This window comes from Haladaptatus halobius (assembly GCF_020618475.1).
Classification (GTDB): domain Archaea; phylum Halobacteriota; class Halobacteria; order Halobacteriales; family Haladaptataceae; genus Haladaptatus; species Haladaptatus halobius.
This window is the reverse complement of record NZ_CP085336.1, coordinates 452,071-508,314: the sequence shown is the minus strand read 5'-3', so window position 1 is coordinate 508,314 and position 56,244 is coordinate 452,071. Positions and strand designations below refer to the sequence as shown.

The window sequence follows — 56,244 nt, the reverse complement described above, 5'->3', positions numbered from 1 at the left end:
CCGTACCCATTCGACCGAACTGTTGACTCGGTATCGGGATCTCTGGCCATATGCAAAGACTACCGAAGAGTGGGATGAACGTCTCTCCCAAATGTATGAAACGCTGAAATTACAGGCTGAACAGCTCGATATTCCAGAAGTCGAATTCACGCACTTCATTCAACAGGAAGACGTTGTTCTCACCCCTGTTCGATTACGGGAAGAAACACCAACGGTTGAATGGCGGGCACCTGATGTTGCACTTCCGAGTCAAATCCTCCAATTTGTGAGCGATGTTTCGATGTTGATGTCATTAACGGAGGAGAAATCGGTGAATATTGCCACCCCAGGCATTCGTCCAGAAGAAATCGGAATACCGACGTTTGCAGAACTTCGCGCAATCACTGCAACGGCGATGAATGACGGACTTTCCGAACGAGTCTGTCAGTATCTCACCACAATGCGATTTGACATCAATCAGTATAAACCATTAACCGAAGAAATTGTCGGAGATTATCGAATTTCGGCGGCTGAGGCACGGAAAGTACGGCTAGAATACGCTGACCGATTACGGAAAGATCTTGAATCTCTTCTCTACTGAAAGCAATATTATACTCACAAAATATATGAAGTATTGAAAGGATGGATTGATAGTAAGTGATTGATGAAGTATAAAGCAGCTACTCAGTGCAAGTGAGCACGGAGACGTGAGAGAAGGGCCGAAACTACCATACGAAATTGCTTATAAAGCACTAATATGATTGAAAAACTTACTTCGATAGAGAGTGCAAATGTGGAGTCTCGGTTTGTCGGCTGCGTTTCGTGTTCAAATATTTTGGATCAGACTGAGTCACATCCCATGATTATCCAAGAAAGACAAACGGACTAAGTGAAGAAATTATGATTACATACTATTTTTGTTCGGATGACTGCCGTGGTCAGTGGAACGTGAAAAGGGGTACGATCTCGACAATGTTGCTTACTAATCGATGAAACATATGCGGAAGAGTGGTCGACGAAGACGCCAAAAGGCAAGTTCCTGAAGATGAGTGACAGCCTCAAATCCCTACTCTCTACAACGACGTTCATAGTACAAGCGTTACTTTGATCAGTTAATCAAGTCGATCAGATATCAAGTCCAATTGTCAATCCAAGGAGGCCGATCGTGAAAGCATACAGCGGAATCACATACCGCCAGACCTGGTTCGGCATAACGCGCACGAGATACGGCGCGCCGATAGCCGCCAGAAATCCGCCGGTGAAGATGGACGGCAAGAGAATGAGGTCAATGCCTACCCCCTGTGTTGAAAGCACAAAGAACGTGATTACGCCGACGACCGAAACAATACTCTCTGCTAGTGATGCAATTGCCGTTGCACTCTTTTCATACACATCTGACAGAAGCTGGCCAAGCGTGACGACTGGGCCGTAGCCACCACCACCGATACCCTAGTTGATGCCAGCGAGTACTGCAAAAGTCGCCAATCGACGTGGCTTGTACTTAATTTTCGTATCTATACGTGCTCGAATCAGTCCAATAAGGCCCATCGCGAGAACGAGCAACGAAACAGATGTTTCTATATATAATTCGGGCAACGAGAATGCGAAGTACGTTAATATAATCGAGACAACGCTTGCGATTGCACCCACACTTCCCAGAAGGAACATCGTTTTAGCCTCTGCATTCAACGGACGGAATGAAAAAGAAGCATTCTTCAACTCGTAATGCACGCCTCCTGAGACAAATCCGGTGATTGACTCGGAGATGAGAAGAACCGGTGTTACTTCCAATGGAGTGTAGCCAAGGATGAACAACAGCGGTGCAAGGGCAGTCCCGAATCCCATTCCGGCAGCTGAGTCCATAAGCTCAAACAAGAATGCCAGGATGACGATTGTCGGAATGAGCGGGAGCAAAAACGCTTGCGTTGTGGTGTCAAAAAATGGTACCATCACAGCCAACCCGATGAAATATATGATCCCCAGATAGCCGAGACGTCGAATTGTCGAGCGGGGCAAGCGCGCCCGCTCGGTGAGTGTTTGACCGATGTCCAATTGTTTTGCCTCTGTTCCAATTTCAACGGGGTCAATATCGATGAGTTCGGCTTCGAGTTCCGAGATATTCTCTTCAATCTGCCCTGCCTCATTCTCGATAGTGTGCCTGCCTTTCGTCGAATCCATGTTTCCCTCCCTCTCCTCCAAAAATTAGGAAGAGATAGACCCTATACGATACGCAACGTGATACCATTTGCTCATATATGGGAACTTTGTCAGTGGTGGAATTATATCCTATAGATATTTATTAAATAATAATATATTATTATTTTACAATTTGTGTATAATTTTCCGGCTTCTCACCTACGCCACCATCGAGTGATGGAGGAGATGGCCGAGCGTGTGCCCGGTGTAAGCTACAAAGAGTCGCGGACGTTATCCGTGGACGACGCAATGGGTGTCGGTGGTCACCACATTGAGATCACGTTCGGGCATCCCGACCTCGCAGGATGGATGCGAGCATACGAAGCCAATGCGGAGATAGCCAAGAGAGATCGCTAATTATAGCGTTATAATCACGGGGGTTCGGAGAACCCCCATTTCGGCGACGCCACCACCCGAGAGTCACACCGCCTTGGCGGTGACACATGGTGGTAGTAGTGTGTTGGTTACGGTGGAGTGCGTCGTTTTCTGCGTCGTTTTCTGCGAAACGGAGGGGGATCGCGACGCGATCCTCCTCTATTACAACATTATAGTTGACGACTCCCACTTGCGACAATTGAGGACGGCATGATTGAGAACGTGTTGACGTGTTCCGAGCCGTCGAATCAGCATTTGGATGTTTCCTGCAAATCATCTGTTAGGAATGGTGTGCCAGATATAGAGCGCGGGTTTAGTGCTCAAGTGGGACGGATACCGTATTCTTGACCCGTATAGTTATGATGTATGCCAACAACCGCCATGTATATGATACGCGCAGCAGTGTTTACCGGCCACGGGGAGCCGCTGGAGATCAGAGAGATCGACGAACCGAAACCGGATCCGACAGGGGTCGTGGTCGAGACCGATGCATGTGGTATTTGCCGGAGTGATTGGCACGCGTGGCAGGGTGATCCGCTCTGGGAGTCCAGAGAGTTCGAGGACGGCCACATCTTCGGGCACGAACCCGCCGGCGTCGTCGTCGAGGTCGGCGACGAAGTCGACCATATTCGTGAAGGCGATTACGTCGCTATCCCGTTCAACCTCGGCGATGGGACTTGCCAGTCCTGTCAAAACGGTCACTCCAATATCTGCGACAACCGCATCCCGCTGGGACTCGTCCCTGAATCGCCGGGCGCCTTCGCCGAACAATTCCATGTCCCGTTAGCTGACTTCAACGTCGTCCCCCTCCCGGAAAGTGTCTCGCCGGTTGAGATGGCCGGACTGGGCTGTCGATTCATGACGTCGTTCCACGCGCTCGTCCACCAAGCGGACGTCACTGCCGGCGACTGGCTCGCAGTCCATGGCTGCGGTGGCATCGGCCTCTCGGCCGTTCACATCGCCGACGCCATCGGCGCGAACGTCATTGCCGTCGACCTGTTCGACGAGAAATTGGAATTCGCAACCGAAGTAGGGGCCGTCGAAACTATCAATGCGAGAGAGGTTGCTGACGTGCCCGAGGAGATAAAAGCGATCACTGATGGTGGCGCTGAGGTCTCCGTGGATGCACTCGGCATCGCCGAGACGTGTCGCAACTCGGTCCGTAGCCTTCGAAAACTCGGCCAGCACATCCAGATCGGCTTGACATCCAGTGACGAGGGTGGCGAGGTCTCGCTCCCGACGGACCTAATCGTCGCCCAAGAACTCCAGTTCATTGGCGCAATCGGCAATCCCCGGCCTCGCTACGATGAGATTTTCCGGATGATCGAACACGGGAAACTTGATCCGGCAATGATGGTTTCCGAGACCGTGTCTCTCGCCCAAACCTCGAAGAAACTTGACTCGATGACAGATTTCGAAACCATCGGTATCCCCGTGATTAACGAGTTCTGACTGAAAACCAGAATCTCAAACCACTGTTCCTCGCAGTAGTGGTTGTTATACACGCACTCTGCAATCAGCACGACCGCTGAAACCCTTTACCGATTGAGATTTTCAACAAGGCCATGGCTTTGGGTTTATTCTGACGACGATTTGCACTAGAGCGTTTCTGGGCGCGGGAAGAGAAGCAATATCATCTTCCGCTCAGCGTCGGCGAATACCATCATCATGTTCAACATCATCTCGGCCATCCAATCGTCCTCTCCAACGGTCCCAATCGGCTGGTTCACGAGGTCAATGTCGATGCACTTCTCGCGGAGTTCTTCGACGAAGCCGGCGAGGTCCGCAAACGACCGGCCCAGCCGGTCAAGTTCGTGGGCGACCACCACTTCATACTCCGTGACGTGCTCGCGGAGGCGCTGGTACTCCCGCCGCGAAGTTGACGCTCCACTCTCGCCGAGGTCGCAGTATCAGTCGATTTCATTGCCCTACTCATCGTACTTCTCTCGAATCGTACGCGTCTGGTGATCCTCGTTCTGGTCGTTGGTCGAGACGCGGATCCCTTCCCGGAGGTCGGCCGCGAGCGCTCGATACTCGGCGACGTCCTCGTGGTCGTGACCGAGCGCGTCGATCGAGGTTTCGAAGTCGACTGGGTCGTAGAACTCCTCTTCGACGGCCATGCTTTCCGCGACTGGGTGTGTTAAGCACTGTGGTAACGGATATCGGTCGAAAGCGTCGTCCCCCGGCCGCTCCGTCGCGTCGGCCGGGAATCGGAGGCATCGTCGTTTTAGGTGCGTACCCCGTGAGGGAGATAATGGCGCTGTTCGCACTCGCGTTCACTCGACTCATCATCGTCTCGGCGGTGCTGTTGACCCTCAGGTTCGCCATCGACGGGGTCTACCCGTTCGCCGCCGGACTGGCCTTATCACTCGTCGCCTACGCCTACCTCGTCTGGTGGGGCGACCGGGCCATCGAGGACCGGGTGCTCTCGCCGCCCCGATAGCCGGACGCTCCCGTCGTATCCCGGAGGTAAAACGATGACCGATCTATTTCTATCCTGTTACTTCGATTGACTGATTTTACATTCTTTCGAATTTATCCCCTATCGCGCGACGCTGGAATGACGTCTCGTACCCCCACTCGTAGCGCTCTCGGTGCTTCTATCGACCGAAGCGGTCGTCGCCGACGTCTCCGCCACCGCGAAAGGGACGGGGAACCCGGATAGCCATCGGGGTTCACGCTCACTCGGAGTGAGTGTGTCTGCGGAGGGCGAGGCCCTCGAAAACGTCCCCGTCACGGTCGTCGACAAGAACACCAACAGATAGGTCTTCAGCAGGTACACCGACAGTGCCGGTCAGATCGACGTCACGCTGTCACAGGGTAGTTATGATGTCGTCGTCCAAGGCCAGTCCAAATCGGTCAACCTGAACAAAGACCAGGAGGTCTCGTTCACCCTCAACTCCGCCGAGCGGACCACAGGATAGCCATCTTCTTCCCCTAATTCGGGCAGCACGATTCCCAGAGCGGGAGTCGATTACAGAAGCGCATTCACGAGATTCGATTCGAGCGCGGCGAGAAGCCGACGCCGGAGACCACCTCGACCGCGAAACCGTGTCGGTCGGCGCACGCTTCGATGTCGGCCGCGAGTTTTGCTATCCCCTGGTCGTCGTGGAGGCGATAGGCGTACGAGTGCTCGTCCGTGTAGACGGTAAGTTTCGGTCGACCGAACCACCCACCGTCATGGAGCACGACCCGCTCGACGGTGCCGTAGTCGAGCCACGTGACCGAGTCACCTCGGAGGAGAACCTCGTCGATGTCGTGGTAGTCGTAGACTGCCCCCATCGCCTCGGCCTCGCGCCGGTGTTTCTTGCTGCCGAGACCGAACAGCGGCGTGATGTAGCCGTACTCGACGAGGTGGAGACCGTCGCTCGTAAAGAACACTTCCGCGAGTCGCAGCGGGAACGACCCCGCCATCCCGAAATGCACGTGGACGAAGACCTCGATGTCGGTGCTCGGGAGGTCCTCGAAGGCCCCTCGTCGATGTCGTCGGGGTCGGCCGTCACGCGCCCTAACCCCCATCGCCGTCGTCCCCGCCGTCGAACCCACCGCGGTAGGCCAGATAGCCGAAGAAGTACGACCCAACGACGAACACCAGCCCCGTGAGGGCGTTCACTTCGATGGCGACGTACACGCCCGCCGCGATACCGACGACGGCGAGCGCGACGGCGACGCGCATTTCGAGGGGATATTCCTCGGTCGATTTCCCCGTTCGAGGGTCGATGTGGTCGTGGCCGACGCGGCGCTCGCCGACATAGGTGAGCACCATCACACAGAGGACCGCAACGACAAGGACAGTGCGCGCCGCCCGTGGCACCACGACGTCGACCATCGACAGGACGAGCGGAAGGCCGATGACGAATAGGCCGCCGACGTAGACGAGAAACCGGTAGGCAACGAGCAGCCGAAAGAGCGGATTCAACCCACCCGATTCGGTTTCGGATGTCATGGACGCTCTACGCGACCGAAGGGAAAAAGACCGAGCCTCTCAGGCGAGGAAGCCGCTCGCCTCCTCGGCCCCCTCGACGGTGTCGTTGGCGTCGAGTTTCGCCCGCGCCGAGCGGTACATCGTGTAGACCTGGACGACGAGCGCGAGCAGCCAGAGCACGTAGCCGCCGACGCCGCTGCCCATGATGGCCACCTCCGTGCTGAACGCGCTCAGCCCGAGCCTGCTCGACAGGACGTCCCCGATCAGCAGGACGCTGAAGAACCCGAAGAACCCAGTCGCCCACCACATGGCGAAGACGCGCCCCCAGCCAGGTTGGGTGTGCTCTGGCATTCGGGTGGTGTTGAGGATGATGGTAAGCGCGTTGTACGGCCACATCATCACGCCGGCCATCGCCGCCCCGATGACGAGGAAGACCCACGGCGTCGTGATCTGGGTGATGGCGTTCGCCCCAATGATGGCCATGCCCCACAGCACGAAGACGGTGAGTGCACCGAGGAACACGCGGCTCACGTCCATCCCGTGTTGGCGACCGTATACCTGGTAGATGATGTCGACACTGTTGCGGGTGAACGCCTCGACGATGGCGTACTGCGTCGAAAAGAGTGCGATGAACACCACCAGATACATCAAGAATGCGTTTGCGCCCCCGAGTTGCGGGATGATGACGTCGATCCACATAGCAACGGCGTCGGTGGACACCGTCTGATTCGCCGGGACGTACTTCGCCGCGATGGTCATGGCGACGGTCGCGATGATCAACAGCCCGATCACGAAGGTCAGAAAGTGCTCCTGTTGGGAGACCTTCCACCATGCCCTCCAGCGTTTGAGGTTAGTCTCGGTGGGCTCAAACGCGAGCCCACCGTGGACCTCCTCCGGTTCAGCGTCTCCGCGCAGCGGGTTCTTCACGCGACCCTGATAGGACCCGACGCCGTAGCCCTTCTCGCGCGACCAGACGCCCTGTGAGAGGTTGACGTAACCGCCGGCCCCTGCGTAGGCGAGTCCGCCGAGGAAGGTGGCGATGCCCACGTCGTCCGGGAGCGTCCCGAAGCTCACCGCGCCGGCCGGTATTCTCGCCAACTGGCCTGTCGAGTCGACGAGGAAGATCAAAACTATTGCACCGCCGATGGCGATGAACATCATGGCGAGTTGTGCCTTCTCGATGACGTTGTACATCACCGGACCTGCCTGATAGGACAGCCAGATGATAACCATCGTGGCGAGACCGATAACCCACCACTGACTCTCGGGAACGACGCCGGTCCACGCGGCGAATACCTGCCCGCCGCTGGCGGCCCAACCCGGCCAGCCGAGCTGGAGGAGACCGGCGACGAGGAAGAACCACGGCCAGAACCGACTCAGGCGGTCGAATCCCCTGAAGATGCTCTCGCCGGTGGCCATCGACCAGCGCTGGAGTTCGGTGTTGATGAAAAACTGGGTGAGCACGCCGACCCAGAAGGCCCAGTACAGCGCCCAGCCTTCGTTGGCGATGATCGCCGGCCAGAACATCGTCTCGCCCGATCCGAGCGCCGCACCGAGCATGATGGCGCTCGGCCCGACGATGTGGTTCACCTTCGGTGCTTTCGGCATGTCGACGAGCCGAAAACCACCCTTGTCGTCTTTTTTGGGATACGAACCCATCTCCGGTGCCTCTTCGAGCGACTCGTAATCGACCTCGTTGTAGACCGAGTCGCGGTAGGCCTTGCCCTGTTCCTCGCTGGCGTAGATATCACCGCGCGCGACACCGCCGTCGCTCTCGGTTCGCGTTTCGGATGATCGTGTATCGTCAGTGTCTGTCATAATTGGTCGTCAGCTGGTCACGTAACCCTGTTCTACGTGTTCGGCGTCACCAGTTTTGTGTGGTGCTCGGTAACAAGTATACCGGCGTGGTAAAAAAACTTCGGTCCTTTTCTTAAATTTCAATAATCGTTGCGATAATTTACATCATACCGGATTTGTGCGTGACACTCCGGAACGGCGCGGTCAATCGGCGAGCACTGCGGCACTCGTCGGTATGATGATCGCTGCAGCACTCATTCCCGCCGCTGCCCCGTTGGAATCAGTATTGCTTGGAATATTCCGGCAGTCGCATTGGGGTCACTCATTCTTCTCATCGTCAACGCGGCGTCAATTCACGTTACTGGTGTCCTTGTTCTCTGGTATCTTGGGTACAGACCCGATGGGTGGAAATCAGGAGATATACAATCGAACTCTCGGTCAGTCAGATTGGCCCATCGGCCGTCGTCGCAATCGTGCTCTTGGTTCTCTTTGTTACTGCAGGTGGAGCTATAGCAACGCACGTCGGGTTTGAACGATCAGTAAATCAAGCTGTCGGTGAAACACTCGAGCAACAGCAGTATCATAGTTTGGCGCTCATGGAAGTACAAACCGAATTCAACGAGAGGATGGTGTCGAAACAGCCTCAAAAGGTGACTGTAGTAGTGAGTCGACCGCCCGATCAGAATTTTCCCAAAGCGAGTACGCAACTGAAGAAGCGAATCGCAACCGGAACAAATCGTGAAGTGACCGTCGAAGTTGAGTTTGTCGAACGACAGAAATCGTGACATCCTCCCGCACCTAAAGACACGGGCCTCCCATAAGACCGGTCTTCCTGGGTTGTCAGAGTTGCGGTTTACATCCCGATGAGGTGCTGACTCTGCCACGTAGCCGATACTCCTATCTCGCCCGGAGAACGGACGAGACTTTGAGTTACTTGCTTGTTTTGTGTCGGTTTGTGTGTCCGACTAGTTACTTGGTCCCCGGTGAGAGAATAACTGGGTAACTTTCTCAATGGGATTGGACTCTGGAAGTACAGACCGAGTATAGTAGTGACCCGCCGTAAGGATGGAGAAGACGGACAAAATTATCGGGATGATTAATTGAGACGCCAACTGTGACACGAGTGGAAGCTGAAGCAATTTAGCACCTAACAGACTCGTGCTGAAAAGCGTCCCGCCGAGATAATATCGCTCCCATCGGAGATCCAACGCACTGTCCGTAGAAGATTCGGATGCGTGATGTGGAACTGTGTCGAACAGGTACGGATCAAACTGGTCAGCACGGGACGTTCGTCTGATTGTTCCTCGATCTTTGTTGTACTCAACGATACCCTCCGTATCGAGTGTCGGGAGGTGAGTTTGGTACAGTGAAATGTAGGCGCGCTGGCGTTCTTTTGAAGTCAGCTCGACGACCGACATGTTATTCTCCCAGGCCGCCACCTGTTCGGCAAGATCGCGTAACGAAACGGCGTCTGTTCGCCCTTGGAGGTACTGTAAGGTCAAGCGTCGGCGCTGTACCTGTAAGATATGAAAAATCGTGTCTTTTGACAGTGGTTGGGACGACTCCGTGTCTTGCGGGGACGAGGTGGTGTCACCAGTGGCGTCAGCGGTGTTGGGAGATGCACTCATGAGTTCGATGAGTTCAAGCACGATGGTGATATGAAGGTATTGGCCGTCCCCATTTCAGCGTTGAACCGCGAATCATAGCGTGAGATCGCCAATAGCAACAGATATCGAGGTCAAATAAACTAAAACAAACAAAGTAGATGTTTATTCCATAGATCTGGATCTACTAATTTCATATCTATTACGATAGTCTAATCACATATCTCGAAAGTAGTAGCTCAGTCGCATATCCGAAAATAGTCAGAGCCATCTGGCGATTAGACTCGAACGTTACTAGTTGATTAGTCAATAGAAAATCAATTCAGAGATCACCACAATCCGCTTCGAGCCCAGTGCGCGGACTTATTATTGTTTGAGACGATGGAGCGGTGTAAACCAGACTAACATACGATTTGAGTGGTTCAGAAATTGACCCAAATTCTCGACAGTTACTCGATATTCCACCGAATGATCCCTCACTTAGAAGTCAAATTTGTCAACGACGCAATGGGGTGTCGGCGGGCATCACATCGAAACCACGTTCTCCCATCCTGACCTCGCGGGGTGGATGCGAGCACACGAAGCGAACGCGGAGCTAAACGGAGGGCGCTAATTATAGCGTTGTAATCACGGGGGTTCGTCGAACCCCCATTTCGGCGACGCCACCACCCGAGATTCACACCGCTTTGCCGGTGAACCATGGTGGTACTAGTGTGTTTGCTACGGTGAAGTGCGTCTTTTTCTGCGTCTATTTCTGCGAAACGGAGGGGATCGTGTTCGCGATCCACCTCTATTACAACGGTGTAATCGACTTTGACTAGCGACAGTCGAAGACGGCGTGAGTGAGAACGTGCCGACGTGTTCGAGTCGACTCTCTACTCGGTCGGAAACCCAAGTCGTCCGCTCAGAGAGTGACATCTGTTCATCCCCTCTATCGATTCATCTACATGCTATCGGTGATTTGCTCCAAACAAATCATGGCATTCCCCGGCCGCAAATAGGCGAACATTTAGCATGTCTCGCCCACGTACTTAGAGATATGACTGATGCAGATCCTTCGCTTCACGAGCAAGCAGTAGAGGCGTTTACAGCTGCTGCTCGCAACGAATTTGGCAATCAAATTGAGGATCTCATCGTCTTCGGCAGCACCGCTCGCGGTGATACCCGTGGGATAGATTCGGATATCGATATTTTCGTGATCGTTACCGACGAAGCGATCATCGACGATCTTCGGGATCTCGCGTACGACGTACAGCTCGACTATTCCGTCGTTGTGTCCGTTCACGTCCAAACAACCGAGCGATTCGCCGAGCGGAAGAACCATCCATTCATCAAGCACGTGCTTTCCGAAGGACGCTCGTATGCCTGAGGATGAGTACGTCGGCGAAGAACTCGAACAAGCCCGAACAGCCCTTGCCGACGCAAAAATCCTCCAAGAGGGAAATGGATCGGATACAGCTGTCTTGACATCCTCCCCGCCCTGAAGGGCGAGGATTCCCGACCGCAGTTGGGATATTATGGTTCGCGGTCCGTGACCTGTTCTCGCGGGGCGAACCGACCCTCGCTACGGTCGAACAGGCGGACCGCTGGCTGTGCCAACCAGCCGTTATCCCTATCCCGGCCACCGTCTGTGGCGAGATTCGGGAGTACTTTTCGTCTGATGTTCTCCGCGCCGTTGCAATCCGCGTTCCCGACGAATCCACAGCCGCAGACGTACAAGCCGCGTTCGACACGCTGGCGGTCGTCCGACCGACCGCACACCGAACACGTTTTCGACGTACCGCGCTCGGATTTCTCGACCACCTCGATACCTGCGACTTCAGCCTTGTAGTCGAGTAGCGTCGTGAAGCGGTCGAACGCCCACCCATGCAGATCGAGGTTACCGTGGCATCCCCAGTTGCGGGCGTCACCGTTCTCGTCCTCGCGGATGCCGCTGAGGTCGCCCACCACAATCGTCCCGACGCCCCGATCGACGCACTCGGATACGATGTCTTTCGACAGCGTGTGCAAGAAGTGCGTCCGCCGGTCGGTGCGTTTTCGGTCGAGACGCTTCGCTTCGCGGGAGGCCGAATCGTCCGTTTCCGCGCGTTTTTTGGCGAAATAGTATTCGTCTTCTTTGAGTGTCCCACCGGGGTACAACACGGCTTCGTTGCCGTAGGAGACGGTGGCGAGGTTACAGATGCCGAGGTCGATACCGGCGGTTCCGTCGCCGGGTGGCTCGGTGTCGTCAATCTCGACGCGACAAACGAAGTGCAACCGCCACTCGCCGTGTTCGTACACCGCACGAACCTGCTGGACGTTCTCGACGGTTCGACCGACTGGGCAGATAATGTCGTACTCGCAGAGAACGAAGTCTGACCAGCTCTCCTTAAGGTTCTTGCCTTTTGAGAGGCGGACGCGGTTGTTCTTGGCGTCGTGCTTGAAGCCCGCTGCTTTGAACGTGATTGTTGACCGTGGATGGTCGTTGTTGTGTTTGCGGTAGCCGGGCGGATTCGCGTTCTCGTTCCCGTTTTTGCGCTTGCCGTACCAGCTGGTGAACGCCTCAGCGAGTTCTTGGAGAACTCGCTGACTCGACTGCGAATGCAGGTCGGTGTAGCGTTCGTGGGTCTTGAGGTACGCCATGAGCGCGTTCGCGTCGGGAATCTGGCCGCAGGCGTCCCAAACTCGTTGAGCCGTCCATCGGCCAACGTTCCAGAGCTTGCTGGCGGCGAATCCGAGCGAGTCGAGGTCGTTGCGCACCTGCGAGTAGTTGCAGATGCGTGCGCGGTAGGTCCGCGTAACGACCTGTTTCGCCATACGTAACCTATGTCACCGAACATACTTAACACCGATCTATGCGGGGTGAAAGTGAACGCAGACGTTGAATATCCGGCCCTGCCATCGGCGGCAGGTGCCGAGTACCATGTCGGATTCATCCCCGCCCTTTAGGGCGGGGCTTTCTCCTCGAATTTCCCGTCAATCGGCTGTACTATGCGTGTTTTCATGCAGCACAAGCAGTACTCTACGCGAATGGGTTCGATCCCACCTCTCACCGTGACGTTTCAACCCTCTTTGGCAAAGAGGTCGTACTCGAAGGAGATGTCCCACGAGACGACGGGCGATTTTTATCCGAATTATGGGACTACCGTGAGCAAGTCAATTACGGCTACGAACCACTTGATCTCGATTTGAGTGCGCTTCGTGCCCGAACAGAAGCGTTCGTCGATCGAATGGATGAGTTTGTTGACCAACTCCAAGAAGGGAATTAACGACCAATCGTAAGCTACTCCCGTTAGATATCTCTGCCGTTCCTTAACCGAACGACGCCAAACTCGACTCGGTATATTGTTCCAACTCCGCTTTGATATCCGACTCACGCCACCTAAGCGGTGACAACACACTTGCTGCCGCACGAATCAGCAACTCCCGATAAAACTCGGTATCATACTCACTCAGTTCCTCACCCGCCAACATCACCCGCTCCCGCGAACGCTTCTCATCGTCCACTACAACATACGAGATACTTTGACCAGGCGCACGCGACAACCCCAACTCAGCTGCCTGTTCCAGAGCTGCCACACTCCGCGTCGACTGCGTATAGTCCTCTTGTTTCTTCGAAACGCAATTCGTAATCACCAACTCACTCGAATCAACCGCCCCACGCTCAAGTCGATCAACCCACGACCACAATTCCTCACAATCCACCTCTGAATCACGATACTCATCCACGGCTCGAATCACCGCTTTCTGCGCCTCATCGATATACGACGACGTGCTTCGCTGGCGACACTCGATGCCACGATACCTGGGTCGCCGGGCGTCGAGAGCGATAGCTTTCGTCCAACCACGCTGCCACTACCGAGAAACAAGCGTTCTCACCGAGATTCACGTGTACATTTATGCCGCCGTGATGCTCAAAGTTGGACATGGAGGTCCCCGATGAGTTACTGTGCCTGTTCAGTGAACGCATCCAGGATCAGGAAGAGTCCTACACCATCACGATCCCGAAAGAGGAGATAACAGACGGAGACATCCAAGCAAATGGCACCTACCATGTGGCACTCCTCGGATCTGGTTCGTCAGGAGCAGACACCTCGCAGACTGAGTCGAACCGCTCCCACGACCAGCCTGCACCGCCTGTCGAGGAGGGAGAGCGCCGAAGTGTTGAAATCAAAGAGATCGGCGAGCAAGGTGATGGGATTGCCCGTGTTGAACGCGGCTATATTATTATTGTCCCTGAGACGGAGCAACATGAACGAGTAACTGTTGAAATCGTCAACGTGACACCAAATGTTGCCTTTGGTGAAGTCGTCGAGGAAGATGTACTATGAATAGTGGCAAGCAGCTCGTTCGACTGAATAGCAAATACTAGGTGGTCAATGGTCGGATTCGTACTGTCATATTCGTGGAGACTAATATATGCAGAAATAAGAAATCACTCTCTTGGCAAGAGTGATATCACTTGCCCAGTACCACCACGAACATGTCACCACATTATCAGTGGAATATGTATTTGAAGCGGCCAGAGACCCTCACCATCGAGTGATCTCACAATTGTCGCCCTTGTTTTTGTCCTCATTCTTGTCCTCGTCGCCCGATGTGGTGAGTAGTTCTTCCTCGACGAGTTGTTGAACAAGTTTGGTATGCCATTGTACGCGTTTATCGAGGACTGTATCCTGGGATGTTACCTCCGCAAGGAAAGAGAGGGCGCCAGTATCGCGCGCGGCTTTATGGGTTAACAGACCGTCCAATCCGTCGGAAGGTGGAGAGAACGCACCAACTGAGAACTCGTATCCGTCACGCGAAACATAGTTTTCGTTCAGATAGTCGGTGGCCTTCTTTGCGTCGCTGGAGGCGGCTTCGTCCCATGACGTAAAGATAACCTGCCCGACCCCGCCAATCATGTCACCATCGTAGATCCCAGTTGATTCGTGAAGATCGATAACGATATCTGGGTCGTATTCTTCAACAACCCCCCAAATATCGCGGGCAAGGTCCGTTGTAGGGTTCTCGCCTGAAGGGAACTGTCGGTTCAAATCAATACCATCGTCTGCAGTGCGCGCATCCTCGGCGACAGCCTCTGCATTCGCCTTTGGAATTGTTACTAGCGTCCCACGCTGAATTTGCCACCGGCTGATTTTTTTAGCGGCAGCATACCCTGCTTCCTCATTGCCGTGGATTCCGCTGACGACAAGCGCAGTTGGCCCGGATTCGCTCGCTTTCGTCACATAAACATTGGTCGCTTTCTTGGTACCGCTCATGAGCGTAAACGAATCGCGCGAAAGGTCAGATTCGCTCTGACTGCTCACTTGTGCCGTACTGAGTCCAAGAAGCCCTGTACATCCAGCAGCTGTCAAGAACGTACGTCGTTTGCAAGTCATCGCTACTTCACCGGGGTGTCGTAATCCTAGCTTATCCCTTTTTTGATTTTGTTCAGTATTGTGTTGGATGAGAATCCAGTTGTAAACTAATAAACGACATATGATGTGGAATGTGCCAATTCAGTAAATTAAAAATATACTAAAGTACTTAAAAATTCGGTTATATGTGGTGATTTGCCATTGTTTAGTGTACCAAGCCGACGGGAGGTTATCAGGAGTTTTCCGTTTCCGATTTAGATTTCTAAAGCTCTGATTCTCGGCATAAGACACAAAAACCACTGAACAATAAACTAACTCAACCATCGAAAAGGACGGCTAGGGAGAGGCAACTCTCACGATCAGGCATGACGACACCGTTGGAGTGATGGCGCCAGACCATGGCGTCATGCCAGATTTTGTGAGAGCGTATCTCAACCAATGGCCCGAGGGATAAAATAAGTTCGTCAGACATGGTTTGATTTTATTATATTGCTTAATCAAATTATTTGAAAAACATTTATCAATACGATTTCCAGCGTCACTTTCTTTCTATCGAGTAAATTCTGTTGTAAACAGCCGTTACTCAACTATCTGGGAGGCTAATAGAAAGTATGCACAGCGAACCACTGACGACCAAAACGACCCGTTGGTTCGGCTCCACCACAGAGCACCCAGGATCGAGTCCATCTCACCAATACGCACTGATCGCCTCTGAAACGATCAACCCCGAATCATCGAGTTCTGAGCTTGTTACCGATGTAATCGACGTACTCATTGACGTGATTGAGCCAACAGCCGGCCAAACGACGCTCACGCTGTACGAATATGTGAATCCAGATGCGCTCGAAGACATCGTCACAGCAAGCGCGGAGAAAAAGAGTGACGTTGAGGTGCGATTCACAGTCGTGGACTATCTCGTCACCGTCCGCAGTAACAATACCATCCTCATCTATGAACCGCTCGGAGCACACCGCAGTACTAGTGAGAAGCCGTGCCTGGCTAGTTGATCAAGTAAAACGTTCCATCGACACCACAGACTATTCATATTTACGCTCACTTACGAGGTTATCTTGTTATTCAACTTCGTAATCAGTGAGCCGAAGCTTCCCCTCAACCTCGTAGAGATGGCCTTTCATGTAGAGCCGTTCGATAATATCCTCGGCCGCGGGGCGCTCAAGGTCTTCTTCCTCCTTGAGAATTGCATACGCTTGCTTGTACGTGAACTCTCCCTCCTCCGGAAGTTCCTTCGCAAGCGTGTCAAGCGCTTCTTGCGCAAGTGGTGTGAGTGGCGATTTCTCGTTTGGAACCATTGGTACTACAAAATCTGCGTTCTCGACAAGTAAACCCTTGGACGGTAGCTTACCATGCGACTGTTTGATTCGTTACGGCAAGGAGAATGAGCACACGGCGTGGGAGGATGGGTTTGGGATGAGTACGAGCGCCCACGCCACCTGCTGGGATACGCTAACTGCATTCAACGCTTGGGACGCAATAGATAAAGTCGTGAGCCAACCACAGCGGAAGTGAAACTGAACACACGCAGGAGTATTGAAATCCTCAAACTGCTCACCACCAATATTGCACCAAGAGCGTGACTGATGAGGCGAACGTTCTTGAGTTAGCATACAATACTAACCAGTAATGCTCAACAAAATCAAGCACTCCGGCGATGGCCTTGCTCTCCAAGTGACGCAACCCGCCCGAGCAGCTGAACTCGTTGAAGAAACTGACGACGAGACCACCCGCCTTGCCAACATCCGGGTGTTTGCATTCGATAAACTCCTCCTCGTCATCGACATCGACCGTGTCAAAAACGAAAATGTCGTAGAACTCGCGACATCAGCCGCCTTAGACACGGTCACGATTCATCGAGTTGCAGACGCCTCACTCCAAATCGCAGGCAATGGCTATCAGGTGCAACTGCCAGGTGCTGTAGACGCAGGGTTCCACGTCGGTGATCGAGCACCCTGTACACCAGCCCCGAATATGCTCGTGATTGCAGCGGAAGAATCGGAAAGAGTCGCGACGGATATAGCGACGATTCGAAGAGAGCAGAGTTGAAAGAGATCGGCGTTGGTACACAATACTAACGCATACTCGAAAGATGGCTGGAGTCGTTATCAGTGGTTCTCGATCGACAGCACCCCCACACCGGATTTCAAATGAAATCCATTCCAAGGGAACGAGGGGGAGACTGGGCAGAAAGAAGTCGGTTTGGTTGCCAAAAAGGCGAAATCATAGGATAAAGTGGCTGTACTTCACGATACGCGGTGATTTGATTTCATTTGGAGAAACAGATCCCTACTCGCGTTATTATATATATTACTATTGCAGTAAGATAGTAGTAGTAGTGTAGTTGTAAAAACCCGTTCTAAAGAGGTACAACCGATATTAGATTGGTAACAACATCCACAAATGTTCTATTTATATACTTCCAGCTGATTTCACGTGGTAAGTTCGTGAGTACTTCTCCATCTATCGTGTTCCTCCAATCAACACCGATTTTCAAATGATTTTCGACCATTAGTGTCTCTACTTGGTAATCAATCGGGTTTCAGGAACAAGCCTGTTTCAACTCACCGCCTCTGTGTAGGGCTGATTCTTGCATGAATTCATTTGAAATGTGGTGTGGGTGTCTTCGACGATCGTGATCCTGTTATACCATACCGAGAATTCATTTGAAATGTGGTGTGGGGGTATGCTAATCAGCACGTTCAAGACGCCGTCTTTTGTGGAGAATTCATTTGAAATGTGGTGTCATCCGCTCGTCCCACAACTCTTCAGCTAAATGGACAAGCGGTATCGATACGTAGGAATCCTTTCCGTGTGAATATGCGAAATGAACGAATACAGGGGGAAAGAACTAAGGCCAATTCATTTGAAATCCGGTGTATGGGTTCAGGCACAGCACAAGTAAAAACACTCGGCGATTATGCTGCCGAGCATGGGGCTGTTGCCCACTCTCGCTCCAAAGCTCGCGATGATCCTCTTTCTGTACTCGACGAGGAAGATCCAATTTTCGCCAACGAAAATTTACTTCGTATCGACCATATCCCCGATCATGATAAGATCGTCGGTCGAAACGACCAGATTGAAACCGTCGCTCGTCGGCTCAAACCGACAATTACCGGGGGTTCTGGAAAGGGCACACTTCTCTTAGGCAAATCTGGCTCTGGAAAGACGCTTGTCACTCGGTATGTTAGTCGCGAGGTCGAAGAACGCGGCGCAAACAACGATGTACGAATCGGACGTGCAATTATCGACTGCGCGCAACGCCGTTCAGAAGTCCAAACCGTCATCCATCTCTCGAAGAGTCTAAATGACTCCAAGAAAACAGGCATCACGATTCCACATTCGGGAATCGCGACGGGAGCGTACTACGACCGTTTATGGAGAGTTATCGACAGCCTCTATGACGCGATTATTGTTGTTCTCGACGAGATCGATCGGCTTGCGCCCCCAGATGATGCCCAAAACGTTCCACCGGAGGAGGCGGACGACAGCAAACTCCTTATGCAACTATCTCGAGCCGGCGAGGAGAATGATGTCGAGGCCAGCATCACTGTCGTTGGTATTAGCAATGATCTCAAATACGGTGATCGGTTGGATACCCGTGTTGAGAGTTCGTTCGCCCCGGACGAGATCGTATTTCCAGCATACGATGCAAACCAACTCGGTGATATTCTATACCGACGTCGAGACGCCTATCGCGATGGCGTTCTCTCAGATGATGTGATTCCATTATGCTCCGCGTTTTCTGCACAGGAACACGGTGATGCACGACGTGCGATCGATCTCTTCCGACTCGCTGGCGAAGTGGCTCGCGATGACGATGCCGATCAGGTTCGTGAAGAACACGTTCGTGCTGCCAACGATGATGCCGAAGTAACACGGGTTCAAGATCTAATTCGTGGGTGTCCCACGCAAGCAAAGATCGCGATTGCCGCGCTGGCTGCGATGGACGAGTTTACGAACCAATCACATTTCAAGGCAACCGAGATGTATCGAGTTTACCGTGCATTTGCTGAAGCGATCAACACGAATGTACTCGGGCAGAAGCGAATCACCGACCAACTTCGAGAGTACGAGACACTGAAAATCATCGATATGACTCGAACGAGCGATGGATATCGTGAAGGGACATATTTAGAACTCTCATTGTTGGACGAAGCGAGCCTTCTGCTTCAATCGATCGGCCTTGATGACCAGTGTTCAAGGATCCCGATTGACACTCAAATGCGCCAGCAGATCATCAATACTGTTGGACGTTAATCTTCCATTTGACTAAGACTTTACTACTCGAAGTCCTCTTGACTATCAGTACTCGCTTTCCTATAGAAAATCCTATTACCAAAACTATAGTTCAATAACGTGCCGTTTGAGCCCTTATCTAATGACTATAGGAATTTCTATAGTACTCTTCTCCCTCCTTTCTCTCTCCAGCAACCTCCCTTCGAACGGAGGGACATCACAGCCAATATCGAGATGATTGTCAATAGTGGAGGTAGTTTCTCAATTTTCTATAGGAATTTCTAATGCTAAAACTATAGTGGATACATTGAAGATAGAGGTGCTAGATCTGGGCTATAGGAATTCCTATATTGTTGTGAGACATCGAATTCGGCAGTTCCTTCGCGGCGACGTTACTGAAAATTACTTACTAATCAGTAGTTTCATCAGATATTTCGAGATCTGACTCCTCAAACGTAAGCGCGTCTGCGACCGCTGTCGGTAACTCCGGACGCGGCGCTGCTTCGTGGCGCTTAATCTTCTCCGTCTTGCGTGTATTTTCGTAGAGAGCACGAGCGACTGGGAGTCCACGGAGATATTTGTAGTCATAGAGGATTTCAACGCCATGCTCTGTGAACCCGTAAAACTGTGAGGGGAGATCGCGTTTTCCTTCGCTCGGCTCGTATGTGTATTGGGCTAGGAACCCAGCGTCGATTAGTGTTTCCAGTTGATCTTTGACCGCTGCTTGACTCTTTCCGACCATATACTCAAGCTCGGCGAGCGACATCAGGTGTGTTGGATGGCCAAGAAGCTCCTGAATAATGAGATGGCGTGTATCCTGTGACAACAGCTTGAATATGCGCTGTTGCTCCGCAAATGGGCCTGAATCAGCAGCCCCGGTGTCGCTCTCACTCATAGGTGTAGCTATGGGGAGAAATGCTATAATGGTTCGGGTAAAACGGGTTGGTTTTTTCAGTATATACCAAACTGATTCAGAACGGATAAGGTGTACTAGTTAGAATGGCGAAGTCGTGAGCGACCCAACTCCACCACCCGACGCACCAGATATTATGACTCAGGTTCACGAGGCCGTCGGTGGGCTTGAGCTTGAGCCCTCCGAGAAACGTGAAATTTGGCGATTTGCACAGCACGAACTCCCATATCTCTGGAGCCAGCGAACTTCTTATTTCATCCTTGGTAGCTATCGCGACCCCTATATTCGCCGACTCCGTGCCGTTCAGAACGAGCTCGCGAAGCAGCTTGGTGCATATCCGTTTGTTATGGGCGATCTCATGGAATTACCGACTGATCGGCTCAATGCGTTCGATATTATGTTCGCTTTGCTCGCCACCTATACTGACTATATCGTTGGTGTCTTTGAGAAAGAAAGTGGTGGCGAAGCCTCAGAGCTGGGTGAAATCGACGATCCTCCGTACTTTGATAAGTCGTATGTATTCCCCCGCGATTACACTTGGTTCACCGATACAAATCTCGATTCGAAACACCATGTTATTCAAGCTGCGATCGAGGTCGCGTTTACTGACGATTTAACAGACGACGAGAAACAGAAGCAAATCAATTCACTCGTTGATCGCGCACAGGACAACGATATTGATCTCACCACCCAAGATGTCTGGGACACGTTCAACGAACGAGAGGACAACGAGAGTGAGCCAGCGACGTACAGTTGGGTGCATCTAAACAAGTTCCGCAAATTCGAGTTACACGATCGGTGTTTCCCTTGGTCGACGGAACAGGAACTCCGAACCGTAGTTGCTAAATTACCTTCTCCAACACCACGTCCAGAATGGGAAGAACGAGAGGAAGAGTGACATCCTCCCCGTCCTAAAGGGCGGGGCTTCCTGTTTCGATGACGCCCTTTGCAGACACAACGGTGTCTGTAGGGAGCGCAGTCTCCGCAGGCGTTGATTCGGGACAGCCCGTCCCTATCTGGTCGAGACCGCGAGCAAGGATATTCCATGCTGCATTCGCGTCTCTATCGGCTTCGAACCCACACGACGGACACGAGTGTTCCCGCACCCACAGCGGTTTGTTCGTCTTCACACCGCAGGACGCACATTCCTTCGTCGAGTTTCGGGGGTCGACAGCGACGAAGTGCGTGCCCTGGCGTTCACACTTGTATTCGAGCATCCGGAGAAAAGTTCCCCATGCGGCGGCTGCTCGGTTGCGTGAATTTGAATCGAACTGCATCCTCCCGGCGATGTTTAAGTCTTCGACCGCCACGAGGTCGTACTCGTTCGCGTAGTAGTTCGACAGTTTGTGCAAGAAGTCCTGGCGCTTCTGTTTCAACTCCGCGTGACGGCGTGCAACGACACGCTGTTGCGTGCGATAGTTTTCCGACCCATGTTGTTTGCGTGAGAGGTCACGTTGTGCGCGTTCCAACCGCTCACATTCGACCGAGAGGTCGAGTGATTCAACAGCGGTTCCGTCGGTGTCATGGGCGTACTTGAGAATCCCAACGTCGATACCCACTACGTCCGTGAGTTCATCGGGTTTCTCCGGTGGATCGTCAGGCGTCTCAATGCCGAAAACGGCGAACCACTCGCCGGTTGGTACTTTCTTCACCGTGACTTGCTTGAGTTTCGCACCATCCGGGATGTCCCGGTGCATTCGGACAGGTATCTCGCCGATTTTTGAGAGTTGGAGAACAGGCTGGCCACTCGTGTTCTTAAGTTCGAAGCCAGACTGCCGATACGCGAACGACCGGTATTCGGCTGGTGCTTTCCACTTGAGAAGTCCGACCTTCCGGCCTGCATCTTTCGCGTCCTTTAGTCGTGAGAGGTTGGTATACAATCTCTCAACCTCGTTCTGAAGGGTGCGAGAATACAGGTTGGTGAGGTCGTCCCACCACTGCTTCATCGACGGAAGTTGATTGATTTCGCCGTATTTTGTCGTCCCGTCTACTCGATTGAGGCGGTGGAGGAAGTGATTGTACACTTGCCGATACAGGTCGCGGTGGTAGTCCAACGTCTCTCGGTGAGCGTCGGACGGGTTGAGTCTGTATCGGTAGTTGTATCGCACGTTTTCTACGTATAGACGCCGTATTTTTCTTCGGCGTTTTTGGTGTGATAGGGATTTTCGTCTCTACAATCAGGGCAGACATCGATGTAGCCTTCGGCTGACGACCCGTGTTTTTCATCGAAGCGTTCTTCCGCAGCTTCCTGATCATGGAAAAATCCGATGAGATCGACTGTTTGCCGGTCGCTCGTCTCACCACAAATGTAGCACGTCAGTGGTGTATCTACGGTCATGGTTACTCCTCTGAACCGGAATCTGGTTCAGAAACACGAACGATTTTCACGTCCGCGCCGAGCCACCGCCGTGGGACATAGACGTGCGCGCCGTTACCGGTTGGACGTACATCGCCGTCCACGACTTCGTGGCCGTTAATTTCGAACCGTTCCATACACATTGTATAGACATTGTGGGGACTAAAGTGTATCGATCTGTAGGCCTGTGGGTTAGCAATTTCACGTGCAAGCAAGACAATGACGGTGCTGTATCCTCGCCGTAAACGACAAAGTTTTAGCGCCTGAAATTTAGATAAATCAACCGTTCTTCACTCTGTTTATCGACCTCAACTACTCGAGTACTGCACTTGGAGACCTTTGTTGCCTTCTACAAGAGAAATATGAGGGATCCTATTGTAATTTATATCTGTCATTCTATTGGATATCCAGTTGATTTCTCTATTGCAATTCCTATTGGATATGATATTGAAATTACTACAGAAACTCCTATAGGCGACGTACGGAGTCTGCTTTTGCGTCTAACCAAATTTCAACGATATCTGGCGCGGCCCGTTGGAGACCGGCTCGCATGGCCAGCCGAAGCACTTCGCTTCGATCAATCGCTGCCTCGTCGACATCGCGTCCAAGTTCTTCTTGCAATCGCGTCCCTACGTCTTGCTGAACGTCCGGATTATTTTCAAGGGCACTTACGAGTGCCGCCGTATCGCCGTCCCAGAACGAGACGGTCTTCTGTCGGTCGCCGTTCTCAATGGCTGACAACGCTTCAAGGATGTCTTCGCGGAAGGATTTCTTCTCGGTTTGCTTCGCTGATTCTTGATTTCGGTTTCCTACCTGTGTTCGCTGTTTCAGTTCTTCGAGATCGACGTCGTCGCTCATTGTCGAGCCTCCAGTCGCGATACTAGTTCAGTTGCATTCTGCTGGTACGCTTCAAGCGCGCGCGTTGCAGTTTTCGACGGTTCTTCGAGCGTAAATACCGTTTTCCCTTCGATTTGCGCGTTCACGATATCCTGTGAAAAGTTCACTTGACGAGGCGCGATTGCGTCTGGGTAATTTTTTGAAAATTCTTGCTTGAAGTGACGACCGGCATTCGTCCGCTCGTCAAGCTCGTTTAGTACGAGCATCGTAAGCTGAATATCCATTCTTTGCTCCTCACGAATCTCTTCGAGGTCGTCGCGTAACTGTTCAGCCTGTCCTTCCTCGAACGGTCCGGCTTTCACGGGTGCGAGCACATTCTGTGCTGCCCAGAGACCATTGTACGCGATGTTCGACGTACTGCCGGGTAAATCGAGGAGGACAATGTCATAGTGACCATCAATGTACTCAGTGAGGAACTCGTCCAGTCGTGAGTAGCGCTCTTGAGTGTCGTCGATATTTCCAAGCATACTGTCGAGGCCGTCAAGCCCTTCGTGAGCGGGGATGAGATCAGGGCCTTCGCCAGTTTCAAGGACGAGCTGGTCGACCGCGTCATCGATTTGTTTGGCGATGATGTTCCATTCGTCTTGGAAGACGGTCGTGATGTTTGGCCAGTTTTCGTCGTTGGCTGTGACTTCGTTCCACAGTCCAAACTGTTTCGCAAGATCACCTTGTTTCCCGGCGAGGTCGATCAGTAAAACGTCGTAGTCGTCGGCATCAAGGGCGACGCCAAAATGTGCAACCGTGGTCGTTTTCCCGACGCCACCTTTGTCGAGAAATGATGCAATTCGCATTGTTTCTGCCATATTGTGATATCTATTGCTAATCCTATAGGCTTAAAACTGCGTCAGACATACAGATTATCATATTTGTATAAATATTGGGATTTCAATAGTATGTGATACTGAGATTCCTATAGAGATATCTATTGTCTATTCTGTAGATGATTCTACTGAAATTACTATATTTAGTTTTGTTCGGATCTCAGGTGCTTTAGCCCCGATTTTTAGTGCTGGAAGAGATACTGGATTTCGTCTCAACCAATTCGACGAGTTCAGATTAGTTCGATTGGAGCTGCTCGAGTTGAGTCAGTACCGCATTCGTCCAGGTGTCCAACTCATGCTGTAGCCACTCTGTGGTTTCTGCGAGTGGTTCGGCGACATGAAGATACTCGACGCCCCCGTTTTCGACAGTGCGTGGATATCGAGTCACCAGCTCTTGCTCGAATAGCGGTTTCAATTGTTTCCCAATAGTACTCTGATCACGGTCGAGAACTTCGGCGATCTCAGCGATCGTGCTGTGTCTTTGTACATGAATTGATCACTACACGGGGTACGGATATTTTCGGTCTCTGAGTCTAAAAACTAATCCCCAGTTGTCTCGACATGGTCTCATCTAATCAGAGACTTCAGACGAATCTGGGGATCCGTCTGTCATCCCCTTCGTGCGTAGATATTCACATGCCGAAGGTACGGTAATGCCTTGTGCCCATGGCATATCTGCTCGGTGATCGTCGCCATGTCGTGCCCTATTCGGCGGGAAAGGCGAGCTACTATATTGTCGACACTATCAACCACGAGTCGAAGATAGAGTGCCGTCCACTTCCAGAGCCGGGTGACGGCTTCGGGTGTGTTCACCCCGAGAAATAGTACGTGCGCAATGACGTAACCAACGATGTGAAGTCCCTTCTCAAGCATGGGCTGAGTTTGCTGTATCGAACGATGATTGGGAATATTTTCTTATTGGTATGCAACAAATATAACATAGTTGAGATAGATTACTATGTATACTGAATGACTCCGGATTGATCGATGCTGCATGCAGTTGTATTTAGAATGAACAAGGAGAACGTTTCAACTACTCGAATCGAATGAGCGACCAGAGGGGGATAAGAAACGTCTCTTCAAGCTTCCTACAGTTTTACATCAGTGCTCGTGGCGTCTCTCAATTTTTCCTACCCTCACTCATTCAGTGATGCGGTGAACCATAAAACGTACGTAGAGGGGGACCTTCTTCGATAGTCGGCGGGAAGACGATACACAACAACGGAATATTTCCACGATCTTTTCGATATGAAGAACAGTCATTTAGAGTTATAAGTACTGTATCGGTGTGCGAATCGTGATCTTTCCGTCAAGCATGCGCCGACTATGAGGGAATCATCTCCTACAACAACGGAAAAATGGCTATCAAACTTGAACAGCTCCAGTCATTCCAGACCCCTCATGAGGGATACAGAAGTACTCGTACGTTCCAGTCACTTCGAAAGTGTGCTTGAATCGATCACCGGCAGCGATCAAGCCGCCACCCATATCGTTTCGGGCAGCCTGCTCAGAGGTGAACCCACCGCTCGCAAAGTACTCTGCATTGGAGGGGATACCGTCTTCGTATGCAGTCACAGTATGATCAACATCGCTGTCGTTCGTCCAGGTGACCGTCGTCCCTGGAGCAACTGAGATGGATTTTGGTTCATAGGCGAGCTGGTCGTTCATTGAGACGGACTGCTGGTCGCTCGACCCACTGAAAGCAGAACATCCCGCGAGAGCGGTGGACGCAAGCGTCACACCGGTGAGTCTCAGGAATCGTCGTCGATTTGGATGTGGAGCCATGATTGATGTTGGGAGGTGATTGCGATTAGAGTACCACCAAGAGGTCGGTTGCATACATCACCACGAGGCCACCGAGGAAGGTGGCGAGATTGAGCGCCGATGAAACTTGTCCATCACGCACGATCATTCCTCGCAGTTCCCAGATAACTTGGAGAATTGCTCCCACACCGACTGCGAGGAAAAACGCACCGAGCGTCGGTGAAAACGCAAGACTGCCGATCCATCCGCCGAAGATGACTGGTGCCCCTGCAAGGACACCGAGTGCGATGAAGTGGCCGAGTGCCGGCCGCTCACCACGGGCAACGGGTGCGATGACTGCTGGCCCCTCGGTCACATTGTGAAGCATGAACCCGATGACGAGGAACGCCCCAAGGGAGACCCGTCCGAGCGCGAACGAACTCCCGATGGCCAGCCCTTCGGCCAGGTTGTGCAATCCGATGCCCAGCGCGACGAGATAGGCGATCCAAAGACCACTGCTAGCACGGGAATCACCAGCCGTTGCACGGTTTTTCCGCCATTCACTGATCGACTGGACAGCCAACAACGACCCGAGGATACCGAGCGCAACGAGTGCAGCTCCTTCGAACGCACCGGGAATACGTTCAGTAAGTTCGATAGCTTCGATTCCCGCGTCGATCGCGAGGAATGCAAGGATACCAGCCGAAAATGCGAGCACTGCGTGGAGCCAGCGATCACTCATCGACTGGAGGAACGGGAACCACATCATCCCCAAGGCCACAGGAATGACGCCAACGAAAAGACCGATGATGGCCAATGTTATCAGTACGTCACTGGTGAACCCAGGTGACTCCTGCGGTGCGACGATAGTGTGATCTACCGTACTGCCATCGGACAGCATCAGCGCCACTTCGAGATCCCATCCGGGGTTCCAGTGATACGGGACGACGACACGAGCGCTCTCACGTGGTTCGAGGGTATTATCGCCACCAGTTCCTTGCACATCGAAGTTCCAATAGGCTTCGTCGACGAGTACCTGTGAGATGGTAACTTCACTAGGACCATTATTTGTGACGTGAATAACGATCGTCTCGTCATCTGGTAATGATGTATGGGTGATCGTTACATCCGGCAGCGGCTCACCGCGAGTATCGAGTGCGGTGAACGGTGACATGACGAAAAAACTCCCCGCGATAAGTGCGAGTAGAACGATTGGAAGCAATGCGGCCACCCACCGAGGGAGACCGAACGGGCGCTCATATCGGTTGACTGCGGTAGCACCGTCGGTGTTTGGATTTGATTTGCTCATGTTAGACCACCTCGAAGAAGCTCATCCAGCCAAGTTCAGCGAACTCAGACTGGTGAGCATGAAACATATACAACCCTGAATCGTGGTTGGAGTAATCGAGTTCAATGATTCCGCGCTGTGCCTGACACTGCATGATCGTATCGACCATTTTCGCCGTCGGGAGTAGCGTCGTTCCGTGGTCGTAGTAGTCGAAAAATTGCGAGTGAGAGTGGAATGAATTGATGGGATCGAACTCAACGGCGTTGATGAGATACACACGGTGTCGTTGGGTTTTATCAAGCTGGATCGGTCGTTTCGTTTCGTCGTGTTTCCAGTTACCATTCCCGTCGGTTTGACCGACACCATATGCAAATGCGCGGGTGTTCGCAGCATACACCTCGTTCTCGCCGTCAAAGTTCGTGTCGAACCCGTTCATCACCATTACCATCTCGTTGACGGCATCGTTCTCGGAGTACTCGTGGTTCCGACTCTTGGCAATCTCGACGAGTTCGGTTCGGAGTTCGTTCGTAACTGGGCCGTGATAATCCACGTACTCCCGAGGATTCTGACGAACGCGCTCGGGATCAGGGTCGACGATGATCGCACCGTACAAGCCACGATGGATGTGCTCTTTCAACGGCAGTGAATGACAGTGGTAGAAGTGACAGCCAGCTGGTTGGGCAGTCCATTCATACGTGAATGACTCACCAGTGTCAAGGACACCTGGGCCGTTTTGTGGAATCCCATCCATTCGGGGATTGAGATTGCGCAGGTGCGGGTGAATCGTGTGTGCGTGTCGTCCTAAGTTCTTGAACTTCACTCGGATCAAGTCACCTTCGACGGCACGGATCGTCGGCCCAGGAACCTGCCCGTTGTAGGCCCACGCTGGAAACTCGATTCCCGGAGCGATGGTCACTGTCGTATCGACTGCGGTGAACTCGAATTCACGCACGGTTCGGCCGTTCTCTTCGTATTTCCGCTGTGGGACGTTCTCCTGTTCGCCGCGACCAGTGTTGAACTGGTACAGGTACTCGTGGGGGTCAAATTTCATGTCGGCGTACTCGCCGACGGCACCGAAGTTCCCGTGTGAGTCGTGATCGCCTCCTGAATGGGAACCGTCATCGGCCTGTCCGAGGCCAGTGAGCATGGCACTTCCTGCAAGACCAAGACCACCAAGCACGGTGCGGCGGCTGAAATTGAGTTCCGACTCTATCGAGTCGACTAGTCTCTGCTCCAAGCGTTCCGTGAGCTCTGCTGCTCGTGAATACTCTAGTGATGGCATTAAGATACCTCGTGTGCCAGTTTGGATTCCTCAACGTGTTCGTTGTCAAACGAAGCGACACGAATCATCGCTGCAATTTCATCGGGAAGTGGAATAGCCCCCTCCGTTTCTCGGATGCGGACGGTTACCATCCCAATCGGTGCCACTTCGGTGACTCGGATCACTGCCCCGGGGACGATTCCGATGTCGGCAAGATACGTGAGAACGTCAGCCGAACTTTCATGAACTTCTCGAACAACTTTCACGTCCTCCTCGTCGCATTCTGTGAGAAAACAGCCGTCTGCGTTCGTCGGGAATTCGAGATTCGATGTTGGAATGGGTGCTCCATGTGGATCGGTTGTCGGGTCGTCCAACATGGCTGCAATTCGTGCCTCTAATTTCTCACTGATGTAGTGTTCGAGCACGTCGGCTTCCTCGTGAACCGCAGCCCAGTCGTAGCCGAGTTTCTCGGTCAAGAACAGTTCCAGGAGGCGGTGACGTCGGAGTACCGCACGGGCGAGCCTCTCACCACGGTCGGTGAGAGTTGCACCGCGATATTTCTCATAGACGACGAGCTCATCGTTGTGTAACCGGTTGAGCATTCGGGTCACTGACGGTGGTGTCACCCCAAGCGCGGCCGCGATTGCTGATGGTGCGGCAGATGAGTGTTCACCCTGAAGATCGTGAATCGCCTTCAGGTAGTCCTCCACTTTTGGAGTGGCCATGAAAGAGTATTAGAAGAGTCTAAATAAAAAGTTTGCTACCACCATTTGTATTGATTCGGATGGGTTAAAGAAGGATCCAATAGTGAGTTACGAGCTGTTGGAGTGTACAATTGAAGCTGCAACCGACGTAGAGAGTAAGTGAAATACTGGGACAAAACCATCTTAAAACTCAGGTTCGTCCGAACCATGTCATCAATGCGTTCAGGACGGGATGTGTCTTCAGAATCGACGAAGATCGCGCGTCCACCGAGTCCACCGTACGTTTCTGGCAGTTGTACGTTCACGCACAACGGGTGGGTGATTTGGGATTTGCCGACGCCGAACTCGCCGTAGAATTTGATGATTGACTGCATTTCGATGCCGCCGCCGAGCAGGTCGTCGACCTCGTCGATGCGCCAGCTCAGCTTCCTGATCTGTTTGCGGTGTTCCCGCACGGTTGCTCCAGTTTCGACGTCACCGAGATCCGCGGCGTCGCGCGCAGTCTAGATGATGTCGGCGGCCGTCTTCTCGTCGAGGTCGGCGGTGGTGCTGAGTTCGCCGGGGCTCGCGACGGCCAGCGCCTCATAGGAGTCTGATGATGGGCAAGTAATATTCCTCATTCACAGTCTCTCGCGAAATTTGGGCTGTCAAGCTAAATTTCGCAGGTAGCTATGCATGACGAATCGTACCTAGCCGACTTCAGATAGGAGTCAAAGCCAGCTTCGGTCAGCTTGTCGGCAGTGGCTGGTCCAATCCCAGGCAGGTTTGTGAGGTCTGACGTGGCCATACGTGAGTCTATTAGACTCCTATCGAATCGGATGAATCGAGCCAGTATTTGCTTGAAAAGAACCGAAAACTGTCCATCATCCGAGACTGTGAGTGCTGACATTATCGGAGTGTTTGGTAACGCGAAAAGGGATAGAATCCTTTTCAGGCGGCTGAGTCGCTTATTCCGTCGGTTCGACGTTGTGGTTGAGCCGGAACAGGTTCTCTGGGTCCCATTCGTTTTTGACCTCAACCAGCCGGTCGTAGTTTTCGCGGTAGGCGGCCTGCTGGTCGCCCACTTCTTCGGGGACGAAGTTGGCGTAGACGCCGCCGGTCGCGTAGGGGGTCATCGCCTCGTGCATGTCGCGTGCCCACGCGATACACGCCCCGTCCTGTTCGGGGTCCTCCCACTGGGTGTGGAGGTTCATCACGAACTCAGCATCGCGGTGGGGGTAGGCCGTCGCTTCGACCGGCCGGTCGTTGACCGCCCCGCCGAGTTGAGCACAGGCAATCTCCGTGAGTTCTGAGGGAATCGTCTCTCCGAACTCCACGAACGTCTCGATCATGCCGTCGGTCATCTCGACGAAGTTGTGGGACTTCCAGTAATTCCGGTTGCCGGCCGGAACCAGGCCGTCGAACGCCTGTTGCCAGCCAGCGTATGGGTGGGGACCGACCGCGTCTGTGATGGGGTCGCCGATGTCGCGCAACGGCTGGAGGACGTCCTCACCTTCGGACATCTCGCCGCCGTAGAACGCGGCGAGAATAATGACCTTCTCGCCGTGCCACTCCTCGGGGATGATCTCCATGGGTGGCGCGTGTCGGATGACGAACCAGACGGCTGCCTCCTCGGGCGCGTTGGCAGCGAACTCGCGGTACTCCGAGAGGATCGAAGCAGTGTCCTCGAAAGGATGGACGATCGGCCCGGACAGCACCGTCGGGCCGACCTCGTGCAGTTGGAACTCGAAGGACGTGACAATCCCGAAGTTTCCGCCGCCGCCCCTCAGTCCCCAGAAGAGGTCCTCGTTCTCGTCCTCACTCGCGTGGACGAGCTCGCCGTCGGCAGTGACGACGTCGGCCGAGAGGAGATTGTCGACGGTCAATCCGTGCTTGCGCGAGAGCCACCCCCATCCGCCGCCGAGCGTCAGCCCGGCGATACCGGTCGTGGAGTTGAACCCCACGGGCGTGGCGAGGCCGAACGCCTGGGTCTCGTGATCCAGTTCGTTGAGCACCACGCCCGGTTCGACGCGGGCAGTCTTCGCGTCCGGGTCGACCCGGACTGATTTCATCGGCGAGAGGTCGATCATGAGCGCGTCGTCTTCAACCGCCCTGCCGGCGATGTTGTGTCCACCACCTTTTACCGAGATGGGGAAGTCCTGCTCTTTTGCGAAGGTCACTGCGTTGATGACGTCAGACGCGCCAGCACACTGCGCGATCAGTGCCGGGTGTTTGTCGACCATCGCGTTCCAGATTGACCGTGCCTCGTCGTAGCCCTCGTCATCCGGCCGGAGGAGCGTGCCCCGGAGTGTTCCCGCGAATTCGATGATGGCTTCGTCAGTTGTATATTGTTTTTCTAGTGACATGATAGCTCATGTTCGGTCAAGTGCGTCCCTGGATAGCAATTCGACCACTTCGACGGAAGGATACGATAGCATCCGGCACAACCGTTGCCTTCAGTACCGTCGTTGGAATGTGGCGAAACGAGCTGGATATCGAAGTCGACCGTTCCGGTCTTTTTTGCTATCTCCCTTCGGTATCGTACCTCGGCTCTGCGGTCACCGACCGCCTCAGGGGATCGATTCGGAGACGTCGGCCTGTTCGACAACGATAGCGAGGGCACGCCGCATTCGCTGTGAGAGTGCACTGTCGCTGATTTCCATGTTTTCAGCAAGCTCGGTGAGTGTGATACCTCTCGGGACCTCGAAAAATCCGTGTTGATACGCCATCACGATCGCCTCACGTTGCTCGTCCGAAAGTGTCGATGTCTCCTCCGGTGGGGTCGGATTGTAGAGATGACGCAACGTGACGGGAATGCCGTCTTCGGTGAGTGCTATGTTGAACTCGGAGAGTTGTTCGTGATCACTAAACCGCAGCCGGAAGTCCCAAGTCTCAGCCTCCCCTATCGCTTCGAGAATTTTGGCGCGTGTGTCGATGAGGGCTTCGATAATGCCGTTGATCTCGGTACTCCAGTGGACTTCGAACAGCGTTTTATCGTCGGTCGTCGTGAGTTGCGCGACGCTTTCCGTGTGCTGATTCTCGGTTAGTGCAGCTTCGATGTCCGCGGTATCAGTGCCGGAGACCCAGAACAGCGGGATGATTGATTCTTGCAGAGGTACGATTCGTTCGAGTTCGATCTCGACGTCCGGAAACTCCTGCAGGACGCGGCCTAACTCGAAGGCGTCTGCGGGGACGGTAATGTCCGCGATGACAGTCATTGTTGTGTTGGATTGAAAACCGGCGTTGGACTTGCCGTCCTTGGTCACTGTGATGTAATAGCATTCTACGAGGTCGAAGGACAAAAACCCGGGCAACTGGTGAGACGGTTCGATGTCGAGAGAATGCACCGGAAGATCTGTGCAAATGCTAGAACCCATCGCACGTATCGAATCACTTGACCACGGACGAGTACAGAATTGATGCCATCGACTCAGACGTCACGATGTGCTGTATTCCGAACCATCGCAAAAACCGCGTACTACGAGGGGCCCACCTACGACTCGACACCGCTGTACGACTGCAGTTCGCTCCACGGCCTTGAAGCGGATATCCGAACGGTCGCAACGGTCTGGTTCGAGCACGACGTCCACGAATCGGTCGAGGGATTCATCTGTCACCTCCCACTGGCGCACGTCGAATTCCGGCCACACGATCGCTATACAGGAGCAACACGCTTCGGGATGTCTCAGCTGATGCGAGTCTTTCTGCTCAAAGAACTCCACGGCTGGATTCACGAGATGGCCCTCGCCGCATACCTGCAATAGCGACCATCACTGCGCCATCGACTGGGGTTCGACTCTGCACCCGATCAGTCGACGCTGTGGCGGAGCTGGCACCACCGGTTTACCGCTGAGCTCAGAGAAACCATCGAGAAAGTTGCGAGGACGATTTTGATTCAGGCAGACCGAGCGGGTGTGTCGGCCCCGCGAGAGCCGCCGAATACGCTGGGTCGCCACGAGGAAGAGGAGCCGCCGCTCAACGACCGGACGGTCCTCGATCGAGCCGAGGAGATCACGGGGAACCAGAATTGGACTGCTGGCCAGGTGACGAGCGGATTGGCTGTGGGGACGGTATCAATAAATGTGGGTGTATGAATTGTCGAGCGCCCATTAATGATGCCCTCTTCGGGGACGAGCGCTAGCATTCCCGTCGAAAAGATGAAAAAGACTGCCATAACGGCACCCACGCCAAATCCGAATCGCCGTGCGACGGTATCTTGGGCGATCTCTCGGAGGACGTGACGGCCATCGCGCCAGATAATATAGCCGACACTCGATGGAATAATAAGCGCAATCAGATAACCGAGGGGGTAATGGTATGTGGCACTTCCGCGAGTGAGGGCCGGGTAGGCGATCCAGAGCCCGAGGAATAGCCAAGCCATGCATACTGGTACTCGCTGTACTCGAAGTGAACGAAATTGGCGGTAGCAGTATACTCCGTAGCAAAGACTGTTTAGAATTTCACGAGCTAAGACTGAATATCGATAATGGGTACGCGTATAATTAGGTCATCAATCCAGGTGGCGGTCAATTATTCTGTTTGAATTGTTCATAACCTATAGTACCTTTATTGACGATCTGCTGACTCGTCGGCACTGACCCATCAGGGGGCATACTTCCTTCAGCTGGTCCACCTGGTTCACCAACGACAATCCGAGCAATCATCCTCATCGTCTTATGTGGAATACAGTAGTAGTCGTAGGTTCCTTTTGTGTTGAACGTGTGCTCGAATGTATCTCCCTGCTCAATAATCACGCCACTGTCAAAGGGTTCTGCGCTCTTCGGAATCCGGGTTTCCTCTGCCAGACCGTACTGCTTGTGATACGCTGTCGCAGAGTGATTGCCACTTTCCATCACAAATGAAATTGTCCCGCCGGGATCGACGAACAGTCCAATCGGGTCGAAATACGATTGATGGTTCTTTGTGACCATTCGGACTTTATTTGATGAAGATGACGGATTCAAGCGAGCACATCCAGAAAGGGTAGTACTACCGCCGATTGCACTTGAGCCAAGTAATTTGACAAATGTGCGACGTTGCATTACCCTTTCCTTTGACCTTGGGCCTAAAGCATTTCTCCATCGATGTGCAGGTACAAGGGAAGGCAATAATGAGGTAGACAATGTAGGTCACTGGATTCATCCTTCCACTACTTGTTGTCTTGAGAAGGCCACTGCCGAGCATCTGATTCAACGAGGCCCAGAAGCATTCGCCGTCGCTCGTCTAATTGCGCAAGTGACGCACCGAACTCCTCGTCAGATACAGTTGGAACTCCAGCTTCGCGAATTATATCGAGATTTGGCGAGGAAGGAGCGTGTTCGGCAGGCTCGATAAACGCACTGTGAAGTGTATTGAGGTAGCTCTGGACGCTCACACGTGCGTTTCTGATGATTAGATCACTTGGCCGATCTTGTTCAGCAACACCAAACCGAAGTATCGTCAAAGCTCCGTCGAGAACTGCAATACTGATTACTGACGCCTGTTCAGGTTGTCTGCTGTAGAAGTAATGGAGAATCGGGTAGGCTTTATGATTCGAAGTGAGGGTGTTGAGACGATCCGTCTGGACTGTCCCTCGATGTGGACGTTCCATATGGATCAGCCTGACCGTTAGAGTCAGGTGATCCTGAACAGCCGGCGATTCCGACAACGCTGGCCGCACCAACTGTTTGTAATGCTCTCCGACGAGATATACTATCTTCTAACATTGTTTTCGGTAATCTTTGATATCCGTTTTCGGCTTAGCTAAGCGCTGGTGTCGTATCCAGCGTCTTCCACAGCAGTGACGAGAGCTTCCTTTTCGGCAGTTCCCTCGACTTTTGCAGTGTTCGTTTCTCTGTCGGCCTGTGCGTTCGTGACTCCTTCTACGCGTTCAAGTGCATCGACGACATTCGCTTCACAACCACCACAGGTCATTCCATCAACGGTGAGAGTTGTTGGCATACGACAATATCAATGTAGGTATCTTATTAGGCACTTTCTCTTTAAATAACTGCGGAAATTAACCCCTACACCTTCGAAACCAATATTGTGATGGCGGTAATCAATAGTCGTGAAAAATGTATGACTATAGTAATATTTTAACGGAGTCTCTGAAATCTATATTCATATATAAATTAACATATAGGAGGCTTTATTCATGTTGGGATTGAAAACGAGTCACTGGCCTGCCGCCTCCGCCTGCTCCTAGAAGGCTACGACCCGCCGTTTCCCTCAGCTAGTTGTGTGTCGAGTTCCGTTTGGAGGACACGGGCTGCAATAAGCACAGGATCCCAAACTGGGCTGATCGGTGGGGTATACGAGAGATCGAGGCGTTCGACCTGGGTCGCGGTCATCTCAGCGGAGAGGGCTGTCACGACGGTATCGATCCGCTTTGCAACCCCTTCGCTACCAACCATGCCTGCACCGAGAATCCGACCGCTTTGCCTATCACCTACCAGTTCAATGGTAATCGGAGATCCGCCAGGATAATATCCTGAACGTGAACCGGCAGTGATCACACGTGAGACGGGGTCAAAGCCGGCTGAACGCGCCTCGTCCTCAAATGTGATTGTTCCCGTTCGTGCAATTTCGAGGTCGAACGCTTTGACCGCGGTTGTGCCGGCGATCTGCCCGACTGGCGTGGGCGTTCCAGTGACGGTCTGGCCGACGGCGCGACCGTGCCGGTTTGCGGTGAGCGCGAGGGGAGCGTAAACTGGGTCGCCGGTGACGATGTGTATCGCTTCGGCACAGTCGCCTGCAGCGTAAATATGTTCGTCGTTCGTCCGGCCATACTCATCAGCCCTGATTGCTCCCGTTGGGCCAAGTTCAACCCCTGCGTCGGCGGCAATTTTGACGTTTGGGACGACCCCCGTCGCGAATACCACCATGTCGACTGGCACTGTCTCCCCACTGGTTTCAACGGCTACAATCTGTTCGTTTTCTCCGACTAACTGTTCGACGGTGGCCTCAAGATACAGTTCAATACTATACTCGCGAAGATGATCTTCGACTTCACGCGCAACTGTTTCACCGAATGGACTGAGTAGGTGCGTGCCGCGTTGGAATAAGTGGACGGCGAGATCGTTCGCGGCGAACGCCTCAGCCAGCTCAATTCCGAGAACCCCACCACCGATGATCCCAATCCGTTCCAGATCCGTCGTTCGGAGAAACTCGAGGATAGAGATCTCTTCGACGGGATGCGAATCAGTGTCCGGCTGGGATTCGAGTGCTGCTCGGAGGACGCGACCGTCATCGAGGGAGTGGAGGGTGAACACACCGGTGAGGTCACGACCGTCAACAGGTGGAACGACAGCTCGTGCACCCGTCGCGATGAGGAGGTCGTCATATGACTGGTCAACCGTCTCTCCATTCTCGTGGGAGACTGCTGTGACAGTCTTGGTACTCCGGTCGATGGCAGTTACCTCGTAGCTCAGCCGTAGATCGATTCCCCGTTCCTGAATCGCTTCTTCTGGCGTGACCGAGATTAGCTCTTCGAGCGATTCGATCTCTCCCTTTACGTAGTAGGGGAGCCCGCACGCGCCGTAAGAGATGCGAGAGCCTTTCTCGAAGACGACTACGTTGAGGTCGGGCGCATCTCGTTTAGCTTTGCTCGCGGCGCTCATCCCCGCCGCATCCCCACCGATTACGACAAATGGGTTACTCATGTTTTCCTTCTAGTTATCTCGATTGAACGACTTCTAAATTTGTTATCGAGTATGGTCACTGGCTCATTGATTCGACAGTGACCATTCATCTGGTTTTCTCTTGGACTACTCACCTTCGCCAGGGACTGAACTGGTGGAACACGCAGTGGAACTAGTCTGCCGGCTGTGTTTTTGTGGGAGCAGACAGTCCCGGCAGGCTCGGCACGCTCAGGTCGATCCGCCGGAGGAATTGCGCGTTAATCGCAACGATGATCGTCGACAGCGACATCAGGATTGCCCCGACCGCCGGTGAGAGCAGAATCCCAATCGGCGCGAGCACGCCCGCCGCCAGCGGGATGGCGAAGACGTTGTAGCCGGCGGCCCACACGAGGTTTTCCTGCATCTTTCGGTAACTCTTCCGTGAGAGCGTCACTAACCGCACCACGTCAAGCGGATTGTTCTGGACGAGCACGATATCAGCCGCCTCGACCGCAACGTCGGTTCCGCTCCCAATCGCGATGCCGATGTCGGCCCGCGTCAGCGCAGGTGCGTCGTTCACGCCGTCGCCGACCATCGCGACCTTCTTGCCCTGTTCCTGGAGTTCGACGATCTTCTTGTCTTTGTCCTCCGGGAGCACCTCAGCGAAGTAGGTGTCGATCCCGAGGTCATTGGCCACCGCGCGTGCGACGTCTTCGGAGTCGCCCGTGAGCATCGCAACCTCGATGTCCATGTCGTGGAGTGCTTCAATGGCCTGCCGGCTCTCCTCGCGGATCACATCCGCAAGGGCAATCGCTGCGACGGCTTCGTCCTCGCGGACGAGGTAGATGACTGTCTGAGCATTCCCACCGGCCTCCTCAGCGAATGCCGCTAGCTCAGGTGACGGTTCGATGCCGAGTTGGTTGAGGAGATTTGGCCCGCCGACATGGACAGTCTTACCGTTGACGGTAGCCTGAACGCCGCGGCCCTTGATGGCCTCAAAGGCGTTCGTCTCAGGGAGTGTTAGGTTTCGTTCGCCAGCAGCCTCGCGGATTGCCCGTGCGATGATATGCTCTGAGTCACCCTCGACCGCGGCGGTTAATGCCAATGCCTCGTCCTCGTCAGTGCCAGGAACTGTTTCGACGGCGACGACGCCCTGTTCGCCCTCAGTGAGTGTCCCTGTCTTGTCAAAGACGATGACGTCGACTTCCCGTGCTTCTTCCATCGCAATCCGATCACGGATTAGCATTCCGTTCTGAGCTGCTAGTGAGGTGTTGATCGCGACGACAAGTGGAATAGCGAGTCCGAGTGCATGTGGACAGGCGATGACTAGGACGGTCACCATCCGTTCGATGACTTCAACGTTGAAGCCAACGGCGACTACCCATGCGATGGCAGTGACGGCGGCTGCGGTGACGGCCACGTAGAACAGCCAGCCAGCGGCCTTATCTGCAAGCATCTGCGTACGGGATTTGCTCGTCTGGGCCTCCTCGACCAGCCGCATAATTCCCGAGAGTGTTGATTCGTCGCCTGTTGCGGTAACGCGTACTCGAAGGCTCCCCTCGCCGTTGATCGTTCCGCCGATAACCTCCTTACCGGGATCCTTAGAGACAGGCCGAGACTCACCAGTGATCATTGCCTCGTTGACGTCAGAGTCGCCGTCCTCGACGACGCCGTCCGCGGGAATGCTCGCGCCTGGTCGGACAAGCACTAGATCCCCCTCTTCAAGGTCGTTCACGGGAATTTCCCTCGTCCCACCGTTCTCGGTGATCCGCTCGGCCGTGTCAGGTAACAACTTTGCGAGTTCATCAAGTGCGCCTGAGGCTTGTCGGACGCTGCGCATCTCGATCCAGTGGCCCAGTAGCATGATATCGATCAGGGTCACCAGTTCCCAGAAGAAGTCCATCCCCGGGAGGAAAACAACGGTGGCGAGACTATAGATGAACGCAACGATGATCGCCATCGAAATCAGCGTCATCATCCCCGGCGCGCGCGTCCGGAGCTCCGGGATAGCCATCTCGATAAACGGAATTCCACCGTACGCGAAGACGATAACCGCGAAGATGGGGCTAGTCCATTCACTCCCCGGGAACGCTGGCATGGAGAAATTTAGCAGTTCCTGTAGTCCTTCGCTATAGAGAAGAACCGGAATCGAGAGTAGGAGACTCACGAAGAACCGCTTTCTGAACATCTGCTCGTGGCCGACGTGGCTCACACCATGGCCGCCGTGATCTTCATGGCCATTATGCTCGCCATGACCAGCGTGTGCTACCTTGTCGCCTTGTACATCGCTTGGTTCGTGACCGGTGTGAGCAGACGCCGATGACTGGGCCTCCTCCTCCAGAAGTTCCCGCTTGACATGAGGTTGCTCGTGATCAAGATCCCGGTGAGCAGGGCTTTCATCCTTATTCTCGTCTCCCTCGTGCTGATCGTGATTTTCGTGATTCGTCATAGTTTTCTTCTGTATTGTAGCTGTTTCTCGGAGTCTGTTCCTCTGGCGAGAATTTTCTGGTTAGATACTCCTACGAGAGCGATACCTATCGTGTTTCTGCCTAGCTATCGAAGGGTATTGAGAGAAAATTCCTTACGAAGAAAGGCGAAATTGGTATACAACCCTGGCATCTAAGTAGAGTATGCGTACCCTGGACGAGATAGACTTTGAAATCCTTCGGCTCTTAACCGAAGATGCACGCCGACCGTACCGCGAAATCGCCGAGGCCGTCGACCTCAGTTCCCCCTCGGTGTCCGATCGCGTCAGCCGACTCCAAGAACTGGGCATCATCCAACGGTTCACTCTTGATCTCGACCGCTCGAAACTGCGCAGTGGTGTTCCTATCCTCGTCGAACTCTCTATCCGACCCGACGCCGTCGAGGAAATTCGCGATACACTGGCTCTCACAGACGGGGTCGAACACGTATTCATGGCCTCTGACCCGCGCGTGTTCTTCCAGTCCCGTCTCCCGAAAGCAGACGTCCGGACGTTCCTCACGGACACGTTCGAGCCTGAAGTGCTAGAAGCGATTACTGACTATGAGGTTGTAGTGCTCACGAGTGCCGACTGGACGCCGCAGGTCGAAGGGACGGATCTCGCGATTACGTGTGCACAATGTGGGAATGAGGTCAGTGATGACGGAGAAACGCTTCGACTCGACGGAGATCTGTATCACCTCTGCTGTCCATCCTGTAAAGATCAGTTCGAGGCACGGTACGAAACACTCAGCGCCAACGCCTGATAGATTGGTCGCTTCCACCTATTAGCAAGCAGCGGCGCAAAAAGAACGTAATAGAGGGCTCCGTCGCGAGCCTTAAATTGGAAGCCTTCCACGAGTCAGATGCTTCTAATCGTAAGCGAAAATCGGTAAGCGATTCCAACACAATGTATTAGTCATGGACAATGGAGATCACGGCCAATCCGAGAACGAGGCAACAGGGGAGCACAGCCATGGGCGGGAAGGAGATGTACATACTCGCGGATACACCGACCATGGCAGTCACGCGCTGCCTGGCGGATTATCGATTGCCGCTGATGGCCTCCGTCTCGTTCCGTCGGATATCCGCTTTGAACCTGGCGTCGAACGGACGTGGACATATCTGATCCGTGATTATAACGGGAACGTCGTTACCGAGTTCGAAGAGACTCATGACGAGCTAAGCCACTTGATTCTCGTTCGACGTGACCTCACACGCTTCCAACACCTCCATCCCGAGATGGCTACGGACGGCACTTGGTCTCAACAGCTTACGCTCCCAGATCCGGGCGTATATCGAGCATTCGTGGACATCCTCGTCGACGGTCAACCGACGACGCTCGGCGTTGATCTCTTTGCACCAGGGCGTGTTGAACTCGGTCCACGCCCAGACTCGACCCGAGAAGCGACGACTGATGGGTACCACGTGACGCTTAGTCCTGAAGAGATTCAGGCCGGTGAGGCCGTCGTTCTCGAGTTCGAAATCCAGGTGGAAGGCGAGCGGGTTGCTCAGTTAGACGAGTACCTCGGTGCACTCGGACACCTCGTCGCCCTTCGCGAGGGCGATCTTGCATACGTGCACGTTCACCCTGAAGAAACAGATCCTGGTAGCGGGAGGATACGGTTCAACGCAAAATTCCCCACATCAGGACGATACCGCCTCTTTTTACAAGCGAAGCCCGACGGGAGCCTGATTACAACGTCATTCGATGTGCGTCTCGACGACCCGAATTCATAAGCCTGTAAGTAGAACTCAGAGTGAAATGACTGACTCGGATATTCCCCGCGCTCATCTCGTCGGCATCAACCACGTCGCACTCGAAGTCGATGACATTGAGGCTGCGCTCGACTTCTATGGCTCGATTTTCGAGTTCGAACTCCGCGGGCAGACGGAGGCGGCGGCCTTCCTCGATATGGGCGATCAATTCCTCGCTGTCACAGAAACCGATGAGTCCTCCAATAACGGTGATGACCACCGCCACTTCGGTCTCGTCGTCGACGATCCGACCACCGTCGAGCGCCGACTTGAGGAACTCGATGTCGAATGGCTCTCGATCCAAGGACTTGACTTCCGCGATCCCTGGGGGAATCGGGTTCAAATTGTTGGGTATGAGGAGATCCAGTTCACGAAGGCAGACCACATCCTTGAGGCGATGGAGCTCTCGGATCTTGAAAAGTCCGAGGCCGCTATCGCTGAACTTTCCGAAAAGGGAATGGCGCCTGAGTAATCACCGTACTCACAACCGACTAAATATCCTGACGGATACATCCAGTATATCTGCCCAGTGCTCCTCACCTTCAATATCGTGATTCCTATAGAGATTTCTGTCTCGAACTATTCGGTAGCACAATCACCGGCAGTTTATCTGCCACGAAATAATAGCATAAATATAAGCGGATTCGTATAGACATTAATGAACGCTACTGGCAATTTAATTCAGCTACGTTGAGACGAAAACGTAACTAATTGAGTTACTAGCTCAGCGTCGATTTCTACTAGCCAAATTAAAGTATTAGGCGAATCTAAACAAGATATGGAAGTACTGTCTACCTACTGTGGTCGAGACAACCAGGGATTACATTGCTCATGACGATGATTCGATTGTATAGCCGTACTCACCGTTGTACCGCAGATATTCAGAACTGCTGGAGGATATTGAATGTCAGTTGAAGAGCTGTTCGTAGACGTTGTCGGAACGGATCCAGTCGTCCAGGGGCTGGCTGGTGGACTGATCATTGCATTTCTCAATTTTATTGGCGCATCAGTTGTTCTCGTGTGGCGGAATCCGACCGAGAAGTGGCTTGATGCTGCGCTCGGATTCGCTGCGGGGGTCATGCTCTCAGCGAGTTTCACCAGTTTACTTCTCCCTGGCATCGAGTTCGCGTCGAAGCCAGGGTACAGGGCTCTCCACCTTGGCGGCGTCGCGCTAGCAGGTATTGTCCCCGTACTTATTGGATTCTTTCTCGGTGTTGCAGTTCTTGACCGTGGTGAACGGTGGGTTCAGTATGTTGGTCCGATGATTAGCAACCGGCTTGTTCCCGACGAAACGCAGACTGACGGTGGGGAAGACGGGCACGGCCACACCCACTTCGCTGGATCGGCAACCACCAGCTCAGGTGCGCTGAATGCCCGTCTCATGTCCGTCTTGTTATTCACTGTTGCCATCACGCTCCACAATATGCCAGAGGGGCTTGCGGTCGGCGTTGGCTTTGGCAGTGGCGATGTTTCGGGAGGTATTGCGCTCATGCTCGCGATTGGAGTTCAGAACATTCCCGAAGGACTCGCAGTTTCGGTTGCGGCGATTAACGCTGGTCTCGGCCGCCGCTGGTATGCAGCGGTCGCAGGCATCCGTGCTGGGCTCGTCGAAATTCCACTGGCACTCTTCGGCGCGTGGGCTGTCACCGTTGCCGCCCCTCTGCTGCCGTACGCGATGGGCTTCGCGGCTGGCGGGATGCTCTATGTGATTGGTGACGAAATTGTGCCTGCAACGCACTCGCGGGGCTATGAACGAGTCGCAACGCTTGGATTAATGATCGGTGCGGCACTGATGCTCACGCTCGACGTAGTGCTCGCATAGCCCTGGTTACCGCTAAACTACTCGTTGTTATTCTCCTTAGGAATGGAGGATGTCTGAGAATGTTTCTCACGTCTATAGTCATTGTGCTGTTGACCGAAGCTCGTGCAGAGAGCCATGCCACTGGAATCGGAACCGATCGAATTCGTAGAGCAGGCCGAGCTGAGGCCGATCACTGCGAACCGGATCTTTCTGGGGATTTTCCACGAAATCGAGGCGAAGTAGTCTGTGAAATCTTTCTCGTTCAATTTAGCAGTGCCACAACAAGTGGTATTGAGCTATTTTTAGTGGTGGTCAGTTGAGTTGATTCCTAACCTATAGTATACTATCACGCGATGGATCACACACTATGTTTATCATAACGACCATTGGGACAGAGAACGCGACGAAGACGGTACTGCCGTTCGTTGCCGCCAAAGGTGCGATGGCTCGTGGAGATTCCGTAGCGATATTCATGATGCAAGAGGCGACCCGCCTGGCAACTCAACCGGAAGACCAACTCAAAGAAATCAAAGCACCAGGATTGCCGACCGTCGCCGAGGTCCTTGCGGAGTTACAAGAAAACGATGCACTCGATGAATTCATCGTGTGTGAGCCCTGTGCCACAGCGCGGACTATCACCGCGGAAGATCTCGTAGAGTGGGCAGAACTCGGTCGTGCCTCTGATCTCGCCCGATTGACAGAAGAGCACGACACGACCATCACATTCTGAACCCTGATTAGAAAGTGTACAGCTAGTTGCTAAATCACACAGCGTAATGTGAACTGTCTCGAGGTTACGCCCCGAGGCACCTAGCCTGTTTTATTTATAGACACTGCTCAGAGGGTGCTATCTCTCCAAACTCACGCTCGGAGATAATCGCCACCTAGTGACCCGGTATGTTCGTTCCGAGAGTTGGAAATGATGGACTCTGTACTTGCTACTTTCTGTATTTCCAATGCAATGGATATATGTTCCAGAAGAGCGTAGTCATGAGTATGGCCGACTCTGACCGAGACGACGACCGTGCTCGCGCTTCAATGACGCGTGGGGAACGGATTCGCGCCGCTGCGCGTACGCTCCGAACGCCCCGTACTGCCTCATGGATAGCCGGCGAGACGGAGGTTTCGATAAAGACGGCTCAGAAATACCTCGACCAGCTCGTCGAGGACACAGTCCTCCGGAAGATCGAACAAGGTGACCAGACGCTTTACTGCGTCGACCAACTCATGGCGACCTATCGTGAAGTTGCCGCACTCCAGCGCGAACACGATCGCGAGGAACTCACCGCGTCTCTCGAATCGATGCGCACCAAAATCACGGATTGGAAGATGTCGTACGGCGTTGAGACCCCAGGTGAACTCCGGGCAAGCATCGCCGACCTCGACGATGCCAACGAGATCGAGGAGCGGCGCAACATTGCTAGCGAGTGGGAACATCTCGCCGACCGCATCCCAGTCGTCCGAGCAGCACTCAATGAGTATGACTGGGCCACCGATCGAGACTCGATCTTCGCATAACTACTGATGGGTCTTCCTGGAACGACCGATAGCTCAGTCTACGAGGGACTGAAGGACGTTCTGCAGCGACATCCCGTCATCACGACTGTCGCGTACGAACCGGACAGCATCGTCAAGCAGTTCCTTCGAGCGCAGATCGATCCCAGCCGTGTCGTGCCGCCGACCGGCCAAGAGTCACCAACACTTGACGTTGAATGGCGGTTTGTTGAGGGTGAGCCGTATTATCGCATCCACTACGCCGATTCAAATACAGGATTCAATTGTGGCTGGCATCGTGACGATGATCATCCCGATCTTGGGCCGGTTCACTTCCAGTACGATCACCCAGTGGTGGGCGAAAGTGACCATGAGCGAGCCCAATTCAAGAAGACAATTCCAACGGAGATTCTCTGGACTGCTCTCGATCGATTATTCGAGGAGCGAATTCCCACACTCACCGGCGAAGGGTGAACTATCTTTGCTTATTCATTGCCATGAGATGCTCGTTGAGGGTGGAATCCAAACGTCCTCACTCCTATCAATACCCTGTAAGCTCAACCTCCATAACCTCGGATGATGGGTTTGATGCGCGCCTTTGTTTTTTTCATAGGACTATGTATAATTATAAAATAACAGAATCTATCAAATCAGACGAATCATACTCTCTCAGAGACGACCGCTCAGGAAGACGGTCGAGTAGCTGCTGGCGCTGGACCGAAGCAACCGGCTAGGCGAGTGTCAATGACCGAGATTTTCGTCGATGAAGTGATCCATCATCGCGATAAACGTGGACGCGAAACCAGATCCCGAACTCCAGAAGGCGGTTTCCAGCTGGAGGCCGGGCAGTTCTTCGTCACCGAGCATACTGTGCAGGACCGTTTCGTGATCGACTAGAAGCATTCGCCCCATATGATCGCGTCTACCCATGTGTTCGCGTGGCTCCATCACCGTGATGGTGTCGTCCGCAGCAAACTCGTTCCGAATGGCTGGTGAAAAGGTGAGCACGAGCACGTCCACATCTGTGCGAGAACGGTCACGAAGTCCCTGCACGATCTGAGACGTAAGCAATGCTTCGTCCTGGACGCCGAACACGATCCGGGACGTCGCCTCCTCGATCAACTGTACGATACGCTCGGAAACCGCCTCCTGTCCCCGGAGGGTCCACATATCCTCTCGTTCCTCGTCTGGACCATCCCGCTGGGCCGCCAGCCCTTCGAGGTGGTCCGCAACCAGTTCGATGTCCTCGTCAAATGTCCGCCGTAGAAGTGCCGCAGTTTCGTCGGGCGAGACGGGCTGAAACTGCTTTGGATTCGCTTGTTGGATGTTGATGAGTCCCCGCTGTTCCAACCCCTCAATTGCACTGTACACCTGTGGCCGGGACACGTCGGTGACGCGGCTCACGTCGCGCGCGGTTGCAGTGCCGAGTCTGTGGAGGCCGACGAGCACCTTCGCCTCGGTTGTCCCGAAGTCCAGCCGGTGTAAGGCATTGCGGACAGCTGACTCATCCGATTTGGTGTGATCATTGCTCATCTGTCATTCCCCCGAAGCGCCCCACTGAGCAGTATCCATCGATACCTCGACACTACTAACCTAGGTATCGTATCTCTCGTTATCATTGTTAGGAGTTTTCTTACAACGCTACTGTAATAGGTATTCCGAAAACTCTATTGGCTGCTGTGTTAGAATAGAGATTACAACACCATGACCACGCACTCACAACCAGTCCACCGTCCGATCAAGAATAGTGCGGAGAACAGGCCTACACGAATGCCCACGCTCAGCACGCGAGGAAGATAATGGCCCACTCCGATTCCGAAACACCGCCTGGCATGCCACGTTGGGTGAAGATATTTATGCTCATTGTCATCCTTCTGATTCTGCTTGTTATCGTCATTATGCTCGCTGTCGGTGGTAACCACGGACCTGGGCGTCACGCACCTGGGATGCTAACTGGGTTCGCCCTGTTGGCCTTCCGTTACGGTTCTAGGTGCCAGTCACCCGGGGGCAATACAGTGGCCAATGACGATAGACAGTCCGAAGATTACCCCTGATGACCTATACGATGTCTCAGCGCGTCCGCAAGTTCGCGCTCACCACGCATATCACGGTCTCGGTCGGCTGGATCGGCGCAGTCGCTGCCTACCTCGCACTCGACGTTACCATTGTGACCAGCCAGGATGTACAGACGTTGCGTGCCACCTATCTCGCAATGGAGTTGATCGCGTGGTACGTCATCGTCCCGTTGGCCCTCGCCTCGCTGTTGACCGGGCTTGTCATGGCGCTGGGCACTCGGTGGGGCTTATTCCGCCACTATTGGGTTCTCATCTCATTCCTGCTGACCGTCCTTGCTGTTGTTGTCTTGCTGGTGGAAACGCAGACGATCAGCCAATTGGCGAACAAAGCAACAGATCCGACAACGTCCAGTACCGAGCTCCGCGCACTGCCGAGTACACTGCTCCATTCCGGTGGCGGTCTTGTGGTGTTGCTCATGATCCTGGTGCTGAATGTGTACAAGCCGCCGGGTCTGACCCCATATGGATGGCGTAAGCTCCAAGACCAGCGGACGGAGTCGCGGCCGTCAGGTAGGTCGAATTGATGGCCTCGCTTCGCCCTTCGCTCTCAGAGTTCGCCAGTCTCCTCTACTCAATGCGGTGAGCGGTTGATCTGCTCATTAGAGTGTGTTGATTGGCATTTGGTGGCGCTGCTGTTTACCATCATCGTGATGTTCGCCACGCAGGGCGAGAACATCGTCGCCGCACCGGCGGACGTCCTGTTGATCGCCGTCCCGCTGACGATCTACTTCGTGGTGATGTTCTTTGTGAGCTTCGGTATGGGGCGCGGTATCGGTGCAGACTACTCGACGACGACTGCGATCGGGTTCACGGCGGCCTCGAACAACTTCGAGCTAGCAATTGCGGTCGCTGTTGCGGTGTTCGGTGTCGGCTCCGGAGTCGCCTTCGCGACCGTCATTGGCCCGCTCATCGAAGTGCCGGTCTTACTCGCGCTGGTCAATGTCGCCCTCTACTTCCAGCAGAAACTCGACTGGGCTGGCTCCGAAACGCGACATTCCGAACCATCTGCTCCTGAGCCGACCACGAACGGCGACTAATCAATATCAAAACCAATGTCTACCACTACTGATTCGGTTGATCTGATTCGTATCGCCTTCATGTGCATCCAAAACGCTGGCCGCTCGCAGATGTCCACGGCGTTCGCAGAACGAGAACGCGCCCGCCGCGGTCTTGACGACCAGATTCGAATTCTGACTGGTGGGACGCATCCGGCCGACCACGTCCACGAGGAAGTGATCGAGGTAATGGATGAAGCAGGGGTCGATCTCTCTGATCGAACACCGCGTGAAATCACGATCGACGAACTCCAGTCGTATGATTACGTTGCGACAATGGGATGTTCGACGCTGGATGTCGACGAGGTTGGAGTGATGTCGATGTGCGCGACTGGGCGTTGGACGATCCTGATGGAGAGGATTTGGAGCGAGTCCGCGAGATCCGTGATGAGATTGAAGGACGCGTCACGGCGTTGTTCGTCGAGATCGAAGAGGGATCGCTCTAACATGCTCGACAGTGCAGACATGATACAATGACGGACGATCGTCCCGCCTCAGAGTCGTTGCATGCGACTCCTTACCAGCGCTCACCAGCCCACTGGGCCACATTGTTCGCTGGGGCGTGGCTAGTCGGCTGGGTAGCATTCCTCGGGTATCGTGGGACGCCGCTTGTGCCTGCCCTGACCCAAGCAATCCCGATGGCACTAGCGCTTTGCGGTCTTGCGTATGTTCTCAGACGCCGAAGATAAACGGCGTACTGAGACTAATGGAGATGTGATAGTATACTTCTACGACGAGACCTACGGTCGGTAATTCTTTTCTCTTTGAGCATGACATTTCTGAGTCGTAGTTCTCGGGTGCTTTGTTCGGTCCTGGCGGCAGAGTTTGCGTCTAAGCCACCCATCGCAAGCTTCATATAGATTGTGAAAATACAATATGATGCGATGGCAAAGAACAGCATCGGTCGTATCTGGAATCAGATCGTGAATCGCTATGAAAAAGGTGAAGGGACAGACTGCTGCGAAACTACTCTCGAAGAGGTTTCAGCAAATCCATCGGAGGTTGAATCCGAGAGCTGCTGCGAGTAATATTGAATCGGAAAACTACGATATGACTGAAATAGACTTCCCACCCGACGAAGTCTACAACACCCTCGATCGGTTGTATGACAATCCGGAAGCGAAAATCGCCGCTTTGCAGGAGATCCAGCCGTCTGAGCGAGACGTTGCTGGTCAAAAAACCGTATTCAAAGCGCTTAGCAACGAGGATCGGCTCCGTGTTCTTGAGGTACTCCGTGAGGGCGAGTGTTGTGGCTGTGAATTACAGGTCATACTCGACGCACCTCAGTCCACCGTTGCCACTCACCTCCGAAAACTGAAAGAGGCAGGGCTGGTCAAATCCCGAAAGAAAGGCAAGTGGAGTTTCTACCGAATCGCCGATACCGCAGTATTCGAACTACTTGATCTCGCCCGTGCTATCCAGGAGGACGCCTGAGGTGCTTCCAACCGGTCTCGGGAGTGGTCTCCTCGATTCGGTGGAGTACTTCGTCCACCTTGCCATTGTTCTCGTCCCCCTGTTCCTCGGCGCATCGTTCCTCGTAGGATTGACAGGGGAATATCTACCACCGGAAACGATCGAGCGAACACTTCGCAGCTACGATGAAGGCACTGGCAACGTGGCCGCTGCTGGATTGGGTGCAGTGACGCCGTTTTGCTCGTGCTCGACCGTACCTGTGCTGGCCGGATTGCTTCAAGCGGGTGCACCTCTCGGGCTTGCGTTCTCCTTTCTCCTCGCTTCACCGCTCGTCAACGAGATCGCTGTGTTGTTGCTTCTCGGGTTGTTTGGCATCGAAGTGACTGTCTGGTACGTCGTTATGACGTTCATGGCTGCCATCGTCGGTGGGCTCGTCATCGGCCGGTTGGGAGTAGACGCGCACGTCAAGAATGTCCGTATCGTGAATAATACCAACCAAGCCGCTGTAGCGGACGGAGGCACAGGCGATCGCTATAGTGGGAAGACAACGTCCACAGAGCAGACCCACAGACAGCACTTTGAGACGGCGACGAGTGACGCATGGGCGTTCTTCGTCGACACCTTTCCGTATCTAGTGCTTGGCATGGTAATTGGGGCACTTATCCATGGAGTTGTTCCCGTTGACGTGCTACAGACCGTGCTCGGCCCGGAGAATCCACTCGCTATCCCGCTGGCAGCCTTGGCCGGAGCGCCTGTCTACGTCAGTCTCAGCGGGATGCTTCCCATTGCGGCGTCTCTCAGCGAACAAGGAATCGCGATTGGCACCGTCCTCGCGTTTGTTATCGGCGGTGCAGGTGTGAGCATCCCGAACCTCATCCTCTTGAACAAACTTTTCGACCGTCGTCTATTGCTCGTCTACGCCGGGACTGTCGTCGCAATCGGTATCATCGTCGGTCTCGCATTCAATCTCTTCCTCGTTTAATCATCGAACAATGCAAAAACACGAGTTAACTCATGTCAATTCAAGAAACAAATCCGATCACACGGTACGAACCATCCAATGGAGGAGGACCAGTGATACCGGAGAGAACCCGTCGGTACAAACAGCACCGCACGCTCACTGCAATGGAATAGTAGTATAGTGGCAATAATCCAAAATAAATACCTTACTCATGAACAAATTTAACGAGAAATACATACAAACGGACGGCGGTGCACAGACAACGAATACACTCAACGAAGATGTCGCTATCGTGACTGGCTCGTCACGCGGTATCGGTCGCGCAATCGCCGAGCAACTCGCCACCGACGGTGCTTCGGTTCTGGTAAACTACGTCACGAACGAAGAAGCAAGGAGAGACACTATCGACGTAATTGAAGCCGACGGCGGCGAGGCAATCGCCGTGAAGGGAGACGTAAGTAAGGCAGACGATGTCGAACGATTGTTCGACGAGGCCGAAGCTGCGTTTGGAACTGTGGATATCGTCATCAACGCTGCTGGGACATCTATTTGTGGATCTATTCAGGATTTCACCGAAGCGGACTTCGACCGGATGTTCGACGTGAACGCGAAGGGAACCTTCTTCGTTCTCCGAGAAGCAGCGAATCGTATCGCTGACGGTGGACGGATCGTGGATTTCTCGACGGTGGGAACGTCCAGAGGTGGCTCGGGAACCGGTCCCTATGCCGGCAGCAAAGCGGCTGGCGAACAAATGGTAATTGCACTTGCCGAAGAACTCGGCGAGCGCGACATCCGAGTGAATACGGTTTCACCCGGTGTCACTGACACCGATGGGCTCATCATGAGCGATGGGACAGTCAAGAGAATGGTGGAGCAGACACCACTTGGTCGTCGCGGTCAAGCAGACGATATCGCTGACATTGTCGCTTTTCTCGTAAATGACAATGCACGGTGGCTGACCGGCCAGAATATCCGCGCGACTGGCGGCTGGGAAGTCGGGTGGTGATCGTGGAATTGCCGATTCGGGCTTACGTTCGGTGGAGAGGATAATATCCATTGAGCAATTTACTGGTAGATGGAGTGATTCATACCCATCTCTGAATGTCTTCTGAATCCGTCATGGCTCTCGTAAGTAGGATCGACCTTCAAACTCTAGTTTGAAACGGTTGCAGCTGGTAGGATCGGTCGAAATCGCGCATTCTGGGGCCTCTATACCTACTGTAGTCTCATCTCTCACGTTGCTCAGAAGTTGAGACTGGCGTTCTCAATGCATAGAGTTGGATGGCACAGACGCCTACCCTTATATCGTATTCGGCGTCGGTTGCAATAGAGCGTACGCGCCTACCTCAGCGAGCGCAAGAAGAAGCACTCCGATGACGACGGTCGTTCGAGTACGCATTGGTTGGTCGTAGCGGTTAAAGGCAGAAAAAGGCGTGTATGTCCTCTACCACCGTGATTGTATGTATTGGCTGGATATTGAAATTCAATCGAGAAAAGAATTCATAGAGGAGCTGCAACAGCACGTCGGACTTGATCAGCAGCCGTCTTTAGCCTGTTTCGACCCCCCATTCGTATTTCCGGCCTCTGCGCCGTCGTCCACTGTCTCGTCATTTTTGTCAGAGCCACTCATGGTCTGCGAACGTTGGGTTGGTTTGAATGTCCCGACAGCAACGTCATCTATTCCCGAATATCCATGTTCTCCACTCTCATCACGTTCCCAAACAAGTTTGGCTATTTGATCTGCACGCTTACAGTCAGCGAAGCCGGTCTCGGAAACTGGGAAATGCAACAAGAGGTCATCTGTCCCGTCATCATCAACATCGACAATGTTTCCGCCGAATGCTGGACAAGCTCCACTTCCAGAATCGATCACTTCTGATGTATCAAATCGGTAGCGAACGGCCTTATTTGCAGGATCAAATGCCTCGGTACTGAGAACGGCAACGAGCACATATCCACCAGATCCGGTAATAATTGGGTTAGTGTCACTTCCTGGTTCGACATCAATGTCCAGTTGTGGTAGAAAGTGTGCCTCTGCGATGGGTGACGTCATCGGAATCGCTGCTGTCCCGACAGCGAGCCCAATGCCGCCGGCGATAAATCGTCGTCGGTCGGTACTTCTCGTCTCCTCTGTTCTGAAATTCGGTATGATGCAATTTGTTGACCGTGTTATTTTCAATTCAATACGGTCAAACAATTCTATAGAGCATAATTAGTGATTCTGATACAAGACTCGGAATCAGACTTCTGAAGTCTATCAGCGACTTTGATCATTAGCATTTGTAACGCATGACGAAGATAGACCTTAACTCCCTGTCCGCGAAACAGTCTCTATGGATCCGACTGATAATCACCGCGTCTGGGCCGAACGCTCAGAAGAGTTTTCACCCGCGTACTATGCCCAAATCGGGACAAACGAGGTAAGTGAGACACTCGCCACTGTGGTTGAATATTATGCACGTAAGGATGCAGCGATCCTCGAAGTCGGCTGTAGCTCTGGCCGTCATCTTGCCCACCTCCGCGACAATGAATTCAAAAATCTCAATGGTATTGATATCAACGACGAGTCGTTCGATGTGATGGCCGACCAGTATCCGCAACTCGCTGCAACAGGAACGTTTCACACTGGTGCGATCGAAGATATAATCCCTGAATTTCCTGATGATGCATTCGATGTGATCTACTCGGTGGAAACTCTTCAACACATTCATCCCAAGAACACGTGGGTGTTTGAGGAATTGGCTCGCGTCACGAGTGATCTGCTTATAACCGCTGAGAATGAAGGGAACAGCCCTCAACGCGGTCGGACAGGCAAGGAAGTGAGCTATGTCCATGACGACTTCCCGCTCTATTATCGGAATTGGAAGCGAGTATTCTCTGACCTCGGCCTGATCCAAGTCGTGTGTGAACCAAGTAACCGTGATACCGTTCGTGTTTTTCGGGTCCTCTGATGACTTTGGAAGCACTTCTCTATCGTTGTCCGGAAACGTCTTCTAAATACTTGGGGTGCTCTTGTCCAACCTTTGGCGCTTGATGGTTTCCTGATGAAAGTCGGGGTTAACGGTGAGAGGGACTATGCACCCGTACTAACTCCTAGCAGGTGTATCGAGCTCATTTTGTCAGTGCTGATTCTGCTGACTAAGCAACTGACCTCATTCACAACCTCGGAGGATGGAAATAATGCGTGCCTTGTTTACAGTTCATGTCTATAAGAAATATTCAGCAGCGAGCGTGTGCGCGTAAGTGCTTCAATCAGCGAGGGCGTTTGGTGAGGTCCAGACAGTCATATCAGGACCAACCCCGACGGCCCCACCATGTTGGATTGGTGTCCACCTCAGAATTATGAGCAGGTTCGCTGGCTAGCAGAAAGTGATCAGTCGCTTCTTGCTCAACTGCCCACGACCTCTCCTGGTCCCCATGATTGATGGCAGGCGCGTGAACAAAGAGTGACTTTCCACCTTGGTGCCCAATGAGGGTGTTACCATCTGTGAGGACGAACGTTATATACGTTTCATCAGATGGACTATTGGTGTCGTCATGCATACCACCAGCCAGTTCAGCAACTCGATCCACGACGGAGCTGATACTTTCCCAAAGTGCTTGTGGACCGACTTAGCCTGCTTCTGTATCAAGAACACCTCCATCAGCCATCGCGGTCAGGAGTCGGAAAAATAGCACCTCGCTATCGGTGGTACCCACTATGTGGGAACGCAGAGAGGGTGCTATTTCGTCCAGTAATGTCGGTCGCAAGTCATCGAAACCGGTGATATTGCCATTGTGTGCGAAAACCCATCGACCGTATTGGAATGGATGAGTATTTGCAACGGTGTGGTCACCATGTGTCGCACGACGGACATGAGCGACAACACAACTCGATTCGATCTGATTTGAGAGAGCTGAATATACAGGGCTATCAGCAGCCATGTCTGGACTCTTGACGATCTGCGGAACGCCCTGAACATAGTGTGCGACACCCCATCCATGCGGGTTAACCTCGCTCAGCCGTCGAAGCGACCGGTGGCATCCAGCAACGATTCCTGGACTGGGCAGCTAACGGTGCTCCGCAACGCGAACATCCGACACATCGGTGTTATTGGTCTTCTTGAGGGTCGTAAACCGGTTCTTCACCACTTTGTTCGGCGACCAAGACGCCCACCTGGTCATGCACACGCTCGACTGCCGTGACCACGAATCCGACGTCAGTGAGTATGTCCACGAGCATCCCGACGGTAGCCCCATCGACTCCGTGGCCGAATAGTGGTTCTTCAGGGTCGGGCGATCCGAAGAACATCGCGTCACCGAGGACGAATCGACGGGGGCCGAGGTCGGCGATGGCCTCGATAGCCTCGCGTTTTTCTTCATCAGGGAGATGGTGCAGGGCAAAATTCGAAACAACAATGTCTACTTCGCCGTTATATTGTGGGTCGCGGAACTCACCACAGCCGAACTCGACGTTCTCGATACCGCTATCGGCGGCCTTCGACCGCGCCTGCTCTATCATTCCATTACTGATGTCGCGACCGACAACGTGGCCGGCATCCTCGGCCAGCGCGAGCGCGATTAAGCCTGTCCCTGTTCCAAGATCAAGAGTTACGTCGTCAGGACGAGGGTCGGCGTAATCGATGACGAGTGAGGCGCACGCATTGTAGATTGGCTTCGCCTCACTGTCGTGCTTGTCGTCGTAGTGGTGGGCTATCTGCGAGAAGTGGTTAGCGAGTTGCTCTTGTTTCTCGTGCATCATCACCACCTCTCCTCGAACGTTTCTCTAGAGAGTTCCAGGTTGACTGTTCCACCGACCATTGACCCGTCGGCAACCGCACACGGTATCGAAAGAGCCGACTCGCTCGAAGCGTCACCTGCGACGAAGAGCCCGTCAACCGACGTGAAGCCAGTTCCGTATTGTGACTGCGTAGTTTCGACGAGTCCGGATTCGTTTACCTGAAGACCGAGCTGGTTGACGAGGTTGCTGTGTTGTTGGGTCGGCGGGGCGTAAAAGAGGGCGTGACGGGATACGTTACGGCCATCCGCGAGTGAGATGCTTTCGAGGCCGTCGTCCGTGCCGTTGAGCGCAGTGATCGGCTCGCCTTCGATCTCGATCCCTCGCTCGACGAACTCCGACCGCGTTTCCTCATCGAAGACGTCCTGCCCATTGGTGAACACGACGAGGTCCGTACTCAGATTGTAGATGAGCTTCGTGTGTTCGAGTTGCTCTGGAGCCGTAACGAGGACTCCGAGCGGTTTATCACGAACCTCGTAGCCGTGACAGTAGGGGCAGTGATACACACCGTTGCCCCACAGTTCCTCGAACCCATCAGTATCTGGGAGCATGTCACTGACACCAGTCGCTAGTACGATTTTCCGACTCGTGACAGTCACGTCGGTATCGAGTGTACTCGTGAATCTGTCTTCGTCTCTGGTGATATCCGTCACCTGTGACTCTTGGAACTCGCACCCGTATTTCGCTACTTCCTCACGACCGAGGCGGCGGAGTTTTTGTGGGGGAATGCCGTCTCGCGTTAGATACCCATGGGCTTCGACTGCTGGCTCATTTCGGGGCTCGTTGTTATCACAGATCAATACGCTCCGGAGCGAGCGACCTAACTGGAGTGCGGCACTCAACCCTGCGGGACCGCCGCCGATAATGAGGACATCATAATCAGATCCATTACCGTCATCTGTTGTTTGCATACTAAGTGCAAGTAGGACTGCGATCATAAGCCTGTCGCTCCCGGCTTAAGGGTTGGTGGGTGAATCAGATTATCCTTTATAGCGGCATTCTGGTCGATTTTATCGACATTAGGAATCGTGCAATTCGAAATCGGTCGGTCAATGTTCCTTGTGATACTAACACAACAATTGCGGCAGGAGTGCAATACTTATATGGCGGTAGCACCAAGTACCGGTAACAATGCCAGAGGCCGTACTGAAACAGATCCATGCAGAACAGGACTGCGATGATCTGCTTGTGTGCATGCTTGGATTGAACAAGCTGGACAGAGGGGTGTTTAGGTTGTTAGTTGAGAGCGATGACCCGCTCACTGTGGACCATATCGCGAACTTTATCGATCGGGAACGAACGACCGCATACCGGTCGGTCAAACGATTGCAAGAAGCCGGAGTTGTGAAGAAAGAACAAGAGAGTTGTCAACACGGCGGCTATCACCACGTATACAGAGTCAATGACGCTGACGTGAT

Annotated in this window: 59 protein-coding genes and 4 pseudogenes (2 of these 63 cut by a window edge); 29 read left to right on the top strand and 34 right to left on the bottom strand. The window is 53.5% G+C overall.

Annotation, left to right across the window (positions count from 1 at the left end; genetic code table 11):
• Window positions 1-580: the 3' portion of a glutamate--cysteine ligase family protein gene (locus tag LIW51_RS19380; protein WP_227378083.1), read on the top strand. 479 nt of this gene lie to the left of the window's left edge; 580 of the gene's 1,059 nt are visible here — the last part of the coding sequence; the start codon falls outside the window, past its left edge; the stop codon is at window positions 578-580.
• A gap of 524 nt (window positions 581-1,104) precedes the next feature.
• On the opposite strand, the gene LIW51_RS19375 is transcribed toward LIW51_RS19380, so the two are convergent.
• A complete protein-coding gene (locus LIW51_RS19375; protein WP_227378082.1) occupies window positions 1,105-1,293 on the bottom strand; it encodes a hypothetical protein in 189 nt (62 codons plus the stop codon).
• A gap of 135 nt (window positions 1,294-1,428) precedes the next feature.
• Entirely contained in the window at window positions 1,429-2,157 is a 729-nt protein-coding gene (locus tag LIW51_RS19370) for a TSUP family transporter (protein ID WP_227378081.1), read from the bottom strand.
• Between the two features lie 204 nt (window positions 2,158-2,361).
• Here LIW51_RS19370 and LIW51_RS19365 point away from each other — a divergent pair, with 204 nt between their 5' ends.
• The gene (locus LIW51_RS19365) at window positions 2,362-2,532 is read left to right on the top strand and encodes a hypothetical protein (RefSeq protein ID WP_227378080.1); all 171 of its coding nucleotides are present in this window, start codon (window positions 2,362-2,364) and stop codon (window positions 2,530-2,532) included.
• A 408-nt stretch (window positions 2,533-2,940) separates the two neighbouring features.
• Window positions 2,941-4,002: a zinc-dependent alcohol dehydrogenase family protein gene (locus LIW51_RS19360; protein WP_227378284.1), complete on the top strand. Its 1,062-nt coding sequence runs from the start codon at window positions 2,941-2,943 to the stop codon at window positions 4,000-4,002.
• Window positions 4,003-4,181: 179 nt separating this feature from the next.
• Here LIW51_RS19360 and LIW51_RS19355 read toward each other — a convergent pair.
• Window positions 4,182-4,550: pseudogene (locus tag LIW51_RS19355) on the bottom strand (recombinase family protein); the annotation flags it as partial.
• A 149-nt stretch (window positions 4,551-4,699) separates the two neighbouring features.
• On the opposite strand from LIW51_RS19355, the gene LIW51_RS19350 reads away from it, so the two are divergent.
• Together LIW51_RS19350 and LIW51_RS19345 are read left to right on the top strand one after the other, a co-directional pair.
• Window positions 4,700-4,993: a hypothetical protein gene (locus LIW51_RS19350; protein WP_227378079.1), complete on the top strand. Its 294-nt coding sequence runs from the start codon at window positions 4,700-4,702 to the stop codon at window positions 4,991-4,993.
• A 151-nt stretch (window positions 4,994-5,144) separates the two neighbouring features.
• Window positions 5,145-5,315: a hypothetical protein gene (locus tag LIW51_RS19345; RefSeq protein WP_227378078.1), complete on the top strand. Its 171-nt coding sequence runs from the start codon at window positions 5,145-5,147 to the stop codon at window positions 5,313-5,315.
• Window positions 5,316-5,538: 223 nt separating this feature from the next.
• On the opposite strand, the gene LIW51_RS19340 is transcribed toward LIW51_RS19345, so the two are convergent.
• The 4 genes from LIW51_RS19340 to LIW51_RS39990 all read right to left on the bottom strand — a co-directional run bounded on the left by LIW51_RS19340 (window position 5,539) and on the right by LIW51_RS39990 (window position 9,900).
• A complete protein-coding gene (locus LIW51_RS19340) occupies window positions 5,539-6,069 on the bottom strand; it encodes a hypothetical protein (protein ID WP_227378077.1) in 531 nt (176 codons plus the stop codon).
• Entirely contained in the window at window positions 6,059-6,496 is a 438-nt protein-coding gene (locus tag LIW51_RS19335) for a hypothetical protein (protein ID WP_227378076.1), read from the bottom strand. Before LIW51_RS19335 ends, LIW51_RS19340 begins: the two co-directional genes overlap by 11 nt.
• A gap of 39 nt (window positions 6,497-6,535) precedes the next feature.
• Window positions 6,536-8,293 (bottom strand): Nramp family divalent metal transporter, encoded by a 1,758-nt coding sequence (locus LIW51_RS19330; RefSeq protein WP_227378075.1) that lies wholly within the window; start codon window positions 8,291-8,293, stop codon window positions 6,536-6,538.
• A 944-nt stretch (window positions 8,294-9,237) separates the two neighbouring features.
• A complete protein-coding gene (locus LIW51_RS39990) occupies window positions 9,238-9,900 on the bottom strand; it encodes a DUF7344 domain-containing protein (RefSeq protein ID WP_438267395.1) in 663 nt (220 codons plus the stop codon).
• A gap of 1,015 nt (window positions 9,901-10,915) precedes the next feature.
• Between LIW51_RS39990 and LIW51_RS19325 the strand changes: the two genes are divergently transcribed.
• Window positions 10,916-11,245 (top strand): nucleotidyltransferase domain-containing protein, encoded by a 330-nt coding sequence (locus LIW51_RS19325; protein ID WP_227378074.1) that lies wholly within the window; start codon window positions 10,916-10,918, stop codon window positions 11,243-11,245.
• Entirely contained in the window at window positions 11,238-11,360 is a 123-nt protein-coding gene (locus LIW51_RS38625) for a hypothetical protein (RefSeq protein ID WP_255767543.1), read from the top strand. The genes LIW51_RS19325 and LIW51_RS38625 overlap by 8 nt, the downstream gene beginning before the upstream one ends.
• A gap of 31 nt (window positions 11,361-11,391) precedes the next feature.
• Here LIW51_RS38625 and LIW51_RS19320 read toward each other — a convergent pair whose 3' ends face one another.
• The gene (locus LIW51_RS19320; protein ID WP_227378073.1) at window positions 11,392-12,672 is read right to left on the bottom strand and encodes an RNA-guided endonuclease InsQ/TnpB family protein; all 1,281 of its coding nucleotides are present in this window, start codon (window positions 12,670-12,672) and stop codon (window positions 11,392-11,394) included.
• 68 nt (window positions 12,673-12,740) lie between these two features.
• Here LIW51_RS19320 and LIW51_RS39275 point away from each other — a divergent pair, with 68 nt between their 5' ends.
• A complete protein-coding gene (locus LIW51_RS39275; protein ID WP_368411849.1) occupies window positions 12,741-13,124 on the top strand; it encodes a HEPN domain-containing protein in 384 nt (127 codons plus the stop codon).
• Between the two features lie 657 nt (window positions 13,125-13,781).
• On the top strand, window positions 13,782-14,186 hold the full coding sequence (locus LIW51_RS19305) for a TRAM domain-containing protein (RefSeq protein ID WP_227378072.1): 405 nt from the start codon (window positions 13,782-13,784) through the stop codon (window positions 14,184-14,186).
• 201 nt (window positions 14,187-14,387) lie between these two features.
• Here the strand turns inward: LIW51_RS19305 and LIW51_RS19300 are convergent, their stop codons facing one another.
• Complete coding sequence (locus LIW51_RS19300) at window positions 14,388-15,116, bottom strand: M99 family carboxypeptidase catalytic domain-containing protein (protein ID WP_227378071.1); 729 nt, start codon at window positions 15,114-15,116, stop codon at window positions 14,388-14,390.
• A gap of 878 nt (window positions 15,117-15,994) precedes the next feature.
• Between LIW51_RS19300 and LIW51_RS39985 the strand changes: the two genes are divergently transcribed.
• The gene (locus LIW51_RS39985) at window positions 15,995-16,222 is read left to right on the top strand and encodes a HalOD1 output domain-containing protein (RefSeq protein WP_438267394.1); all 228 of its coding nucleotides are present in this window, start codon (window positions 15,995-15,997) and stop codon (window positions 16,220-16,222) included.
• Between the two features lie 66 nt (window positions 16,223-16,288).
• Here LIW51_RS39985 and LIW51_RS19290 read toward each other — a convergent pair whose 3' ends face one another.
• Window positions 16,289-16,525, bottom strand: coding sequence for a hypothetical protein (locus LIW51_RS19290; protein WP_227378069.1), 237 nt, complete (start codon window positions 16,523-16,525; stop codon window positions 16,289-16,291).
• Between the two features lie 331 nt (window positions 16,526-16,856).
• On the opposite strand from LIW51_RS19290, the gene LIW51_RS19285 reads away from it, so the two are divergent.
• Together LIW51_RS19285 and LIW51_RS19280 are read left to right on the top strand one after the other, a co-directional pair.
• Window positions 16,857-17,276, top strand: a complete 420-nt coding sequence (locus LIW51_RS19285) for a hypothetical protein (protein WP_227378068.1) — start codon at window positions 16,857-16,859, stop codon at window positions 17,274-17,276.
• An 831-nt stretch (window positions 17,277-18,107) separates the two neighbouring features.
• Window positions 18,108-19,487, top strand: coding sequence for a Cdc6/Cdc18 family protein (locus LIW51_RS19280; protein WP_368411848.1), 1,380 nt, complete (start codon window positions 18,108-18,110; stop codon window positions 19,485-19,487).
• 388 nt (window positions 19,488-19,875) lie between these two features.
• Here LIW51_RS19280 and LIW51_RS19275 read toward each other — a convergent pair whose 3' ends face one another.
• Complete coding sequence (locus LIW51_RS19275) at window positions 19,876-20,361, bottom strand: helix-turn-helix domain-containing protein (protein WP_227378066.1); 486 nt, start codon at window positions 20,359-20,361, stop codon at window positions 19,876-19,878.
• Window positions 20,362-20,476: 115 nt separating this feature from the next.
• Between LIW51_RS19275 and LIW51_RS19270 the strand changes: the two genes are divergently transcribed.
• Window positions 20,477-21,277: a DUF8170 family protein gene (locus LIW51_RS19270; protein WP_227378065.1), complete on the top strand. Its 801-nt coding sequence runs from the start codon at window positions 20,477-20,479 to the stop codon at window positions 21,275-21,277.
• Between the two features lie 13 nt (window positions 21,278-21,290).
• On the opposite strand, the gene LIW51_RS19265 is transcribed toward LIW51_RS19270, so the two are convergent.
• From LIW51_RS19265 to LIW51_RS19210, 13 genes and pseudogenes are all read right to left on the bottom strand, one after another.
• On the bottom strand, window positions 21,291-22,487 hold the full coding sequence (locus LIW51_RS19265; protein WP_227378064.1) for an RNA-guided endonuclease InsQ/TnpB family protein: 1,197 nt from the start codon (window positions 22,485-22,487) through the stop codon (window positions 21,291-21,293).
• 5 nt (window positions 22,488-22,492) lie between these two features.
• Complete coding sequence (locus tag LIW51_RS19260) at window positions 22,493-22,717, bottom strand: hypothetical protein (protein ID WP_227378063.1); 225 nt, start codon at window positions 22,715-22,717, stop codon at window positions 22,493-22,495.
• Window positions 22,718-22,719: 2 nt separating this feature from the next.
• Complete coding sequence (locus LIW51_RS19255; RefSeq protein WP_227378062.1) at window positions 22,720-22,872, bottom strand: DUF2080 family transposase-associated protein; 153 nt, start codon at window positions 22,870-22,872, stop codon at window positions 22,720-22,722.
• A gap of 331 nt (window positions 22,873-23,203) precedes the next feature.
• Entirely contained in the window at window positions 23,204-23,593 is a 390-nt protein-coding gene (locus tag LIW51_RS19250; protein ID WP_227378061.1) for a DUF8115 family protein, read from the bottom strand.
• Window positions 23,590-24,435 (bottom strand): ParA family protein, encoded by an 846-nt coding sequence (locus LIW51_RS19245; RefSeq protein WP_227378060.1) that lies wholly within the window; start codon window positions 24,433-24,435, stop codon window positions 23,590-23,592. Before LIW51_RS19245 ends, LIW51_RS19250 begins: the two co-directional genes overlap by 4 nt.
• A gap of 253 nt (window positions 24,436-24,688) precedes the next feature.
• On the bottom strand, window positions 24,689-24,946 hold the full coding sequence (locus LIW51_RS39270; RefSeq protein WP_368411847.1) for a hypothetical protein: 258 nt from the start codon (window positions 24,944-24,946) through the stop codon (window positions 24,689-24,691).
• Window positions 24,947-25,818: 872 nt separating this feature from the next.
• Window positions 25,819-26,121, bottom strand: a complete 303-nt coding sequence (locus LIW51_RS19240) for a plastocyanin/azurin family copper-binding protein (protein WP_368411826.1) — start codon at window positions 26,119-26,121, stop codon at window positions 25,819-25,821.
• A 142-nt stretch (window positions 26,122-26,263) separates the two neighbouring features.
• Window positions 26,264-27,505, bottom strand: coding sequence for a ZIP family metal transporter (locus LIW51_RS19235; RefSeq protein WP_227378058.1), 1,242 nt, complete (start codon window positions 27,503-27,505; stop codon window positions 26,264-26,266).
• 1 nt (window position 27,506) lies between these two features.
• Window positions 27,507-28,766, bottom strand: a complete 1,260-nt coding sequence (locus LIW51_RS19230; protein ID WP_227378057.1) for a multicopper oxidase domain-containing protein — start codon at window positions 28,764-28,766, stop codon at window positions 27,507-27,509.
• Entirely contained in the window at window positions 28,766-29,470 is a 705-nt protein-coding gene (locus LIW51_RS19225; protein WP_227378056.1) for a metal-dependent transcriptional regulator, read from the bottom strand. Before LIW51_RS19225 ends, LIW51_RS19230 begins: the two co-directional genes overlap by 1 nt.
• 179 nt (window positions 29,471-29,649) lie before the next feature.
• A pseudogene (radA, locus tag LIW51_RS19220) lies at window positions 29,650-30,069 on the bottom strand (DNA repair and recombination protein RadA); the annotation flags it as partial.
• 327 nt (window positions 30,070-30,396) lie between these two features.
• The gene (locus tag LIW51_RS19215; RefSeq protein ID WP_227378055.1) at window positions 30,397-31,794 is read right to left on the bottom strand and encodes an FAD-binding oxidoreductase; all 1,398 of its coding nucleotides are present in this window, start codon (window positions 31,792-31,794) and stop codon (window positions 30,397-30,399) included.
• Between the two features lie 204 nt (window positions 31,795-31,998).
• Window positions 31,999-32,646, bottom strand: a complete 648-nt coding sequence (locus tag LIW51_RS19210; RefSeq protein WP_227378054.1) for a helix-turn-helix domain-containing protein — start codon at window positions 32,644-32,646, stop codon at window positions 31,999-32,001.
• 201 nt (window positions 32,647-32,847) lie between these two features.
• Between LIW51_RS19210 and LIW51_RS19205 the strand changes: the two genes are divergently transcribed.
• Entirely contained in the window at window positions 32,848-33,192 is a 345-nt protein-coding gene (locus tag LIW51_RS19205) for a hypothetical protein (RefSeq protein ID WP_227378053.1), read from the top strand.
• 131 nt (window positions 33,193-33,323) lie between these two features.
• Here LIW51_RS19205 and LIW51_RS19200 read toward each other — a convergent pair whose 3' ends face one another.
• The 5 genes from LIW51_RS19200 to LIW51_RS19180 all read right to left on the bottom strand — a co-directional run bounded on the left by LIW51_RS19200 (window position 33,324) and on the right by LIW51_RS19180 (window position 39,478).
• The gene (locus tag LIW51_RS19200) at window positions 33,324-33,809 is read right to left on the bottom strand and encodes a hypothetical protein (RefSeq protein WP_227378052.1); all 486 of its coding nucleotides are present in this window, start codon (window positions 33,807-33,809) and stop codon (window positions 33,324-33,326) included.
• A 145-nt stretch (window positions 33,810-33,954) separates the two neighbouring features.
• Window positions 33,955-34,470 (bottom strand): plastocyanin/azurin family copper-binding protein, encoded by a 516-nt coding sequence (locus LIW51_RS19195; protein WP_227378051.1) that lies wholly within the window; start codon window positions 34,468-34,470, stop codon window positions 33,955-33,957.
• A gap of 700 nt (window positions 34,471-35,170) precedes the next feature.
• The gene (locus LIW51_RS19190) at window positions 35,171-35,368 is read right to left on the bottom strand and encodes a heavy-metal-associated domain-containing protein (RefSeq protein WP_227378050.1); all 198 of its coding nucleotides are present in this window, start codon (window positions 35,366-35,368) and stop codon (window positions 35,171-35,173) included.
• Window positions 35,369-35,619: 251 nt separating this feature from the next.
• On the bottom strand, window positions 35,620-37,071 hold the full coding sequence (locus LIW51_RS19185) for an FAD-dependent oxidoreductase (RefSeq protein ID WP_227378049.1): 1,452 nt from the start codon (window positions 37,069-37,071) through the stop codon (window positions 35,620-35,622).
• 151 nt (window positions 37,072-37,222) lie between these two features.
• Window positions 37,223-39,478, bottom strand: coding sequence for a copper-translocating P-type ATPase (locus LIW51_RS19180; RefSeq protein WP_227378048.1), 2,256 nt, complete (start codon window positions 39,476-39,478; stop codon window positions 37,223-37,225).
• Window positions 39,479-39,659: 181 nt separating this feature from the next.
• Between LIW51_RS19180 and LIW51_RS19175 the strand changes: the two genes are divergently transcribed.
• The 7 genes from LIW51_RS19175 to LIW51_RS19145 all read left to right on the top strand — a co-directional run bounded on the left by LIW51_RS19175 (window position 39,660) and on the right by LIW51_RS19145 (window position 45,019).
• Window positions 39,660-40,259: a winged helix-turn-helix transcriptional regulator gene (locus LIW51_RS19175; RefSeq protein ID WP_227378047.1), complete on the top strand. Its 600-nt coding sequence runs from the start codon at window positions 39,660-39,662 to the stop codon at window positions 40,257-40,259.
• Window positions 40,260-40,413: 154 nt separating this feature from the next.
• A complete protein-coding gene (locus LIW51_RS19170; protein WP_227378046.1) occupies window positions 40,414-41,232 on the top strand; it encodes a DUF8832 domain-containing protein in 819 nt (272 codons plus the stop codon).
• A gap of 25 nt (window positions 41,233-41,257) precedes the next feature.
• Window positions 41,258-41,722 (top strand): VOC family protein, encoded by a 465-nt coding sequence (locus LIW51_RS19165; protein ID WP_227378045.1) that lies wholly within the window; start codon window positions 41,258-41,260, stop codon window positions 41,720-41,722.
• Between the two features lie 432 nt (window positions 41,723-42,154).
• Window positions 42,155-43,072, top strand: coding sequence for a ZIP family metal transporter (locus tag LIW51_RS19160; protein WP_227378044.1), 918 nt, complete (start codon window positions 42,155-42,157; stop codon window positions 43,070-43,072).
• Between the two features lie 346 nt (window positions 43,073-43,418).
• Window positions 43,419-43,781 (top strand): DsrE family protein, encoded by a 363-nt coding sequence (locus tag LIW51_RS19155; RefSeq protein WP_227378043.1) that lies wholly within the window; start codon window positions 43,419-43,421, stop codon window positions 43,779-43,781.
• Window positions 43,782-44,047: 266 nt separating this feature from the next.
• Window positions 44,048-44,569, top strand: a complete 522-nt coding sequence (locus tag LIW51_RS19150; RefSeq protein ID WP_227378042.1) for a DUF7342 family protein — start codon at window positions 44,048-44,050, stop codon at window positions 44,567-44,569.
• A gap of 6 nt (window positions 44,570-44,575) precedes the next feature.
• Complete coding sequence (locus LIW51_RS19145) at window positions 44,576-45,019, top strand: hypothetical protein (protein WP_227378041.1); 444 nt, start codon at window positions 44,576-44,578, stop codon at window positions 45,017-45,019.
• Window positions 45,020-45,286: 267 nt separating this feature from the next.
• On the opposite strand, the gene LIW51_RS19140 is transcribed toward LIW51_RS19145, so the two are convergent.
• Window positions 45,287-46,078 (bottom strand): TrmB family transcriptional regulator, encoded by a 792-nt coding sequence (locus LIW51_RS19140; RefSeq protein ID WP_227378040.1) that lies wholly within the window; start codon window positions 46,076-46,078, stop codon window positions 45,287-45,289.
• Window positions 46,079-46,598: 520 nt separating this feature from the next.
• Here LIW51_RS19140 and LIW51_RS19135 point away from each other — a divergent pair.
• The 6 genes and pseudogenes from LIW51_RS19135 to LIW51_RS19110 all read left to right on the top strand — a co-directional run bounded on the left by LIW51_RS19135 (window position 46,599) and on the right by LIW51_RS19110 (window position 51,055).
• Window positions 46,599-47,144: a hypothetical protein gene (locus tag LIW51_RS19135; protein WP_227378039.1), complete on the top strand. Its 546-nt coding sequence runs from the start codon at window positions 46,599-46,601 to the stop codon at window positions 47,142-47,144.
• 96 nt (window positions 47,145-47,240) lie between these two features.
• Window positions 47,241-47,657, top strand: a pseudogene (locus LIW51_RS19130) (arsenic resistance protein); the annotation flags it as partial.
• A 15-nt stretch (window positions 47,658-47,672) separates the two neighbouring features.
• A pseudogene (locus LIW51_RS19125) lies at window positions 47,673-48,121 on the top strand (low molecular weight phosphatase family protein).
• Window positions 48,122-48,725: 604 nt separating this feature from the next.
• A complete protein-coding gene (locus LIW51_RS19120) occupies window positions 48,726-49,109 on the top strand; it encodes an ArsR/SmtB family transcription factor (RefSeq protein WP_227378038.1) in 384 nt (127 codons plus the stop codon).
• Between the two features lies 1 nt (window position 49,110).
• Window positions 49,111-50,070: a permease gene (locus LIW51_RS19115; protein WP_227378037.1), complete on the top strand. Its 960-nt coding sequence runs from the start codon at window positions 49,111-49,113 to the stop codon at window positions 50,068-50,070.
• A gap of 190 nt (window positions 50,071-50,260) precedes the next feature.
• On the top strand, window positions 50,261-51,055 hold the full coding sequence (locus tag LIW51_RS19110; protein ID WP_227378036.1) for an SDR family oxidoreductase: 795 nt from the start codon (window positions 50,261-50,263) through the stop codon (window positions 51,053-51,055).
• A 528-nt stretch (window positions 51,056-51,583) separates the two neighbouring features.
• On the opposite strand, the gene LIW51_RS19105 is transcribed toward LIW51_RS19110, so the two are convergent.
• Window positions 51,584-52,102 carry a hypothetical protein gene (locus LIW51_RS19105; protein WP_227378035.1) on the bottom strand — a complete coding sequence of 173 codons (519 nt, stop codon included), beginning with the start codon at window positions 52,100-52,102 and terminating at the stop codon, window positions 51,584-51,586.
• Between the two features lie 280 nt (window positions 52,103-52,382).
• Between LIW51_RS19105 and LIW51_RS19100 the strand changes: the two genes are divergently transcribed.
• Window positions 52,383-53,000: a class I SAM-dependent methyltransferase gene (locus tag LIW51_RS19100; protein ID WP_227378034.1), complete on the top strand. Its 618-nt coding sequence runs from the start codon at window positions 52,383-52,385 to the stop codon at window positions 52,998-53,000.
• Window positions 53,001-53,661: 661 nt separating this feature from the next.
• Here the strand turns inward: LIW51_RS19100 and LIW51_RS39265 are convergent.
• From LIW51_RS39265 to LIW51_RS19085, 3 genes are all read right to left on the bottom strand, one after another.
• Complete coding sequence (locus tag LIW51_RS39265; RefSeq protein ID WP_227378281.1) at window positions 53,662-54,051, bottom strand: class II glutamine amidotransferase; 390 nt, start codon at window positions 54,049-54,051, stop codon at window positions 53,662-53,664.
• 88 nt (window positions 54,052-54,139) lie between these two features.
• Complete coding sequence (locus LIW51_RS19090; protein WP_227378280.1) at window positions 54,140-54,787, bottom strand: class I SAM-dependent methyltransferase; 648 nt, start codon at window positions 54,785-54,787, stop codon at window positions 54,140-54,142.
• A gap of 2 nt (window positions 54,788-54,789) precedes the next feature.
• Window positions 54,790-55,737 (bottom strand): NAD(P)/FAD-dependent oxidoreductase, encoded by a 948-nt coding sequence (locus LIW51_RS19085; protein ID WP_227378033.1) that lies wholly within the window; start codon window positions 55,735-55,737, stop codon window positions 54,790-54,792.
• 220 nt (window positions 55,738-55,957) lie between these two features.
• Here LIW51_RS19085 and LIW51_RS19080 point away from each other — a divergent pair, with 220 nt between their 5' ends.
• A protein-coding gene (locus tag LIW51_RS19080; RefSeq protein WP_227378032.1) for a helix-turn-helix domain-containing protein crosses the window boundary here: on the top strand, window positions 55,958-56,244 show its 5' portion. It continues 112 nt past the right edge of the window; 287 of the gene's 399 nt are visible here — the first part of the coding sequence; it begins with the start codon at window positions 55,958-55,960; the stop codon falls past the right edge of the window.

What these genes read in the sequence shown, in the direction of transcription:
- LIW51_RS19275 (WP_227378066.1), bottom strand. Translation starts at nt 20,361, where the DNA reads ATGAGTGAGAGCGACACCGGGGCTGCTGATTCAGGCCCATTTGCGGAG.
- LIW51_RS19280 (WP_368411848.1), top strand. Translation starts at nt 18,108, where the DNA reads ATGGGTTCAGGCACAGCACAAGTAAAAACACTCGGCGATTATGCTGCC.
- LIW51_RS19140 (WP_227378040.1), bottom strand. Translation starts at nt 46,078, where the DNA reads ATGAGCAATGATCACACCAAATCGGATGAGTCAGCTGTCCGCAATGCC.
- LIW51_RS19230 (WP_227378057.1), bottom strand. Translation starts at nt 28,766, where the DNA reads ATGCCATCACTAGAGTATTCACGAGCAGCAGAGCTCACGGAACGCTTG.
- LIW51_RS19190 (WP_227378050.1), bottom strand. Translation starts at nt 35,368, where the DNA reads ATGCCAACAACTCTCACCGTTGATGGAATGACCTGTGGTGGTTGTGAA.
- LIW51_RS19245 (WP_227378060.1), bottom strand. Translation starts at nt 24,435, where the DNA reads ATGGCAGAAACAATGCGAATTGCATCATTTCTCGACAAAGGTGGCGTC.
- LIW51_RS19170 (WP_227378046.1), top strand. Translation starts at nt 40,414, where the DNA reads ATGGACAATGGAGATCACGGCCAATCCGAGAACGAGGCAACAGGGGAG.
- LIW51_RS19225 (WP_227378056.1), bottom strand. Translation starts at nt 29,470, where the DNA reads ATGGCCACTCCAAAAGTGGAGGACTACCTGAAGGCGATTCACGATCTT.
- LIW51_RS19110 (WP_227378036.1), top strand. Translation starts at nt 50,261, where the DNA reads ATGAACAAATTTAACGAGAAATACATACAAACGGACGGCGGTGCACAG.
- LIW51_RS19090 (WP_227378280.1), bottom strand. Translation starts at nt 54,787, where the DNA reads ATGCACGAGAAACAAGAGCAACTCGCTAACCACTTCTCGCAGATAGCC.
- LIW51_RS19105 (WP_227378035.1), bottom strand. Translation starts at nt 52,102, where the DNA reads ATGACGTCACCCATCGCAGAGGCACACTTTCTACCACAACTGGACATT.
- LIW51_RS19290 (WP_227378069.1), bottom strand. Translation starts at nt 16,525, where the DNA reads ATGGTTCCAAACGAGAAATCGCCACTCACACCACTTGCGCAAGAAGCG.
- LIW51_RS19215 (WP_227378055.1), bottom strand. Translation starts at nt 31,794, where the DNA reads ATGTCACTAGAAAAACAATATACAACTGACGAAGCCATCATCGAATTC.
- LIW51_RS19285 (WP_227378068.1), top strand. Translation starts at nt 16,857, where the DNA reads ATGCTCAACAAAATCAAGCACTCCGGCGATGGCCTTGCTCTCCAAGTG.
- LIW51_RS19330 (WP_227378075.1), bottom strand. Translation starts at nt 8,293, where the DNA reads ATGACAGACACTGACGATACACGATCATCCGAAACGCGAACCGAGAGC.
- LIW51_RS19340 (WP_227378077.1), bottom strand. Translation starts at nt 6,069, where the DNA reads ATGGGGGTTAGGGCGCGTGACGGCCGACCCCGACGACATCGACGAGGG.
- LIW51_RS19260 (WP_227378063.1), bottom strand. Translation starts at nt 22,717, where the DNA reads ATGACCGTAGATACACCACTGACGTGCTACATTTGTGGTGAGACGAGC.
- LIW51_RS19195 (WP_227378051.1), bottom strand. Translation starts at nt 34,470, where the DNA reads ATGCAACGTCGCACATTTGTCAAATTACTTGGCTCAAGTGCAATCGGC.
- LIW51_RS19305 (WP_227378072.1), top strand. Translation starts at nt 13,782, where the DNA reads ATGGAGGTCCCCGATGAGTTACTGTGCCTGTTCAGTGAACGCATCCAG.
- LIW51_RS19205 (WP_227378053.1), top strand. Translation starts at nt 32,848, where the DNA reads ATGCCATCGACTCAGACGTCACGATGTGCTGTATTCCGAACCATCGCA.
- LIW51_RS39990 (WP_438267395.1), bottom strand. Translation starts at nt 9,900, where the DNA reads ATGAGTGCATCTCCCAACACCGCTGACGCCACTGGTGACACCACCTCG.
- LIW51_RS19255 (WP_227378062.1), bottom strand. Translation starts at nt 22,872, where the DNA reads ATGGAACGGTTCGAAATTAACGGCCACGAAGTCGTGGACGGCGATGTA.
- LIW51_RS19240 (WP_368411826.1), bottom strand. Translation starts at nt 26,121, where the DNA reads ATGAACGACCAGCTCGCCTATGAACCAAAATCCATCTCAGTTGCTCCA.
- LIW51_RS19235 (WP_227378058.1), bottom strand. Translation starts at nt 27,505, where the DNA reads ATGAGCAAATCAAATCCAAACACCGACGGTGCTACCGCAGTCAACCGA.
- LIW51_RS19335 (WP_227378076.1), bottom strand. Translation starts at nt 6,496, where the DNA reads ATGACATCCGAAACCGAATCGGGTGGGTTGAATCCGCTCTTTCGGCTG.
- LIW51_RS19300 (WP_227378071.1), bottom strand. Translation starts at nt 15,116, where the DNA reads ATGAGCGGTACCAAGAAAGCGACCAATGTTTATGTGACGAAAGCGAGC.
- LIW51_RS19085 (WP_227378033.1), bottom strand. Translation starts at nt 55,737, where the DNA reads ATGCAAACAACAGATGACGGTAATGGATCTGATTATGATGTCCTCATT.
- LIW51_RS19150 (WP_227378042.1), top strand. Translation starts at nt 44,048, where the DNA reads ATGGCCGACTCTGACCGAGACGACGACCGTGCTCGCGCTTCAATGACG.
- LIW51_RS19200 (WP_227378052.1), bottom strand. Translation starts at nt 33,809, where the DNA reads ATGGCTTGGCTATTCCTCGGGCTCTGGATCGCCTACCCGGCCCTCACT.
- LIW51_RS19175 (WP_227378047.1), top strand. Translation starts at nt 39,660, where the DNA reads ATGCGTACCCTGGACGAGATAGACTTTGAAATCCTTCGGCTCTTAACC.
- LIW51_RS19180 (WP_227378048.1), bottom strand. Translation starts at nt 39,478, where the DNA reads ATGACGAATCACGAAAATCACGATCAGCACGAGGGAGACGAGAATAAG.
- LIW51_RS19320 (WP_227378073.1), bottom strand. Translation starts at nt 12,672, where the DNA reads ATGGCGAAACAGGTCGTTACGCGGACCTACCGCGCACGCATCTGCAAC.
- LIW51_RS19165 (WP_227378045.1), top strand. Translation starts at nt 41,258, where the DNA reads ATGACTGACTCGGATATTCCCCGCGCTCATCTCGTCGGCATCAACCAC.
- LIW51_RS19210 (WP_227378054.1), bottom strand. Translation starts at nt 32,646, where the DNA reads ATGACTGTCATCGCGGACATTACCGTCCCCGCAGACGCCTTCGAGTTA.
- LIW51_RS19100 (WP_227378034.1), top strand. Translation starts at nt 52,383, where the DNA reads ATGGATCCGACTGATAATCACCGCGTCTGGGCCGAACGCTCAGAAGAG.
- LIW51_RS38625 (WP_255767543.1), top strand. Translation starts at nt 11,238, where the DNA reads ATGCCTGAGGATGAGTACGTCGGCGAAGAACTCGAACAAGCCCGAACA.
- LIW51_RS19145 (WP_227378041.1), top strand. Translation starts at nt 44,576, where the DNA reads ATGGGTCTTCCTGGAACGACCGATAGCTCAGTCTACGAGGGACTGAAG.
- LIW51_RS19370 (WP_227378081.1), bottom strand. Translation starts at nt 2,157, where the DNA reads ATGGATTCGACGAAAGGCAGGCACACTATCGAGAATGAGGCAGGGCAG.
- LIW51_RS19250 (WP_227378061.1), bottom strand. Translation starts at nt 23,593, where the DNA reads ATGAGCGACGACGTCGATCTCGAAGAACTGAAACAGCGAACACAGGTA.
- LIW51_RS19185 (WP_227378049.1), bottom strand. Translation starts at nt 37,071, where the DNA reads ATGAGTAACCCATTTGTCGTAATCGGTGGGGATGCGGCGGGGATGAGC.
- LIW51_RS19135 (WP_227378039.1), top strand. Translation starts at nt 46,599, where the DNA reads ATGACCTATACGATGTCTCAGCGCGTCCGCAAGTTCGCGCTCACCACG.
- LIW51_RS19155 (WP_227378043.1), top strand. Translation starts at nt 43,419, where the DNA reads ATGTTTATCATAACGACCATTGGGACAGAGAACGCGACGAAGACGGTA.
- LIW51_RS19325 (WP_227378074.1), top strand. Translation starts at nt 10,916, where the DNA reads ATGACTGATGCAGATCCTTCGCTTCACGAGCAAGCAGTAGAGGCGTTT.
- LIW51_RS19160 (WP_227378044.1), top strand. Translation starts at nt 42,155, where the DNA reads ATGTCAGTTGAAGAGCTGTTCGTAGACGTTGTCGGAACGGATCCAGTC.
- LIW51_RS19120 (WP_227378038.1), top strand. Translation starts at nt 48,726, where the DNA reads ATGACTGAAATAGACTTCCCACCCGACGAAGTCTACAACACCCTCGAT.
- LIW51_RS19365 (WP_227378080.1), top strand. Translation starts at nt 2,362, where the DNA reads ATGGCCGAGCGTGTGCCCGGTGTAAGCTACAAAGAGTCGCGGACGTTA.